Here is a 57,671-nt window from a genome sequence, read left to right on the forward strand (position 1 = left end):
CACACTAACACTGCTACCCTTGACCACGGAGGCTCCTTCGCTAGAACGGTTAGGTTTAAGGCACCACCCATTCTGCCTAGAAGCCTCTCGTCATACCAACCCATCCATCAAAACAACAAACACGGTCTCCAACAACACCACACATTGATCTTTAATATTATTAAAGATATACTTAATTTTATTGAAATTATTATTCAAGGAAGAAAGGAGAAATCACATCGTATGAATACCGCGCCACCGTGGATGCAGAATCTTGACGACGAAGACATGGCCTTCATCAAGCGGTTTCTGCTTGCTTCTGGCTCAATGAAGGAGGTCTCCGCCGAATACGGCGTCTCCTACCCCACCGTCAGGCTTCGTCTCGACCGTCTCATCCAGAAGATCCGACTCGCCGAGCAGATCGACAACGAGCCGTACATCGCCCTTATCAAGCGGCTTGCCGTGGACGATAAACTCGACTTCGACACCGCGAAAATACTCATCACCGAATATCGCAGACAATGCGATCGTTCCGATCAGTAGCAGCACCCATCCATACGTGAGGCTTATCATCGGACTAGTCACGCAACTCAACGAGGAGTGCATTATGGAACAGTTCATTGCCGATCATATTGAACATCTCTCTACCGCGGCCACCGTGCTGCCGATCATCGTGATCGTTCTGTTCGTTCTTTCCGTAGTCTTGCAGTTCCGTCTGACCCGCACCGGCGACACACGATTCTGGCTGATACCGCCGATCGGGTGGATCTCGCTCGGCGTGGCATGGGCGATTGGATGGAACCTGTTCGTGTTGGTCATGTCAGGAGCACCATGGGATGCCGTCGGCCCGATGGTGGTAATGGGCATCGTCTCCGGAATGATCAGATACAGCATTCCGGGACTGATTCTGCTGGGCATCGGCTGGTACCGACACGACAAAGCTAGTCGGCGCAAGGAAACGCACATGGCAGTGCAGGACCTGTGAGGCGGCACAGTGAATGCCTTAACCGGCCGCCGCATAACCAGCAAACAACAAGGCTCTCCGAAAAAACACCGCGTTCTTCGGAGAGCCTTGCGCTTCAAGCCGGCGGAAACCGGCTAGTCGCTCACTGCTTGAGGCTGGCGTTGACGGCGTCGACGGCCTTCTGCAGGGTCTTGGTGTGGTCCTGGTACCAGGTGGTGTTCTTCTTGATGTTCTCGATCGCGGTTTCGTATTCGGAATCCGCGTCGACGTTGCAGGAGGCAAGCTCCGGGGTCTCGGCGGAGAGCTCCTTGTTAAGCGCGTCGAGGGTCTTGGCATCGTTCACGTCGTCCTTGGTATAGGCGGACGCGGTGGCGGCGTCGCCGTTGACGAGGCCGTTGTATTCGTTCTGTGCGACGCGCAGATCGTCGGACGCGGTCGCGCAATCGGCCTTGAGGGTCTCTACGCTCGGACCGCCGAACACGGTCACGCCGACCACGACGGCGGCGACGATGACCACGACCGCGACGATCGCGGCGATGACGATGGCTTTGATGTTCTTCTTCTGTGCGCCTTCACCGGCCACGGCAAGCTCCTTCTTGTCTTCGACTGTCACTGTTGTTCGCTCCTTTCCGAGCAAACCCACGACACTGTACCAGAACCGCATACGTTAGCAGCCGCCGCGGCCCCGCCCGTCTCACCGCAGCCCCGTATTTTTGGACAATCGCTAGAACAGCTCGCCCTGCTCGAACTCGTCGTCGGCCGAGCCGCCGACGGCGCGCGCACGCGGGTCGAACGCCTCGGCGCCGTCCTGCGCAAGCAGGTCGGCGGCCGCGCCGGAACGCTCGCGCAGCACGCCGTCGAGCCGCACCGCGTCGGGCGACACGTAGAACATCCGCTCGTTGACGCCCTCCAGAAACAGTCCGTCCATCGACTCGACGCGCGAGAGCGCCACGTACCCCATGCCCGGTGCGAACGTTCGCCGCAAATCCATCACCGCACGCCCCAACGTCATGCCCTGCGACTTGTGGATCGTGATCGCCCACGCGCACCGCAGCGGCACCTGGTTGATCGACGCGAGCACCGTCTCGCCGTCCATCATCTCCCACGCGGCCGGCTTCATCGTCGCCACGTTGCCATTCTCGAACTCGACGATCGGCCAGCCGCCCTTCGCCTCGGATGCGAACCCGCGCACCGTGCCGAGCGACCCGTTGACGAACTGCCGGTCGGCGTCGTTACGCAGCGCCATCACCGCAGCGCCGGTCTTCAAGACCAGTTTCTCCGGCGCGAGCATGTTCTTCTTCAGCCGGTCCACCAGATTCACCGGACCGGACGACTCCGCGAAGAACGTGTGTTCGGCCGAGCCGATCTGCGCGAGCCGCAGGTCGTTCAGCCCGTCGGCCTGCCGATTGACCGGGAACAGGTGCACCGCCACCTCCCCGGCATCCGGCACGACGCCGAGCCGCGTGACCAGCGCGTCGCGGTCGTCCTGATCGACGCAGCCGTCGCGGATGTCGGTGAGCACGCCGAGCAGCTGGCCGTCGTCCTGACGGTGCTGCTCGGTCAGATAGCACACGACCGGGTCGAGCTCGGCCCATACGAGCGATTCGGTGACGAATCCTTCCGGGTTCAGTCCGGCCTTCGCGTAACGTTCGCGGGCGGCGACGAATTCGGGCGTGGGCGTGATCAGATCGTTGTTGCGGCCCGACACGCTCACCGGCGGCAGCTGGAAGAAGTCGCCGGACAGGACGACCTGGATGCCGCCGAACGGCCGCGGGTCGCGGCGGATCGCACGGCAGACCTGATCGACCATGTCGAACAGCCACGCGTGCATCATCGAGACCTCGTCGATGACGAGGATGTCGGTGGATTCGATCTTGCGCCGGCGACGTGTCTTGATGAGTTTGAGCAGGTTCGCGGTGAGCGAGGTCGACACGCCGACGCCGCTCCACGAGTGGATGGTCTGGCCGTTGATATGCGTGGCCGCGATGCCGGTCGATGCGGTGACAGCCACGGACGCGCCGGCCTTGCGCGCGGCGGCGATGAACTCGTTCAACACATACGTCTTGCCCGCGCCCGGCGCACCGGTGAGGAATACGTTCGCACCGGCCTGCAGAATCGCCAGCGCCTCGCTTTGCCGCATAGTCCCTCCTATCACGCCTGCTTTCCATCATCGGCCGAACACATGACCCAAGCCATGTCATTTCGATCGAGCGAAGCGAGTGGAGAAATCTTCACACCGCACCAGCACCAGAAGATTTCTCGACTCGGCTCCGCCTCGCTCGAAATGACAGGGGTTGGACAGACATGTCTCACTCGAAATGACAGATTCAGGTAATCGGCAAACCGTCAACCGGTCAGACAGCCAATCAGACGACCGACCAGCCAGTCAGCCAACTAGGCGGTCGACGACCTGCAGCACGCCGTGGTCGATGTTCGTGGGCGCGATGTAGTGCGCGGCGGCCTTGAGGTCGGGGTGCGCGTTGCCCATCGCGAACGAGTACTCGCCGGCGGCGAGCATCTCAAGATCGTTGAGATAGTCGCCGAACACCACAGTCTGCGCCGGCGCGACGTTCAGATGCCGCTGCAGCGCCTCGACCCCGCGCCGCTTGTCGGTCTGCGGATTCATGATGTCGACCCAGTGCGCGCCCGAGACGACCACCTGCCAGTCGCGCGCGATGTCGCCCAGCAGATCGGCGGCCATCGACTCGGCATCGCCGAAGTCGAAGATCGCGAGCTTCAACATCGTCTCGTCGCCGCGCTCGACGCTCGGCAGCACTGCGTGCAGGTCGGGCACGATCTCGAGCGCGTGGTAGTACTTGCGGCATTCGTCCACGAACGCGGGATCGGTGCGCTGCACGTACGCCGTGTTCAGTCCGCACAGCACGAGGCCGACGTCGTGCGTGCCGTTCGCGACGGCCGTGTCGACTATGTCGATGACGGTACGCGAGACGGCGACGTCCACACCGTGAACTTCGATCAGCTCGCCGTCCGCGACGACGACGTTGCCGTTCTCCGCGATGTACGACAGTTCGCGCGGCACGCGGTCGGCGAACATGGATCGCAGCGTGGCGTACTGACGGCCGGACGCGGGCACGAATTCGACGCCGCGCGACTGCAGCCGTTCGAGCATCGGCCAAAATCCGGACGGGATCTCGCTGTGCTCGTCCAGCAACGTGCCGTCCATGTCGGCGACGACGAGTCGGATGTCTGCGGGACCGGTGATCTCGGTCCAGTCGACTGCGGTCATGTGGTTTCCTTTACTGTTCTTACGATGCGATCCGACCAAACATGTCATTTCGAGCGAGGCGGAGCCGAGTCGAGAAATCTTGCGATGGCATTCAGCTTTTTTCAGATTTCTCCGCTCGCTGCGCTCGGTCGAAATGACAAATCGGAGCCAGGAATGCGGGCTACTTGTTGAGGATGCTGGTGACGACGACGTCGGCGGCGATGCGCTTGGCGGTCGCCTCATCCGGACCGGGGGCGGGCGCCATGAACGCCTCACGGTAGTAGCGCAGTTCGTCGAGCGATTCGATGATGTCGGCGAGCGCGCGGTGGCCGCCGTTCTTCGGCGGGCGGTTCTCATACACGGCCGGATACCAGCGGCGGGCGAGTTCCTTCAGCGTGCTCACGTCGATGCTGCGGTAGTGCAGGTGGCTCATGAGGTTCGGCATGTAATGGTCGAGGAATTTCTTGTCGCTTCCGATCGTGTTGCCGGCGAGCAGCGGGCGCACGCCGTCCGGGGTGAAGCGCAGCACGTATTCGGTGACCTTCTGCTCCGCCTCGGCGAGCGAAAGGCCGTGCTCCCATTCGTTGATGAGGCCGGAGCGGGTGTGCATGTTGCGCACGAAGTCGTTCATGTGGGCCACGGCGGCCTCGGACGGTTTGATGACGTAGTCCACGCCCTCGTCGAGCACGTTGAGGTCGAAGTCGGTCGGCACGACGGACACTTCGACCAGCTCGTCGCCGCCGAAGATGTCGAGTCCGGTCATCTCGCAATCGATCCAGATCAGGCGCGAATCCTTCGCGCTGTACGTTTCCGCATCATGGCTGTCCACCATCGTGCGCCGCCTTTCCTTGCTGTTTCTCGTCCTGTATCGAACAGTACAGGCTACCGCGCCGCCGATACAAAAGCGGCTCCCCTGCCGTATTCGTGCAGGAGAGCCGTTATCGATCGATCAGCGCATACGAAAAAGCTCCCTCGGATGACGGAGCTGACACGCGTGGCGCGACTGAAGGCTGTCACGGGCATACCCCGTGTTCTCTCCCTCAGCCACCTACGGTGACAGCTCCCTCATCAGAGGGAGCCGAGATAGCTGAAACCGACCGATCAGTTGTGGAAGCCGGAGTAGTTCGGGGCTTCGGCGGTCATCACGATGTCGTGCGGGTGCGATTCGCGCAGGCCGGCGTCGGTGATGCGGATGAAGCGGCCCTTCTCGCTCATCTCCTTGATGTTGTGCGCGCCGATGTAGAACATCGACTGGTGCAGGCCGCCGATCATCTGGTAGAGGACGGCGTTGAGCGGTCCGCGGTACGGCACTTCGCCTTCGACGCCTTCCGGCACGACCTTGTCGTTGGAGGTGACGTCGGCCTGGAAGTAGCGATCCTTGGAGTAGGACTTCTTGCCACGCGGGGCCATCGCGCCCAGCGAGCCCATGCCGCGGTATAGCTTGTACTGCTTGCCGTGCAGGAGCACCTTCTCTCCCGGGGCCTCCTCGCAGCCGGCGAGCGCGCCGCCGAGCATGACCGAGGACGCGCCGGCCACGAGGGCCTTGGCGATGTCGCCGGAGTAGTGGATGCCACCGTCGGCGATGCACGGCACGCCGGCGGCCTTGCAGGCCTGGGCGGCTTCGTACACTGCGGTGAGCTGCGGGACGCCGACGCCGGCGACCACGCGGGTGGTGCAGATGGAGCCGGGGCCGACACCGACCTTGACGGCGTCGACGCCCGCGTCGATCATGGCCTGGGCACCGGAACGGGTGGCGATGTTGCCGCCGATGACCTGCACGTCGCGGAAGGCCGGATCGGACTTGATGCGGCGGATCATGTCGAGCGCGAGGCGGGCCTCGCCGTTCGCGGTGTCGACGACGAGCACGTCGACGCCGGCCTCCATGAGGGCGGAGGCGCGCTGCCACGCGTCGCCGAGGAAGCCGACGCCGGCGGCCACGCGCAGACGACCCTGGGCGTCCTTGGTGGCGTCCGGGTACTGCTCGGTCTTGACGAAGTCCTTGACGGTGATCAGGCCGGTCAGGTGGCCTTCGTTGTCGACGAGCGGGAGCTTCTCGACCTTGTGCTTGGCGAGCAGGTCGTGCGCGTCCTCCTTGGAGATGTTGGACGGGCCGGTGATGAGGTTCTCCTTGGTCATCACGTCGCGCACCTTGAGGTGGTCGTAGTCCTCGGAGGCGATGAAGCGCATGTCGCGGTTAGTGATGATGCCGACGAGCTTGTTGTCCTTGTCGACGACCGGCAGGCCGGAGATGTGGAACTTGCCGCACAGCTTGTCGAGGTCGGCGAGGGTGACGTCCGGGTTGACGGTCAGCGGGTCGGTGATCATACCGGATTCGGAACGCTTGACGACGTCGACCTGGGCGGCCTGGTCGTCGATGGACAGGTTGCGGTGGAGCACGCCGATGCCGCCGTTGCGGGCCATGGCGATGGCCATTTCGGATTCGGTGACGGTGTCCATGGCGGCGGAGATCGCCGGGACCTTCATGGTGATCTCACGGGTCAGGTGGGTGGTGGTGTCCACTTCGGACGGGATCACGTCCGTCTCGTTCGGCAGTAGCAGGACGTCGTCGTAGGCGAGGCCCAACTGGGCGAAGATCGGAGGGAGCGGGGCGTAGTTGTTGTCATTCGTGTTAGGAATTAAAGCCATAGACCCACTATATGAACGTGTGTTGACGAGTGACACGCGCCCGTGGTATGGCGGGCAACGCAGCGGCTGTCAGTCCTCGCGGATGTGCTTGGCGCGCTGTTCGATCTCCTCGTTCTCCTCGCGGATCTCGGGGATGCGGTGCTTCAAATACGGGTACATGGTGACGATCGTGAGCACCACGGTCGCCACGGCCATGCCGATCGCCACGTAGCGTGCGCGGAAGAACAGGATCATCAGCGAGCCGAACGCGATGAGCGCCGCCCAGCCCCACAGCGTCAGCACCGCGCCCTGCACGGAATGGCCGATCTTGAGCATGCGGTGGTGCAGGTGCATGCGGTCGGGGTGCATCGGCGACTGGCCTTTCGCGAGCCGTCGCACGATCGCCATGCACATGTCGAGCACCGGCAGGAACAGCACGAGGATCGGCAGCAGGATCGGCATGAACACCGGCAGGTAGATGCTTGCGTGAATCGACGCGGGGTCAAGTCGGCCGGTCATGATGATCGACGCGCAGGTGATCAGATAGCCGAGCAGCATGGAGCCGGAATCGCCCATGAACAGTTTCGCCGGATGCCAGTTGTGCAGGATGAAGCCGACGCAGATGCCGATCATGGCGACATCGATCAGCGTGGCCATCGACGCGTACGACGGCGAGTTGCGCGCGATGATGTACGAGTAGACGGCGAACGCGATGCCACCGATCGCGACGATGCCGGACGCGAGTCCGTCCAGTCCGTCGACGAAGTTGACCGCGTTGATCGAGGCGACGATCAGGAACGCGGTGATCGTGATCGAAATGCTCGGGGATGCGGTGACGAGCGAGCCGAGCGGCAGCGAGATGATCTGCAGACCACCCCATGCGACGAACACGGCCGTCAGCAGCTGGCCTGACATCTTGAGCATCCAATCGAGATCCCACAGATCGTCGGCCATGCCGATCAGGCAGATCGAGATCGCGCCGAGCATCACGACCCACGCCTGCCGGCTCGCGTGGAACAGGTTGCCGGTGAACGGCAGCTGGCTGGCGATGAGCATCGCGCCGAGGAAGCCGACGAGCATGCCGAGACCGCCCATGCGCGGCGTGGGGATGGTGTGCACGTCGCGTGCGCGGACTTTGCCGACCGCGCCGATCTGGATGGCGAGATGGCGGATGAGCGGGGTGACGAGGTAGGTGATGCCGCCGGCGAGCGCGGCGATGAGCAGGTAGATTCTCATGCGCCGAACCCGCCGCCGTTGAGGTGGATGGCTTTGCGGATGACGGCTTGCGGGATCACGCCCTCGCGCAGGATGTCGATGCCGTCGCGCGAGAGCGGATTGGCGGCGACCACGGTGCTGGCGACATGGCCTTGCGTGGGGCCGCCGTCCAGGTACAGGTCGATGGCATCGCCGAACGCGGCCCGCGCCTCCTCGACGGTCTGGGCGCTTTCCTCACCGGACCGGTTCGCGCTGGAAGCGGCGAGCGGTCCGGTGGCGTTCAAGATGCGCAAGGTGACGGCCGAGTTGGGGATGCGGATGCCCTGAGTGCGCGTGCCGTTCGGCGTGGGGCTGATGGTGGCCAGATCGCAGTCGTCGCGGGCGACGGCGATCGGCGAGAACGCGCCTGGCAGGAAGCGTGCGGCGAGTCGGTTGAGCGGCGCCGGCAGGTCGAGGCCGAGGCCGTCGATCTGTTCGATATCGGCGAGCAGGACCTGCAACGCCTTGAACCGCGGGCGCTGCTTGACCTCGTAGATGCGTGCGATGGCGGTCTTGTTGCGCGGGTCGCATGCCACGCCGTAGACCGTGTCCGTGGGGATGACGACCAGTCCGCCCGCCTCGATGATCCGTTTCGCTTCGGCGAGGGAACCCTCGTCCACCGTTGCAATCGCGCTCATGGCACCTCCTGATCTATCAAGCTACCATTGCACCATCGTACGATGACATTACATTCGTACGACCGTATCGGCGATGCGCATGGCGGATTCGCGGTGGGAGACGAGCACGATCGCGGCGTCGCGTTCGGAGGCGAGCGCGTTGATCGACTGGAGGATCACGGCCTCGTTGAACACGTCGAGACGGCTCGTCGGCTCGTCGAACAGCACGAGGTCGGCGTCGCGCAGGAAGATGCGGGCCAGGCCGATGCGCTGGCGTTCGCCTTCCGACAGCCGGTCGCCGAGTTCGCCGACGGGCGTGTCCAGTCCGGCGGGCAGCGAGTCGATCAGGTCGATGACGGACGCCTTGCGGCAGGCGTCGCGCAGACGATCGTCGATCGACATGGCGACGGCAGCCTTGCCGTTGCTGCTGCCGTCGCCATCGTTGTCATTGCGACCGTTGGCAGCGTCGCGGATGTCGTCTGGCAGGGCGATGAGCAGGTTGTCGCGGATCGTGCCATCGAACAGCGCGGTCTCCTGACTCATCATGGTCTGCACGCGGCGACGGTAGGACGCGTCGATCTGCGGCAGGGGTTCGCCGGAGAAGGTGACGGTGCCGGATTGCGGGTCCCAGTAGCGCATGAGCAGCTTGAGCAGCGTGGACTTGCCGCGACCGGACGGCCCTTGGACGCCGAGGATGCCGGAGCGCGGGACAGTCAGCGAGACGTCGTCAAGCACCAGCTTCCTCTGCTCCCCCTGATAGGGGGAGCTGTCAGCGGAGCTGACTGAGGGGGTCAAGAGGCTGCCACGCCCGGTCGGATAGGCGAAGGTGACGTGCTCGAGGGCTGTGCCATCGTATGCGGGGGTTGCAGTTCCGGTTTCGCTGACGGCCGGCGTTTCGTCCATCAGCGCGAACAGGCGACGCGCGGCCGCGAACGTTTGCGTCAGGTTGGCAGGCAGGGCGCTCAACGCGAGCGTCGGACCGAACGAACTGGCGAACAGCACGAACGCAATGGTCAGCGCCGGAGCATCCTTCGGGGTGCCGAGACCGAGCCAGACCGCGAGCGCGGCCGCCGCAACGGTCAACGCCATCACCAATACCATGCCGATACCGGCGAATCCGCCGTTGACGCGGCTCAGTCGCGCATGCTCCTTCCACAGCGCCTTGGTGCGCGCCACGATGTTCGCGGCGCGCTCCTCGCCACGACCGAAGCCGATGATCTCGCGCAGACCACGCATGTCGTCAAGCACCACGTTGTCGAGGTCGGACGCCTGATGGCGGATGACCGGCCCGAGGCTCTGCACGTTCGTGGCGAAGAACTTCGGCACGACCACGCCGATGATCAGGTGTGAGACGACGAGCAGCAGCGCCATCGCCGGGTTGAGCGCGAGCAGCACGAGCGCGTAGACCACGGTGGTGGCCACGGCGATGACGACCGGCGAGATGGTGTGCGCGAAGAAGATCTCGAGCAGTTCCACGTCGGTGGTGATCAGCGCGATCAGATCGCCCTTGCCCTTGCCGGCGAGCTTGGCCGGGGCGAGGCGGCGCAGGGCGGCGAACGCCTTGGAACGGAACAGGGCAAGCAGTCGGAAGGCGACGTTGTGGTTGGAATACTGTTCGATGTAGCGCATCACGCCGCGCAGTACGGCGCAGATGACCATCGCGGTGACGGCCGGGACAACGCCCCTATCGGGCACCGGCCATCCGCCTCGTGCGAGCAGGGAGAACACGGCGACCATGCCAAACACCGGCAGGAACGTGGCCGCCAGATGGCCGATCGTACCGGCCACGCTGGCTAGGGTCATGATCGAGGCCAGCGGCCGCGCGATCCGCAACAGTCGCACAATGACGCCGCTCAGCTTTTCTTGGGAGGAAACGGCATGGGAAACCTCGGTATCGTCATGTCGAGCGGAAGTGCTCTCCTCTTTGTCATTTCGAGCGAGGCGAAGCCGAGTCGAGAAATCTTCTTCCGATTCCGCATCAGAAGACTGTGTCCGGGAAGAGATTTCTCCGCTCCGCTGCGCTCCGGTCGAAATGACAGGAGCAAACTGCTGCTCGGTCGAAATGACAGCATGATCCGCCGCAACGGCGTCACCCGAGACGTCGCGCCGGCCGACCTGTTCGATCTGCTGCTGCGCATGATGCAAACGCGCGTATTCACCGTCGATGCCGATCAGGCCGCGGTGCATGCCGCTCTGCACGACCTCACCGTGGCTGAACACGACGATCACGTCGGCATGCTCGGCGTTCGCCATGCGGTGCGTGATCATGATGACCGTCTTGCCAGCCTTCGCAAGATCGTGGATCGACTCGAGGATCAGCGATTCGCTTTCGACGTCCACGCTGCTGGTCGCCTCGTCGAACACATAGACCGGACTGTCGTGCAGCAGGGCGCGTGCGATCGCGATGCGCTGGCGCTGACCGCCGGACAGGTTCGCCGCATCCGGTTCGATCGTCATGTCCAATCCGTCCGGCTGCTCGCGCACGAAGTCGTCGATGCGGGCGCGTCGCAGCGCATCCCACATCGCGCGTTCCACGCTCTCCCCCGCCGGGCCGCGGTACGCCATCGCGAGATTGTCTCGCAGCGTGCCGGCGAACAGGTGGCTGCGCGCGCCGACCAGCGTAACGGCATCGGTCAGCGATGCGGCCGCAATGTCGCGGATCTCATGCCGGCCGCGCATGTCGAGCAGCGCGATCGAGCCAGTGTATCCGGTCAGCGTGCCGGCCAGAAGCGCGGCGGCCGTGGACTTGCCGGAACCGGACACGCCGACGATCGCGGTCACATGGCCGGGATTGGCCATGAACGTGATGTCAGAGAGCGCCTGCTCGTCGCGTTCGGCGCTCTGATCGTCGTCGCCGTGGTAGGAGAAGCCGGCGTGATCGAACGCGACGACCGGGGCGAACCTGCGATCGTTCGCAAGCGTCACGTCGCCGTGCTTGGGTTCGGGCGCGTCGAGCAGTCGGAAGATGCGTTTGGTGGAGGTCATGCCGTTCATCACAACGTGAAAGTACGAGCCAAGCTGGCGCAGCGGGATGAAGAAATCGGCCGACAGCAATACGACGAGCAGCACGCCGGCCAGCGACAGCGACGTCTCGCGGCCGCCGGCGAACGAGAATCCCTGCGCGTACTGCCACAGCGCGACGCCGATGCCGGCCGCGGTGCCGCCATATGCGACCAGGTCCATCGACGACAACGATCGCAGCTGGATCTGCAAGACGCGCATGGTCATGACGCGGAAGCGTTCGGCCTTCTCGTCCATCTCGCGGGCGGCGCGTTCGTCGGCGTCGAAGATCTTCAGCGTTTCGAGGCCCTGCATGTCATCGAGGAACGTGGCACCCATGTCGGTGTAACTGCCCCAGTATTTCTTGAACATGCGGGCAGCGCTCATGGCCACGAGCCCGACGATGAGCACGATGAGCGGGGCGCATACGAGCAGCGTGGCGGCTGTGGGCATGTTGACGGGCGCGAGCACGGCGAACAGGGTGATGGGCGCGAGGATCGAGTAGAACAGCTGCGGCAGGAACAGTTCGAAGAAGCTTTGGATCTGTTCGACGCCTTCGCCGGCCGACTGCACGATGTCGGAGGTCTTGACGCGGGTTGCATACGATGGCCCCAGTCGCAGCATCTTGCGATACAGGCTTTCGCGCAGCCCCAGTTTGACGCGTTCGGCGGCTTCGGTGCCCAGTCCCGCGGCGATGCGGGCCATCGCGTAGCGCACGATTGCGCAGATGATGAATACGGCCGTATACATCGCGATCGACCGCGGCGACAACGCCACGTCGGTCAGCCCGTACGGATTCGAGACGCAGGGCGCATCCCATTTCGTCACTCCGCCATAGCAGGACTTCGGACCGAACTGGTGGAGCAGCGAGCCGAGCAGCGACACCAGCGCCAGCACGAATCCGATATTGGCCAGCAGCGACACCCACATGCACGCCACTTTGCCGGCCACGAGCTTGCCAAGTCCCGGAGCCATCCGGAACAACCGCTTGTCGATCATCTCCCGCCTTCCGCACAACCGCACGCCGTACCGTACCCATCGCACGGTACGCGTCATCGCAAAATCAAGTCCGTGGTCAACCCTAACAACCACCGCCCGTTTTCACCAGAGGCAATTTCGCGGCGTATCTCACACCAGTCGCGCGAAACGGCTTCCATCCGGCAACCGCGTATATACGAAACCGCCGTTTGCAATCGTATGCGCAAGCACACGTTCGCAAACGGCGGCAATCAGTCAGACACCGCGGTTGACCGGCGCGACGGTTGACCAGCAGCAGTCAGCAGGCCAACCGGCGATCAGCCAACCCAAACCGTCATCTCAGCGCTGCTTCTGCGCGGCGACGAGCGCTTCGGCGGCGGCCTTCGTGGCGATCGCGCGTTCCTTGGCGCGGCGGGCGCGGGCCAGCTCGGCTTCGGCGGCCTTGATGTCGGATTCGGCCTGGCGCAGGTCGGCAGTGGCGCGCACCACCTCAAGCTGCGCGTTGGACTGCTCGGACTTCGGCTTCCACAGTTCGGCGATCTCCTCGAGCGTCTTGTCCTTGGTCTCGGGCACGAATGTGACCACGCCGAGGAAGCAGATCAGGTTGGTGCCGGCGAATACGAGGAACGTGCCCATGCCGCCGATCGAGCTGATCATGACCGGCGTGAACTGGCCGATCGCCCAGTTCGTGGCCCACAGGAACACGGTGCAGATGCCGGTGGCGCGGCCGCGCAGGTAGGTCGGGAACAGCTCCGGGATCATGATCCACGGGATCGGGCCCATCGAGAACGCGAACGCGGAGGTGAAGCACATCACGAAGATGAGCATGAGCAACTGATAGTTGTTGGCGTACGCGAAGCTGATGCCGAGCGCGAACACGACCATGAGTCCGGAGCCGACGGCCATGAGCTTCTTGCGGCCGGCGGTGTCGATCAGGTACATGCCGACGACGGTGAACACCAGCTCGATGCCGCCCACGCAGGAGGATGCGAGGAATTCGGTGTTGCCGCCGAAGCCCATGTCCTTGAACATGACCGGGCCGTAGTAGCTGATGGCGTTCATGCCGATGGCCTGGTTGAAGATGGCGAGGAAGATGCCGATGAGCAACGCCTTACGCAGACCCGGCTTGAACAGGTCGGAGAACTGGGCGTTGGCCTTCTTCTCCTCGGCGATCTGGTTCTGGATCTCCTCGACGTCGCGGCGCGCCTTCTCGGTGCCGTTGATGCGCTCGAGCACCTTGAAGCCCTCTTCGACCTTGCCGGCCTGCACGAGGAATCGTGGGGACTCGGGGCTGAACCACAGCGCGGCGAAGAAGATCGCGGCCGGAATCGCGCCGATGCCGAGCATCCAGCGCCAGCCGATGTTCACGCCCCAGTCGTGCGAGCCGGAGGATGCGATGAAGTAGTTGATGACGTTGGTCAGGAAGATGCCGGAGATGGTCAGCAGCTGGTATGCGCTGGTGAGCGCGCCGCGGATGTTGGTCGGCGCGGATTCGGTGATGTAGGTGACGGCGAGCGCGGCGGCCAGGCCGATGCCGACGCCGCCGATGACGCGGGCGAGGATCAGCGTGGCCGGGCTGAACGTGAACGCCGACCACAGCGCGGCGACGAAGAAGAACGCTGCGCCGAACATGAGCAGCTTGCGGCGGCCGTAACGGTCGGACAGGAAGCCGGAGAAGCCGGCGCCGATCACGCCGCCGATCATGATCGACGAGATGACCATGCCCTGCAGCGCGGGGCTCAGGGAGTACTTGGTCTGCAAAAAGTCGATCGCGCCGGAGATGGAGACGGTGTCGTAGCCGTACAGCAGACCGGCGAGGCCTGCGCTCAGCGCTAGGCCGACGATGTAGCGGCCGGAGCCGCGTTGGTTGCGTTCGTCGCCGCCGAGTTCGACGGCGGAGGCGTCACTTGTGGAATTGCTCATGGCAAATACCTCAATTGCTGATATGCGCCCGCGTTATCGCCGCGGGCATCTCTCTTCCGTGTGATTGTTCGAGCTACGTCGTCATTGCCTTACAACGATGTTTTGTTAGCGCTCACAATCATGCCAGATCGCAATAGTAATACGTTTTGCGAACAATACAAATCACGCGTGTCACAAATAACGACGCAACCGCACACACCGTCACACATGGGAACAGGCCGCCGCACGCCCCGCAATCACCGCCGAGGTCGCCGACGGCCGGCGAAACGATCACCGCCGTCCACATCGCCCACTCGGCAGCACCGGCCAATCCGGCCGTCCGACCAACCCAGCCATATCCCGTCACACCCGCCCGCACACCCGGTTTTGTATCCGCACACAAACCGCGCCGGGCAAATTCGTGGCGTCGCACAACGCGTCGCAACCTACGCAGTCGTAAGTTGTATGACGGAACAGAGGAAAACGTCAAAAAAACTACGTATTCGCCGGCGACCACCGGCAATCAGCAGCGATCAGAACATCGCAGAAACGGACATCATCGATCATGCGCACCGAATACACCACCCCCGGTTCGATCATCGTACGCGACGACGAAACCCTGTACAGCCTCCTCACCGACCGCATCGCACGCACCGGCGAGGATACGATCATCGCCTCGCGCAAACTCGGCCCCGGCCGCTGGGACGACATCACCACCGGCGAATTCCACAAGCTCGTCCTCGCCGCGGCCAAGGGCCTCATCGCGTTCGGCATCGGCAAAGGCGACGCGGTCACCCTGTTCTCCTCCACCCGCTACGAGTGGGGCGTGCTCGACTTCGCGCTCGCCGCGATCGGTGCGGTGAACGTGCCGATCTACGACACCGACTCCGCCGCGCAGGCAGAACGAATCCTCAACGATTCCGCCGTCAAGCTCGCCATCGCCGACGATCGCGAACGCTTCGACCGGCTCGACTCGGTCAAGGACCACTGCCCTGCGCTCAAGCAGATTTTGATGATGGACGGCAACGCGCTCGGCGCCCTGCAGGGCTTCGGCGTCACCGTCTCCGACGAGGAGCTCGACGAACGCATCGCCTCCGTGCACGCCGACGATCTTGCGACGATCGTCTACACGTCCGGCTCGACCGGCGCTCCAAAGGGCGCGGAACTGACGCACCGCAACTTCCTGTCGATCGTGCGCGCCGGCTACGAATGCCTGTCCGAAGTGATCTGCGACAACCATCCGCGACTGCTACTGTTCCTGCCGCTCGCGCACTGCTTCGCACGTTATATTCAGTACTGCTCGATCGGCTCCGACGACGGCGTGGTCGGCTATCTGCCCGACACACGCTCGCTCTTGCCCGATCTGCGTTCGTTCCAGCCGACGTATCTGCTCGGCGTGCCGCGCGTGTTCGAGAAGGTGTACAACGCGGCCTCGCAGAAGGCCGGCATGGGCTTCAAGGGTCGCCTGTTCGCGAAGGCCGTGGCCGCGGCGCGTCAATGGTCGCGCGATGAGCAGGCCGGCACGCCGCATTCGGCGAAGGCGATCGCCGAGCGGGCGACGTACGAGGCGCTCGTCTACCGCACGATCCGCGGCGCCCTTGGCCCGAAGATCCGCTACGTGGCGTGCGGCGGCGCCCCGCTCGACCCCGATCTCGCGCATTTCTACAACGGCATCGGCCTGCCGATGATCCAGGGCTACGGCATGACCGAAACTGCTGCCCCGTTCACCGTGACCCGCGTGTCCGACAACGTGATCGGCACGGTCGGCCAGCCCGCGCCCGGATCGTCGGTGCGTATCGCGGACGACGGCGAGCTGCAGGTCAAGGGCGAGAACGTGTTCCGCGGCTACCACAACCTGCCGGAGAAGACCGCGGAGGCGTTCACGTCGGACGGCTGGCTGCGCACGGGCGACCTGGCGTCGATCGACGACGAGGGCCGCGTGACGATCACCGGACGCAAGAAGGACATCATCATCACCGCCGGAGGCAAGAACGTGTCGCCGATTCCGATGGAACAGGAGATCGTCAAGTGTCCGATCGTCGAGCACGCGGTGGTGGTGGGCGACCAGCGGCCGTTCATCGGCGCGCTCGTGACGCTCGACCCGGACGGTCTGGCCGCGTGGCTGCCAGCGCACGGGTTCGCGGCCGATCTGCCGATCACGGACGCCGCGCAGCTGCCGGACGTGCACGACGAGATCCAGCGCTACGTCGACAAGGCGAACGCGACCGTGTCGCGCGCCGAGTCGGTGCGCAAGTTCGTGGTGCTTGACCAGCAGTTCACGCAGGACAACAAGTGCCTGACGCCGTCGTTGAAGGTCGTGCGTCCGGCCGTCAACCGCGTCTTCGCAGACGTGATCGATCAGCGCATCTACGCCGGCAAGCGGTAGCCAGGATGCTTTTCTAGCGGCAAACGGAATCACAACCGGCTTCCCCGAGTCCGTTTTCCACTAGGATGTGGCGGCTTCTATGGGAAAACGGACTCGCAACTGCATCCCAGAGTTCGTTTTCCACTAGAACGCAGCGTTTTTGGCGGAAAACGGACTCCGAATGGGCCGCCGGAGAACGTTTCCTGCTAGGAGCAGCCATATCCCAGTGGAAAACGCCCGCGCGGACGTACCCAAGTAAACCCGCCAGATACCCGTTCGCTCAGTCGGAACCAGATACGTAGAGGTTTTCGTCGTAGCGCGTGATGATGGTGTCGGGCGAATCGGGGTCGGACGGGATCGCAGGCTGGTGCTTGAGCACATAAACGGTGTATTCAACTCCTTCGAGCGACGAAGCCCCCTCCTTTTGGATGCCGCGCGAGAACCGTTTGTCGGAGGTGACGACCGCGCCGTCGCGCCACCACCATTCGCGGATCTGTCCTTTGCCGTCGTGATGGATCGTGGCCGGCTGGCTGGAATCGTCCTTCTCGGCCCAATCGGCGGCGACGTTCGGGTCGTACCACAGCACGCGCACCGACACGCCGCCGACCGCAGCGGCATCGCCGCTCGTGCGGGACGGCCCGACGCCGCGTATGACCAGTCGCAGCACGGATTCACGGCCGGCGCGCACGTCGTTCATGAAGCGGTCGATGCTCGCGCCATCCGCCGCTTCATACGCCGGGAATTCCTCGTCGTCGACGCCATGCCAGCCATATGAGGCCTGGCCACCATACACGTAACCCCGCGCAGTCAGCTGGCTTTCGGTGACGTTCGGGTCGAGCAAGACGAGTTCGTCGTAGATCTTCTGCGCGGTGACGCGCGTGGTGCGCTGCCAGACGAACGCGCCGGTGACGATCACCGCGAACGCGAGGAACGCGGCGAGCAGCCACCACCACATCGGGCGGCGGGTCGGATTGGAGAACGGCCGCGGGCCGGACTGCGGTTGAGGCCGTGGATTGCCGACCGGTTCCGCATGGGACGGGACGGTCGGATCGTTGTTCATCGACGTGGGGTTCATGACGACCTCCTTGGGATCATGCCGCGACGGAGCGACTGTTGATCGGCCTGTTGTGCGCCGATGATGCAACGGTACGTCGATTCCACTGTCGCGCGACAGTGTGCGACATGCGGCGCATGACACGATGACGTCACCGTTCGGCGCGCGGATGATGTTCGCGCCGTCACTGCATGGTGTATGTCTTGATGTCGCTCCCGTACGTACCGTTGACGGAAGTCTTCTGCTGCGAGTCAAACGCCGCCCACTGCACCGGCACCACGGTCAGTCCCGAAGTGTTCGTCCCGCCGAGGAGGATTTCATACGTGTCCATCATGCCGCCCGGCGTGAGCGATCCAGTACCGACCGAATAATGGTTGTCGCCCACCTGTTTGCCCGACGCGTCGCGCAGCACGTACGTCACCGTCGCCTGATTGAACGAGACCTGCGTATTGTTGCGCACGACGAAGTGCACCTCATGAGATCCCTCCTGCGGCAGTTCCTCGGAAAATCCGACGACCTGAATCATCGCGTCGCCGTTCGCATCCGTCGGAGTGGAGGAAGCGGCTTTCAGTCGTTCGTTTTCCTTGGCGAGTTCCTTGTTCGCCGAGGTCAGTTTGTCATTCTTCGCAATCAGTTCGTCATTGCTGTTGGTCAGATCGTCGTTCTCTGACTTCAGTGATCCCTGTTCGTCGGCGCTTGAGGCCTTGTACCGCTTGAGTTCAGTCTCAGCCGTCTGGGCCTGCGATTCCAGTCGCCGGACATCCCCGGTACGGACGAACCAGCCTATGCACAGCCCGAAGAGCAACGCGACCGCCACGACGATCGCGGCCATGCGCATGGGGATGCTGCGGACACTGGCGAACTGGCCCTTGCCAGCACTGTGATCGACGATTGCCACGGATGAATCGACGACCGCATGAGCATCGTCGGATGGCTGTGTTCCGGCTGCATCTGTCGTGCCGGTTGAGGCAGTTGTATCCGTCGCGCCGTTCGCGACCGTCGCATCTGCCGCATCCTCCGAAGATCGTTCGTTCGGCACGTTCTGATGGTTCATCGTCGATGATGTCGCCTCGTCGTTCATGACAGCCCCCTTCGGTCATTCGCTTTCAGTCTACCTGCCGCGGTTCGCGCGCATCCGCTTCCACGGCAAAAGTTCCGCCACTGTTTGCCGTGTGCGCCTCGTCCGCCGCATGAAACAGACACATGACGTATGACATGCGGAGCATGACGTCAATGCTCGGATGCGTGTCACGCGAGTTTAGACTGGACGTCATGGAGCAGAATGCGCGACACCGATCGGTTTCGATCGCGATGGTGGACAACGATCGCATGGCGTTGATGGCGTTGTCGTCGCTGCTGACGCGCGCCGGGTTCGCGGTGATATGGACGGCGCAGTTGGGGGCGGCCGCGATCCAACGCTGCATCCGCGTGCAGGATCGACCGGACGTGCTGCTGGTCGACATGGCATTGTCCGATATGACCGGCATCGACGTCTGCCAGTCCGTGCGCAAGTGGGCGCCGGAGTTGCCGATGATCGGCGTGACCGCCTATGATCCGGCCGTCTATCGCGATGCCGCGGTCGCGGCCGGTGCGGTCGCGGTGATCAGCAAGGACGATATCTCCACGATCGCCGCCACTATTCGCGAGCTCTCCACACGGCGGCAATCCGCGATCATTCCCGATCACACCGACGGCGAGGCACACCGAATCTCCACACCATCGGCCGCGCTTCACGAATCTCCCACTCAGGAGTCTAATTCATCGACACAATCCACACAGGACCGCTCTGGATCCACACGACCTTCACCACGCCGCTCCTCCCTTACCCGACTCTCACAAGATCGTCCCGTCTCCGCACCATCCCCACAACCGCAACGCTCCTTCGCATTGTCCGCACAACAGGCCGCGATCATGCGCATGTATGCCGACGGCCGGTCGACCGACGAGATCGCCGCCGCGCTTGGCATCTCAAAAGGCACGATCTTCTCACAGGTCGCGCGCGTGCGCGACAAACTGCACGCTCGTGACCGCGACGAGGCCGTCGCCCTGTGCCGCCGCTACCTAAGGATGTGACGTGATGGTCAGACAGCGTACCGACAAGCGTCTGTTATGGGACGGGCGCACGCGCATGCTGCTGGCGTGCGCATCGATCCCGGTGATGATCGAAACCGCGTATTTGTATGGAATCGGTGACGGCGGCGACGCGACGCTGCTGTTCATGCTGCTGTCGGTTATCGGCAGTCTGCTCATGGCGTTATTCCCACGCATCGGCGGCTGGGCGATCGTCGCATTATGGACCGCGCGGTGCGTCGTGCCGGAAACGACGCCGTTCTCGATGTTGTTCTGTCTGCTGATGGCCATCACGATCATGGCGTATCTCAATATCGGCATGTCATTGCTCGCGGCGGTTGTGGCGGAGGCGGCGACGGCCGCGCGCATCTGGCTGTATCCGTGGGATTCGTCGGTGTTTGCAATCGTATGCGCCACGGCCGCGTTCCTGATGGTCGCACTGTGGCTCGGTTCGATGATGAGCTGGCGGGAACGGCAGGAAATCGAGGATCAGGAGCATGCCGAACTGGTGCGGCGCATCGCCGATCAGCAGCTTGCCACGCAACTGCATCATTCGGTCGCCAACGACCTGACCACGATCCTGCTGCTGTCCAGACAACTGCGATCGGATACGGGCCATTATGATCATCATTCAACGGACGATCACGACACCGTCACCTTGATCGAACGAACCGCACAGGAATCCCTGGCCAAGGTTCGCACGCTCATCGCGGGATTGGATCAGGATGGCTCTCGCGTCACCGGCCAGTCCGCCGTATTCCGTGATGTCGGCACCGATCGGTCCCGACATCCCATGCCGGCTCGGGTCCTCACCGTCACCGCGGACGAACTGCATACGGTCGCGGAATCATATGACGCACGGCTGCACGCGAACGGGCTGGACGGCGCAATCATCATCAGCGGCGAAGCATCATGCTCGTGCACCGCCGATCGTAAGGACGCGATGCTGGACATCCTGCGTGAAATCATCGGCAATACGATGAAATACGCCGATCCGACGGCTGGCTATTGCGTCGCGATCACGCTTGCGCCCGGACTGGCCACGATGTCGGCATCCAACGGGGTTCGGCGCCCGGCAGCGGGCGGTGAGATCGCATCCGGGATCGCCCAGACCACGGTACCTGCCGATACCGCCGTCAACGCGCACGACGGCAACGTATCGCCCCGCGCGTCCGATGCGCTCAGTGGCGGCACCGGCATTGACCGATGCCGCCGCATCGTTACGGCTCTCGGCGGCGAGTTCACCGTCGAGCACGATGACTCCTCCTGGACCACGCTGGTTACACTGCCCCTGGCCTGAATCAGCCGACGATGACGGCAAGGTTCCAGCGGGGCAGGGTGAGCGTGTCGCCGGCCGCGACCGCGTCGCCTTCGTGCAGGGCAAGCGCGGCGGTGGCGGATTCATCCACGAGACCATTGACGGCGATAACCTTCGGCGAGACGACCACTTCGCCGGCGACCGGGCTGGCGAACGACACCGGTTCCGCGGAATAGTTGAGCAGATAGGTCACCGTCTCGCCGCGGACGTTCACGCCCTGGCGCACCGTGACCGCGGATGGAGCCACGACGGCATCGCCCGCGCATCCGCGCGTATCGGAGGAAGCGCCGTGCCCGGCACGCACCGCATCGTCGTCCTCGGCGTCGGCCTTCACGGTATAGGCATCGCCGTCAGCCGCAGCCACGCGCAGCGTCGCCACGCCGGCCGCGGCCAGCGCCTCGCTCATCACGGCGCGCGTCGTATCCGGATCGAGCACGGTGCCGATCCATTCGGCCGTACCCTTGCCGAACGCATGACGGGCGATCGCCGCATAATCGGTCCACGCGTAGTGGCCGTAGTGCGCAAGCACCTGCGTGGCCGCATCACCGCCGTCAACCGACCGGCAAGCCGTCTCGCTCCTGCCGAAGCCACCCGCATCAGCCGTCTCGCCGTTCACAGCCTCACGGCCGGCCGAACCGATACCAACCCCGCCCTCGCCAGCAAGACCGCAGCAACCGTTCCCGACCGAGAACACAGCCGATCCGTTCGGCTTGAGCAGTTCGATGAGCGTCTCCGCCTGCGCATCCGGCAATCCGGCGAGCGCACCCGCGGCACCGGCACCATCCGCAACATCAACCGAACCGTCCCCGAACACGACCGGCACGCGTCCCTTCGGCGGCGTGAACTGGTTGTAGCTCATGCCGAACACGTCGGTCAGCCGATGCGGCGCGCGGTCGTGCCACACGGTCGTTTCCTCGTCGGCGACGAACGACCGCAGTGTCGAGATCAGGTGCCCGCCGTTCGCCACGTATTCGCGCAGCCGTGTGATCGTCTCGTCGGATGCGCAGTACAGCGCAGGCGTCACGATCACCGCATACGATGCCAGTCGTTCGGCCGGCGCGTCGGTCGGCAGGAAGTCACATTCGACGTTGAGTTCGAACAGCGCGTCGTAGATACGCCGCACCACGTCGTTATAGTCGGCGCCGCCGCCCCAGCGTGTGCCGCTGCCGATGCGGAATCCCTCGAGCGCGGTCAGCGCCTCGTTCGACACCATAAGCGCGACGCGGTTGTGCTTGCGCAAGTGCAGCAAACGTTCGCCGATCTCGGGCCGCGCAATCTCGCGTCCGAACACGCCCGCCTCCTCATAGGTCGGGTTCGGTTCAAGGTCGTGGCTCAGCAATCCCTTCCAATACGTCTCGAACGAGTTGTGGATCGAATGCCAATGCCAGTATTCGACCATGTCCGCGCCGGACGCAAGATGTGAATACGCCTGCAGCCGCATCTGCCCGGGGAACGGCAGCCAGCCGTGGTTGCCCTGCGCCTCGGTTTCGAGCACGAGATAGTTCGCGCCGTCCTTGAGCGAGCGGGTGAGGTCGCCGCCGAACGCGATCTCCTTGCCGGTCAGGTCGTCCTGCGTGGGATGGTAGATGTCGCAGCCGGCGATGTCGAGCGTGCGCGCGGCCGTGAAGTGGTCGACGGCCGGCTGGATGCCGTACGAGCCGCCCTTCCAGCCGAAGTCGAAGTTCTGCGTGACGAACTGGTCGTCGCGTGCGTATTCGCGCACGATCGACGCCTGCCAGTCAAGGAATTCGGTGACCTGCTCGCGGCGGAAACGGTCGAATTCGCCGCGCAGCGACTGGTTGATCGTGTTGGTCACGTCGGGGAAATCCTCCCACGCGTTGATGCGGTTCGACCAGTAGTCAAGCCCGAAATGCGCGTTGAGTTCGTCGAGATCGTCGTGGAATTTGCCGCGCAGGTACTTGACGAACAGCGTCTGCATGTCCTGGCTGACGCAGTCGTAGTACTTGGTTTCGTTGTCGACTTGATAGCCGATGACGGCCGGATGGTCGGCGACGTGCGCGATGAGCTTGCGGATGACGCGCTCGGCGTAGTAGCGGTACGATCCGTTGACGATGTCCATAATCTGGCGCGGACCGTATTTGCCGGGGCCGCTCGGGGTGACGGCGAGCACGTCGGGGTGCATGCGCACGAGCCAGGTCGGCACGGCGTAGGTGGGCGTGCCGACGATGACGCTGATGCCGTGACGACGCGCGCTATCTAACGCACGGTCGATATGAGAGAAGTCGAAGATGCCCGGTTGCGGCTCGCAAGCGCTCCACGTCGACTCGGCGATGCGGATGACGTTGATGCCAGCGTGCAGCATCATCGCCATATCGGTGTCGACACGATCGAGATCCTTCGGCATGTATTCGTCGTAATAGGCCGCTCCGAACAGGAAACGATCCACGGTCTGCTTGCCCACGTCTGCTCCTTTGCGCTGCGTTCGGCAGCGTTCCTCCGCGCTTGCCGAACGATGATGTCTCTTGTATTGGCAGATACATCAATTATGATATCTAATAGTTATTAGATATCTTCTAGTATATTGATAACGCAACCATGCGCAACCGAAACACGCGCGAATGCGCTCAGCGATAGCGATCCCAGAGCGGCGAGGGGAAGATCATGCGCTCGAACACCAGCCATTCGTCGTACAGGTCGATCGGCGGGCGGCGCATGAACCGCAGCTGCACGCCGTCCATCGCCTCGATGCACTGGCGCACGACCGGCCGCATCGACTCATGCCACTGCCCCATCTGCGGAGGAATACGCCACCGGTATCCGCTGTAGTACTCCCACGTCGAATCCGGGCGACGTTCGAAATAGTCGTGCAGCGGATGGCCGGGGCTAAACGCCTCGGTTTCAAGCACCATGTATAGGCGCATGAGCTCGACGCGTTGCGCGTTGTGGCGCACGAGATAGCGCAGGTACGAGGGGAACAGCAGGTTGTCCGGGTCGCTGCCGGGCAAACCGGTCTTCATGAAGTCGTCGGGTGTGCCGGTCGCGTCGTACGCATCGGTGACGAGCATCGACAGCAGCCCCTCCTTGGTGCCGGCATAATGGAGCAGACCGGGCTGGCTCATGCCGACCGCGTCCGCGATCTCGCGTAGCGACGTGCCGTAATAGCCCTTCTCGCCGATCAGCCGCACCGCCGCCTCGACGATCTCGCGCCGCCGCTCCCCCGGCGTCTTGCGCACGCGCTTCGCCCCACCGTTCGCACTGCCCTGTTTCACTGCTGCCATACGCGCCAGTCTAACGGTTGGTAGATACCGGCCCCGCATACGGCAAAGGCCGCCCGGCACATACGTACCGGGCGGCCTCATCAATCACCGATGATCAATCAGTGACGGTTATCCAAGCGGTGGTACATCTCGGACAGCTCCAGTTCCTTCTCGAACTGGCGGGCGTCGGTCTTGTCGTCGATGACGGCGAGTTCGACGCCGGCGATGCGGGCGAAGTCCTCCCACGCCTCACGGCCGACGGAGGTGGTCATGCAGGTGTGGTGCGAGCCGCCGGCGGTGATCCAGCACTGGACGGCGGTCTTCAGGCTCGGCTGCGGCTTCCAGACGGCGCGGGCGCACGGCAGCTCCTTGAGGGAGCCCTGCGGCTCGACGACGTCGACCACGTCCATGAGCAGGCGGAAACGTTCGCGCACGTCGGACATGGAGACGACGACCGCGTCCTTCTTCGGCTTGCCGGAGAAGACCAGACGCACCGGGTCGGCCTTGCCGCCAATGCCGAGCGGGTGGATCTCCAGCTTCGGCTTGGCGATGGTGCCGATGGCCGGGGAGACCTCAAGCATGTGGGAGCCCATGTCGAGCTCGTCGCCCTCGGTGAAGTTGTAGGAGTAGTCCTCCATGAGGGAGGCGCCACCCTCGAGGCCGTAGCCCATCACGGCGCCGATGCGCACGAGCACGGAGGTCTTCCAGTCGCCTTCGGCAGAGAAGCCCCAGCCGTATTCGGACGGGAAGCGCTGCGGGCCGACGCCCGGCAGCTGCGGCAGGGCGCCGAGGTCCTCGAAGTTGTCGACGCCGGCGGTGCAGCCGTTCTCGCGCATCATGTTGACCATCGCGGCCTCTTCCTTGGCGGCGATGAACAGGGAGTCGTACTTGGCGTCGAGCAGAGCCGGGTCGATGTCGTACTTGGCCTTGTAGTCCTCGATGATGCCCTTGACCTGATCGTCCTTGACGGCCTCGTACGCGGCGACGAGCTCGTTGACGGCCCAGGTGTTGATGGAGGCGCCGAACACGCGCTCAGCTTCGGTCTTGTCGCCTTCGGTGACGGCGACGTTGCGCATGTTGTCGCCCCAGCGCATGACCTTCATGTTGTTGGAGGCGTCCCAACCGGCGCAGGCGCGGGCCCAGGTGCCGACCTTCTCGGCGACCTCCGGGTCGGTGTAGTGGCCGACGACGATCTTGCGCTTGATGCCAAGGCGGGAGACGATGTAACCGAACTCACGGTCGCCGTGGGCGGCCTGGTTCAGGTTCATGAAGTCCATGTCGATGGTCTCCCATGGGATCTCCTTGTGGTGCTGGGTGGCCAGCTGCAGCAGCGGCTTGGTCAGCACTTCGAGGCCGCGGATCCACATCTTGGCCGGGGAGAAGGTGTGGCACCAGGTGATGACGCCGATGACGTTCGGGTTGGCGGACGCCTCGACCATGAACTGCTTGACGCCGTCGGAGGACTTCAGGGTCGGCTTGAGAACGATCTTGGCCGGGATCTTGCCGGTCTTGTTCAGGTAGTCGACCATTTCGTTGGCGTGGATGGCGACCTGGCGGAGCGCTTCCTCACCGTAGAGGTCCTGCGAGCCGACGCCGAACCAGATTTCCTTGCCCTCGAAGGGGTTTTCGAATGCCATATCAGGCTCCTTTTGTACTTCTTTGTGGAACAGTTTGCATGTTGTTCGGCTCCCCTGTCAGAGAAGCCGAACAACGAAGTGAGGCTGGGGAAACACACCCATCTCATCGTGGCCGGGTGTACGCTCCCTCAGTCAGCTTCGCTGACAGCTCCCTCAGCCGAGGGAGCCGAGGACGGCTTCGCCGTCACAATCCCAGTGCTGGCGAAGTCAGCGGTGACGTGATGCGTGCGACTCCAAGGCGCGGGAAGCGAAGGCGTACGAAGGTACGTCGAGCTTCCCGCAACGCAGGAGGCGCTCCATCACGTCAGTGCTGACCGTAGACGTTCTGGTAGCGGTCGTTAAGCTTGTCGATGTCGGCCTGCGGGATCTCGATGATGTCGCCGAGCTGCTTGGCGGCCCACATGGTGTGCGCGACTTCCTCGGTCATGGCGGCGGCCTTGACGGCGGCTTCCGCGTCCTTGCCGATGGTGAACGGACCGTGGTTCTGCATGAGGACGGCCGGGGACTTCGGGTACTTCTTGAGCGTCTCGACGACGCCTTCGCCGATGGCCTCGGAACCGATGAGGCGGAACGGGCCGACCGGCACCGGGCCGCCGAACTCGTCGCCCATCATGGTCAGGCCGCACGGGATGTTCTGGCCGGTGGCCGCCCACGCGGTGGCGTAGGTGGAGTGGGTGTGCACGACGCCGTAGACGTTCGGCATGTGGCGGTAGATGTACGCGTGGGACGCGGTGTCGGAGGACGGGGCCTCGGTGCCGTCGACGACGTTGCCGTCGAGGTCGCACACGACCATCGAGCCCGGGGTCAGGTACTCGTAGCGCACGCCAGACGGCTTGATGACCATGAGGTCGGCGGTGTGCAGACGCTGGGAGACGTTGCCGGCGGTCCACACGACGAGGTTCCACTTGATAAGCTGCTCGTGCAGGGTGGCGACGACCTCGCGCACCTGCTTGACTTCGGCGCGGACTTCCGGACCGTAATCAGCCAGAGTTGCCATTTGGTTGTTCCTTTCGTTGCAAATGATTGACGTGTATGAAGTTGTAAAGGCCAGCGGAGTCTCGGCTCCGCCGTCGTGTCATTTCGACTGAGCGAAGCGAACGGAGAAATCTCTTACGCGGCAAGCCTCTGAAGGATTTCTCGATTCGGCTTCGCCTCACTCGAAATGACATGCCAAGAACAGTGCGATTCAGTCCTCCAGCGGGATCGCGGCGACCGCGGCGTGCTCGATCGGCAGCCCCTTGGTGAAGCGGGCGAAGAAGTCCTCGAAGCCGACGACGTCGCGCGCGTCCGGCACTTCGGTGACGGAGGACGCGTCCTTGAACACGCGGCCGTCGAGGTAGTCGGCGAGGTTGGTGCGCTCCTCGTTCGCGTGCCACAGGTAGTCGGCGAGCACGGCCATGCCCCATGCGCCGCCTTCCGACGCGGTGGCCATGACCTTGATCGGCGTGTTGAACGCGGCGGCGAGGATCTTCTGCGCGACCTTCGGGGTGGCGAAGATGCCGCCGTGTCCGACGAGCGAGTCGATCTGCACGTGCTCGTCCTTGGTCATCACGTCCATGCCGATCTTGACGGGGCTGAACGCGCTGAACAGCTGGGCGCGCATGAAGTTCGCGAGGTTCATGTGGGCCTCGGGGCTGCGCGCGAACAGCGGGCGGCCCTCCTCGAGGCCGGCGAGGAATTCGCCGGAGCGGAACGGGTAGTTGATGAGGCCTCCGCAGTTGCGGTCGGCGTCGTCCGAGATCGCGGTGCGGAACAGCGTGCCGTACAGCGTGCCCGCGTCGACCGGCGTGCCGAGCGCTTCGGCGAACTGGCCGAACAGGCCGACCCACGCGTTGAGGTCGGAGGTGAAGTTGTTGGCGTGGCTCATGCCCGCGAGGTCGCCGGCCGGGGTGGTGACGAGGTCGACTTCCGGGTGCAGGCGCTCGAGCTTGTGTTCGAGGACGACCATCGCGAAGATCGAGGTGCCGGCGGAGACATTGCCGGTGCGTACGCGCACGGAGTTGGTGGCGACCATGCCGGTGCCGGCGTCGCCTTCCGGCGGGGCCAGCGTGATACCGGGCTTCAAGGTGCCGCTCGGATCGAGCAGCAGGGCGCCGGCCTCGGTGAGCTTGCCTGCCGGGGTGCCCGCGACGAGCGGGGTCGGCAGCAGGTCCTCGAGCTTCCACGGCTGCGCGGCGACTTCGGGCAGCGCGTCGAACTTCTCGATGAACGAGGTCTCGTAGGTGTGGGTGGTCGGGTCGATCGGGAACATGCCGGAGGCGTCGCCGACGCCGAGCACCTTCTCGCCGGTGAGTTTCCAGTGCACGTAGCCGGCCAGCGTGGTGAAGTACGCGACCTTGGAGACGTGCTCCTCCTTGTTGAGGACGGCCTGGTAGAGGTGCGCGATGGACCAGCGTTCGGGGATGTTGTACTGGAACAGCTCGGAGAGCTTCTCGTGCGCCTCGTGCGTGTTGGTGTTCTGCCAGGTGCGGAACGGCACGAGCAGCTCGCCGTCCTTATCGAAGGCGAGGTAACCGTGCATCATGGCGGAGAAGCCGATGTGGCCGATCTTGGTGAGCCGTTCGCCGTAGGCGGTGTGCACGTCGTTGGCCATCGTGGCGTAGGCGGTCTGTACGCCCTTCCAGATCTCCTCGAGCGAGTAACTCCACAGACCGTTCTCCAGGTGGCTGGCCCAGCTGTAGTCACCGGACGCGATGGTGGCGTACGTGTCGTCGATCAGCACGGCCTTGATGCGGGTGGAGCCGAATTCGATGCCGAGCGAGGTCTTGCCCGCGCGGATTTTCTCGGCGATGGTCGCGACCTGATCGCTGTCGTTGGTTGCCATACTTTCGATCTCCTTGTGCCTAGCGCCAGAATCCGCCTCTTCGGGGAATTGTTAGCGCTCACTGTTAACGTTCACGATTTTATCGTGACCCACGACAAAGCACAACCTCGCCGTGTCGTGATGTATTGACTGATCTGAGCTTGATAGCCGATTATCGGACGGTCTTATACCACAATCGTCCGAAAGATTTCTCGACTCGGCTTCGCCTCGCTCGAAATGACAGAATCACCGGGCAGCCTCAGCCGAACCGACTGCATCGCCGGCATCATCGCACCGCCTCAATCCCGTCTATCGCCGCGCGGCAGGCCCGAGCGACGACCGGTTGATCACCTTCGCCGGCACCAGTCCCACGCCGTGCGACGACGACGCGAACGCGACCTCGTCGCCCGCCCCCAGCAGATGCAGCACCTCGCGCATCGCCATCGAGCCGAGCTGTTCGAAGTCGGGCCGCACGGTCGTCAGCGGCGGATACATGTTGTCCATCGCCGGCATATCGTCGAATCCGACCAGGCTCACGTCCTGCGGGATGCGCACGTCATGCTCGTGCAGCGCGCGCGCCACGCCGACCGCCTGACTGTCGTTCGCACACACCACCACGGACGGCAGCACGCCGCCCGACTGGCCGATCTGGTCGAGCACATGGTTCATCCGCGCGTACGCCTCGGACGAATCCCACGTCTCGCAACGCACGGTGACCGAGCTGATCGACTTCGCACGGGTCAGTTTCACCCACGCGTCCAGTCGCGTCGCCGCGTCGCGCCACTCGCCGGGACCCGCGAAATACAGCGCGCGACGGTGCCCGTACTCCCCCAGCAGCCGCACGATCTCCTCCATCGCGCCCCACTGGTCGAGTCCCATCATCGATACCTTGCCGTGGTCGCGCGAGCGGATCAGCCGCTGACCCTCGCTGATGCTGAGCGCGCCGTGCGTCGACGTGAGGAACACGCGCGGCTGGTTGACCTGCGTGCGGCAGGCCGCCTCGAACATCACGTCGGTCGGGGTCAGGAAGATGAACGCGTCCACGTTCTGCTCGTTGAACGTGCCGCACAGTTCCTCGAACTCCCTCTGCGTGCACAGCGCCTCGTGCACCATCATCACCGACATGAACAGACCGTGCTGCCGTGCGACGTTCTCGATCGAGGAGATGGCCGAGATCGGGCCGAAGAAGCGCATACCGCCGGCGATCAGGCCGATCGTGCGGGAGCGGCGGGACGCGAGGGCGCGCGCGGAGTTGCTGGGATGGTAGTCAAGCTGCTTGATCGCGGCCTGGACCTTGGCGCGGGTCGAGTCGGACACGTCGGGCGAGTTGTTGATCACGCGCGAGACGGTCTGGTGACTCACCCCCGCCAGTTTGGCGACCTCGAACATTGACGGACGCTTGCTGCCCCGGCTGCTTCCCATACGTCAAAACCTCCCCGCATGTCACGCTGCTGTGCTGGCTTTCAGCATACCGCGTTGCCGATCGCAACACGGTGAGAACGCTCACAATGTACACAGGACGCGTGAGATTCGCCGCCCGGTATCACCGTGCGAGACGCCGTATCACGCGAGGTTCCAGCTGATGCGGTGCAGATCGGACGGACCGTATTGCGCGATGGCGGCGCGATGCGCGGCGGAACCGTATCCCTTGTTGTGATCCCACGCGTACGGCGCGTACTGCGGGTCGCCGTGCGCGAGATCGACCATAAGCCGGTCACGCGTGACCTTGGCGATGACCGCGGCGGTCGCGACGGTGGCGCAGTGCCGGTCGCCCTTGACTTTGGTCGTGATCGTTGCGGGAACGGGCACGGCGGGCGCGTCGAACGTGCCGAGCGCCTTGGTGATGTAGTCGTACGGGCCGTCGAGGATGCCGGCGACCGCGACCGACGGATCGTCGCCGGACCGAACGGCGATACCAAGCGTCTGTTCGAGATCGTCGACGGCCCGCAGCGCGGCAACACCGAGCGCGTAGCCGATGCCCCACTCGTCGATCTCACGGTTGCTGGCCTGACCGATCGCATAGGCCGCGCACCACGACTTGAGCGAGTCCACGATCGCCTCGCGGCGGTGTTCGGTGAGCATCTTGGAATCGGCGACGCCGTCCGGTACGGTCAGCGTCGGCAGATCGCGCGCCCGGATCGCGGCCGCACCGACCATGACCGGACCGGCGAGCGCACCGCGGCCAACCTCGTCGAATCCGATGATCAGATCGGCTCCCTGCGCGGCCAATTCACGTTCCAAGTCGAGCGTAGGCACTTCGGTGATCGCCATCGTCATTCCTTTCCATCGATCAATCTACATAATCAGGTGGAGCTTCGGGATCGACCACCACATAATCAGGCGCAGATCGTCGTTATCCGTTGCTCATCAATCCGCAATCCGCCACAAGTCGGTCATCGAGACACGCCCGCGAACACGTCGTGGTGGGAGTCGAGTGTGCTGATGCGGGCGATCGGCCAGTAGCGGGCGAAAGCGACGCCAACGATGTCGTCGATGGGCACGAGGCCGTGCTCGCCGTCGTCCTGATGGTAACGGGAGTCCGCGGAATTGGCGCGATTGTCGCCCATGACGAACGCGTGGCCGGCGGTGACTTCGACGCGGAACGGGAACGCGCTCGGGGCGACGCCGGCGCGCAGGTACGCGCTTTCGTCGATCGCCGTGCCGTTGACGGTGACCGGCTGGCCTTTGCCGGCGCATTCGACCACGTCGCCGGGCAGGCCGATGAGTCGTTTGATGAGATAGTCGCCGCCGAGCCCGCCATGTTCTTCGGACGGCAGCCAGTGCGCGGGGTCCTTGAAGACGACGATGTCGCCACGTTCGAGTTTGGCATGCCACGGCGCGATGTTCAGGGTGACCACTTTGTCGCCGGGCGCGATGGTATTCCGCATCGAGCCGGAGGGAATGACGTAGCAGCCGACGAGGAAGATACGCACGAACAGCACGATGATGACTGGGATGCCGCACCAGACGATGATGTCATGCCAGAACGCGTTGCGGACGGCGCGATCGGCAGCGTCCGAGACGGTTCGGCCGGCATGGTTGCCACCGTCGCGACGGCCAGGGTCGGGCATGGGCGCGGGGTCGATGCCATGGTCGGCCACCATCAGCGTGTGTTGGTCGTTCGACTGCATGCGCCTTGTCTCCTTGCCGGGTCGTTAAGCGATTCGTGGATTATCTCGTGGTTATTGTAGGCGACGGATACACGACAGCCCGGCACCGACGAACGGTACCGGGCTGCAGGTGCTGTCTTATGCGATCAGACTCACTTGGCGGAGTTGTCGCGGCGCTCGACGATACGAGCGGCCTTGCCGCGCAGGGAGCGCAGGTAGTACAGCTTGGCGCGACGCACACGACCACGACGAACCAGCTTGATGGAGTCGATGGACGGGGAGTGCACCGGGAAGCGGCGCTCCACACCGGTGCCGAAGCTGATCTTGCGCACGACGAAGGTCTCGTGCACGCCAGCACCGTGACGGGCGATCACCACGCCGGTGAAGGTCTGGATACGGGAGTTGTTGCCTTCCTTGATCTTCACGTTCACGTCGACGGTGTCGCCGGGACGGAAGGCCGGGATCTCCTCGGCCGGCTTCATGTGCTTGGCGTCGAAAGCGTCAATAGCGTTAGCCATGTTCATTCCTTAGTCGCTGCCGCATATCAGCCACAGTCAGGGTCTGCCTCGCGTGTTGTGCGGTTGCGAGTGTCGTTGTGCGCTCGTCCGCCAACGATCGGCGACCGGATCGTTTCTCCCTCGGGTTTGCCCTCGGGAAGCCTGTCAATCCGCCGGAAGACTGGCCGTGACTTTCGCCCGCGGCCGTCCGGCTGGACCCTCGGAGAGACCGGCTTATGCGGCGACCCGCCTCTCGACACAGCAATCAGCTAGTCTACGCCCAAGTCAAGACACGATTGTCGACGATTATCGACTGACTATCGATGCATGAGCTCGGCGACGGCTGCGCGTATGGCAGGTTCGGCGGCGGCCGGGTTGTCGATGGCGGCGACGGATCGTTCGATCGGGCACAGGCCGGTTTTGGCGCGGTCGAGGATGCGCGGCACGAGTGTGCCGTAGCCGGCCTCGATGCCGTTGGCCCGCAATGCTGCCAGGCCGGCTTCGCTCATGGTCTGCGCGTAGACGGCGCGCACTCCGAGCCGCGCGTACAGCAGCGCCGCGCCTTTGCCGACCACGCGATCGGCGGCCGCGAATCCGTCCAACCGCTGCCCGACCGCCAGCCATTGCAGCAGCGGGCGCACGCCGCGGCCCGTGCCGGTCAGGATCGTCGACCGTCCGGTCTCACCGTCGATGCGGCATGCCGCGCAGCCGAGCGAGTCATCGGCCAGCAACACGGCCTTCGCACGGTCGAGGTCGGCTGTTGCGGACGAATCGGTCATCATGTCTCCTCTCATACGATGACCCCTCGTGCAGCGAGGGGTCATCTCGACATCCGTTATGCGGCTGTCAGTCGCGGCGGCGATCCACGGCGGCCATGATCACGGGCACAAGCACCCACTGCAGCACGAGTCCCGGCAGTCCGGTCACGACCGCGGCGGCAACGGACGCGACGGTCATCGTCGTGTTGCCGAGCAGCGACACGGCCACGGCGATCGCGAGCGCGTCGACGATACGGCCTGCGACCTGTGCGCCGACCAGCTTGACGAGCCAGCCAAGCGGCGATGGCACGGCGGCCGGCAGACGCACACCGCGCAGGAGTCCGGCGAACAGACCGTACGCGGCGAGTTCGATCACCATGAACGGCACCATCGGGACCATCGGCATGCCGGTCAGCAGGAAGCTGACAATCGGGGCAAGCGCGCCGGTCGCCAGTCCCGCGAACGGACCGGCCAACAGGCCGACGAGCAGAACCGGCAGGTGCATCGGCAGCAGGGTCTGGCCGACCATCGTGCCGAGGCCAAGCGCCGCGCCTGCGACGTGGAACACCTGCGGCAAGGCGACGGCAGCGACCACGGCGATGACCGCGGCGGCGGTCTGGAATGTCACCGACGGCAGCGTGGCCGTGAACGAACGGCTGCGCACGGTTTCAGTGGTTTCGATTGGTTGCATCACAAACTCCTTTTCAACGGAATGACGATCAGGCTCACCGCTGGTCGAGGTCGACGAGTTGGTATTCGCGGCTGCCGAGGCCCATCTCGACCGCGTGTTCGATGGTGTGGATGCCGTGGCGCGATTCGATGCGCTCGATCATCGCGGAATTGTCCTCATCGGACGTGTAGATCCGGTCGACGCACGCCTGGTCGACGGCCACCGGGTCGAGCGACGAGAAGATGCCGATGTCGTGCATGCACGGCGCATGCGGGTTGCCGTCGCAGTCGCAGTCGACCGAGAGGTTGTTCATCACGTTGATGAACAGCATGTTGCCCTTGAGCGCGTTGAACACGGCGGTCGCGGCCTCGGCCATCGCCTCGAGGAACGCGTCCTGCTCGCCGCTGAACGGGTTGTCGAGGATCTTGTCGCCGCCGGAATGCAGCCTGCGCTTGCCGTTCGACGAGGCCATGCCGATCGAGATGTTCTTGAGCGCGCCGCCGAAACCGCCCATCACGTGCCCCTTGAAATGCGAGAGCACGGCGTAGTAGTCGTAGTTCGGGAAGTGCGAGCCGACGATGTCGCCGGTGATGCGTGTGCCGCCTTCGACCGGGATCGTGATCTCGCCGTCCTCGTCCTGAATGTCGCACGGCGCGATGTCGGTGAAGCCGTGCTCGCGGATCGTCTTCCAGTGGTGTTCGCTGGTGTCGCGCGTGCCCGGGTACGCGGTGTTGCATTCGACGATCGTGCCGTCGAGCTCGTGTACGAGATCGGCGATGAGCGCCGGTTGCAGGTAGTGTTTGTTGCCGCCTTCGCCGGAGCTGAGCTTGACCGCGACCTTGCCCTGCGGGCGGGCGTTCAGCGCCTCGTAGGCCCGCATCAGTCCGGCCGGGCTGATGTCGCGCGTGAAGTAGACCTTGGCCGCCATCGGATAATCGGTCTGGTAGGTCGTTACCATGCTGCCTCCTTGCTTCATTGATTACTCCCGACTTCCAAGGATACTCAGCCCGCGTTACCTACGATCGTTCGCGCATGGCGGTTTCCTCTCGCCGAAAGGTCCTTCGGCGAGCGCTTTGCCGTCACTCAGATCGTCTACCGCAGTCGGAAGTCGGCGAGTGCGCCGGGTCGTCCGAGCGGGTCGCCGGCCGATGTGCCGGCGCCATCTGTCGTGTCGCTGTCATCGCCCGCCGCGTCGCTGCCGTCCGCGCCGTCCAGACTGATCGTGACGGACGAACGTCCGCTATGCGTCCACAGCGTCCGCAACGACAGCGACGCGCCGCTCGTCGCGAGGTCGGGGTCGATCGGCACCGGCACGACGACCGACTGCCCCTGCGCGAGCATGATGCTGTCCACGCCGCCGTTTGCGGTGCCGACGTTGCGTCCGATCGCGGAATGTACGGCGAGTTCGAGGCTGATCGAGGTCACGGTGCCGGGTATGCGGCTGCGCACGGTCACGTCGACGATGTGCTGGCCGTCGTTGATCGTGCGGTCGTCGCCGTTGGCGGCCGCGTCGTAGATGCCTTGGTCGGTGACGGCGACGATGTCGTACGGCGGTGTGAACGGTTCGCCGGCCGGCAGTCCGAGATCGTCGCGCAGCGCGGCGTCGGTATGGTTGGAGAAGGAGATCAGGTCGCTCAGCAGTGTGTGCGCGTCGGTGACGTCGATGGATGAGGCCGTGTATCGTGCCGATTGTTCGAGGTTGCCGTACTGTTTGACGACGTCGTCCAGTGCGTCGGTGACGCTGTCGGGCCAGGTGCGCTCAAGCAGCATCGCGTAGGTGCGGTGCAGCGCCTTCGCGACGGTGCCGGCCTGTTCGTGGATGGCGGCGAGATCGTTGCCGGCGAACGTTGGCAGTGCGTCTTGCACAGGCTGCCATGATGCGGCGACCGCCTTGGCATAGTAGGTTGCGGCCTTCCGTCCGGTGAGCTGCGGCCCGTCGTACTGCGGATAGTCGACGTATGACGGCGCGCGGCCGTTCACCTGGTATATCGCGTCGGACAGGCATACGTCGGAGCTGATCGCCTGCACGCCGCCGAGCAGGTAGCCGCCGATCGCCGCTGTGACGGCGAGAACGGCCGGCACGAGGAACGTCCAGATGGTCGGCTTCCACGAGGGGATCTGCGCGAGGATGTCAGGCGGGATGCGATCGTTGGCATTGGCATGCGATCTGCGGTCACGACCGGCCTGATGCCTTGCCTTGCGATCGTTGGCGTCGACTTGCAGATCGTCGTTCACGTTACCGGACTGTGGCATGTCGCTCATCGTGGACCGTCTCCTTACGCGATGCGGAACTCGTTCAACGCCGTGACCGCAGCCGACTGCCCGGCCGTGTAGTCGTCGCCGACGATGAGGTCGCCGGCCGTATGCACCGACCAGCTGGATGCCGTAAGCCGGTAGCCGGATCGCACGAGTTTCGAGTTGATGCCGACCGTGAGCGTGACCTTGCCGCCATCGTGGATATAGTTCGGGTTGTCGACGTCGGCCATGGTGCTGGCAAGCAGGTCGGTGGCAACGATCGTGCCGTTCTGGTCGAGCAAGTTGAGCCGCAACGCCAGATATGGCACGTCCGCCGGCACGTGACTGGTGACGGAGATCGCGACGCATCGGCGGGTCACGGTGCGCTCTTCGCCGTCGATGAACGCAAGCTGGTCGCAGTTGCCCGCGTCCTTGGCATCGGTGATGTCGAACGGTATGTCCGGCTCGGGCTCGGCGTCGAGTTCCAGTGTCGTGCGGATGATCCGCTGTACGTCGGAGGCAGTGCGCGCGGCCGACAGCGTACCGAACAGCAGGTCTTCGATAGCCTGCCAGTTGGTGTTCGTGATGATGTTGCCGTAGACGGATGCGCGATGCTGATATTCGATAATCGCGACGCGGATCGGCTTGTCGAGCCGTTCCGGCCACGTGCGTGCCGCTAACGTATGCGCGGCTTGCAAGGCCGTATCGCGGGCCGTTTTGGCCGCATTATGGACGACCGTAAGGTCGCCCGACAACGTTGCCATGCGTACGGCGTCGACGGCCGGATACACCGGGCGGACGGCCTTGGCGAAATAGTCGGAAGCGTCGCCCATGTCGAGGCGTTCGCCGGACGGCTCGAGCGGGGTGAATCCGCCGTAACAGTAGTCGATGCCGTCGTGGGCCGAACAGTTGACCGCGGAACCGCCCTGCCGCGCGCGGTGGAACAGGAATCCTCCGGCGCCGGCTGCGAGCACGATTACGGCGATCAGCAGCACCAGCCAACGCGGCATGCGCATCCGGCGGCCGATTTCCTCGGAAACCGCCTCTGGCAGATCATCATCCGCGGCATAGGCGCCGTCATCATCGGCGGCCGGCACGTCGGCATGGCCGGCACCGTCATCTCCGACGACATACAGACCGTGCGGACGAACGATATCGACGTCATCTGCGGAAACATCACCGGAGAGTGCATCGGTCCCGGCATCATCGATTCCGTGCCGACGACGTACATCATCGACGGCGTCCGCGGCATTGTCCCACGGTACCTGATCGTCCGTCATCGCACTCCCCTTCGTCCCTCGCCGTCCCCGACAGTCACATCATACGTCGGCTCGCCCCTCCCCGGCGATATCCCAACGCGACTATTTGCGGAACAACAAGTTGAGGCTCCCCTCCATGCAGGATGGGGGGGGAGCCTCAATCTAGTCCGTTCGCGCGGTCATTGCGACCGAGCGCGGCGAATCAGAACTCGCGGTTCGCGCGATAGAACTGGATGAGCGCCTGGGTGGACGCGTCCTGCGCGGCCAGGGCCTCGTCGTCCTTGGAGATCGCCGGGGTGATCTGCTTGGCGAGCTGCTTGCCGAGCTCGACGCCCCACTGATCGTAGGAGTCCAGGCCCCACACGGTGCCCTCGACGAAGGTGATGTGCTCGTACAGGGCGATGAGCTCGCCGAGCGAGAACGGGGTCAGCGCGACGCCGAAGATCGAGGTGGTCGGGCGGTTGCCGGTGAACACGCGGGCCGGGACGATCTCCTCCGGGGTGCCTTCGGCACGGACCTCGTCGGCGGTCTTGCCGAACGCGAGGGCCTTGGTCTGCGCGAGGTAGTTGCCGAGGAACAGCTCGTGCACGTCCTGGTCGCCGTCCTTGGTCGGGTTCGGGGTGTTGACGAACGCGATGAAGTCGGCCGGGATGAGCTGGGTGCCCTGGTGGATCAGCTGGTAGAAGGCGTGCTGGCCGTTGGTGCCCGGCTCGCCCCAGAAGATCTCGCCGGTCTCGGTGGTGACCGGAGTGCCGTCCCAACGCACGGACTTGCCGTTGGACTCCATGGTCAGCTGCTGCAGGTACGCCGGGAAGCGGTGCAGGTACTGGTCGTACGGCAGCACGGCGTGCGAGGCGGCCTTGAAGAAGTTGCGGTACCAGACGTTGAGCATGCCGAGCAGCACGACGACGTTCTTCTCGAACGGGGTGTTGGCGAAGTACTCGTCGATCTCGTGGAAGCCGTGCAGGAACTCCTCGAAGCGGGCCGGGCCGAAGACCACGGCGAGGGAGGTGCCGACGGCGGAATCGACGGAGTAGCGGCCGCCGACCCAGTTCCAGAAGCCGAACGCGTTGTTCGGGTCGATGCCGAACTCGGCGACCTTCTCCAGGTTGGTGGAGACGGCGACGAAGTGCTTCTTGATGGCTTCGGCGCGGGCGGCCTCGTCGCCCTCAGCGATGGCGCCGTTGGCGACCAGCTGCTCGAGCAGCCAGGTGCGGGCCTCACGGGCGTTGGTCAGGGTCTCCAGCGTGGTGAAGGTCTTGGAGACGATGATGAACAGGGTGGTCTCCGGGTCGAGGCCCTTGGTCTTCTCGGCCAGGTCGTTCGGGTCGATGTTGGAGATGTAGCGGGCGGAGATGCCGGCGTCAGCGTACGGCTTGAGCGCCTCGTACACCATGACGGGGCCCAGGTCGGAACCGCCGATGCCGATGTTGACGACGGTCTCGATCTTACGGCCGGTGATGCCGGTCCACTTGCCGGAACGCACCTCGTCGGCGAACTTGTAGATGCGCTCGAGCACCTCACGCACGTCCTTGACGGTGTCCTGGCCGTCGACGATGTACTTGCCCTCGTCCTCGACCGGGCGGCGCAGCGCGGTGTGCAGCACGGCGCGATCCTCGGTGTTGTTGATGTGGACGCCGGAGTACATGGCCTTGATGCGGTCGCCCAGCTTGACCTCGTCGGCGAGGAAGGTGAACAGGCGCAGGGTCTCCGGCTTGATCAGGTTCTTGGACAGATCGAAGTGCAGGTCGCCGGCGTCGAAGCTCAGCTCCTTGACGCGATCGGAGTCTTCCGCGAACCACTTCTTGAGGCTGATGCCCTCGGCCTGCAGCTCGTCGTAGTGCTTCTGCAGGGCGACCCACGCCGGGGTCTTCGTGGCGTCGATAGGAGGATTGATGGCCATAGGTATTGGTCCTTTCATCATCACTTAGCGAAGCGACGCGGCACCGCCGTCGACCGTCGGCCGAGCCGGAACCGTATCGTTTACTTCATAGAACAAGATACTCACAAAAGCAGACATAACTACACAAATTAACGTCACGACAACGTACCGGTGAACATCGGGAAACCATAGGCGAACATTACGAAGCAAACGTTAGCAATATCGTGGCATCAGAACACGGCAGCGCCGCACCGGCGGCCACGGCGACGCCGCCGCGACATCGCCGTGGCGTCGCGACTCCACCGACAGTCAGTCAAACGGTCGGACGCTTGGAGCAGAAGCTCGACCGACCGGCGAAACAACCCCGACCACACCGGGCGCCTCCCCCAACCATCACCGCGCCAACCACGCGACACGCCGCACGACACCATCGCCCGAGCCACGATTTGCCATCATCCATATCATCCGGTACACTAACCTTCTTGTGCGCGGAAAGCGAATGCGATCCGGGCAACAAGCCACTTTAGCTCAGTCGGTAGAGCGGCTCACTCGTAATGAGCAGGTCGACAGTTCGATTCTGTCAAGTGGCTCCACCACCCCGAACCCAACCGGTTCGGGGTTTTTGTTTTTCCTCTGTCCCTGACCCCACCACCCGGGCTTACGGCCGGCTCAGGGCGCGAAACCGGCAGTAAGCCCGGGAAGTGCACGGCAGATGGTCTTGGCCCCCGGGCAGTGCACGGCGGGTGGTTCTGGCTCCCCGGGCATACGGCCGGTTCAGCCCCTCAAACCGGCCGTATGCCCGGATGACGGCGTGCCCCTCCCGGGCTTACGGCCGGTTCCGAGCATCGCAGAGGCCGTAAGCCCGGGAAGCCACAAGCCACGACCGCGTGCCGCGCCCGTGCGCCGCGCGCGGACACAACACCCGCCTAAGGCAGGGCTCATGCTAGATTGGCACCTTGCGCGCGCGTGGCGGAATTGGTAGACGCGCAGGATTTAGGTTCCTGTGTCTTGTACGTGTGGGTTCGAGTCCCATCGCGCGCACTCCCCGACTCCCTTGCGGCCCTGTGCCGACCAACGATCGGGCCGGGCCAGGTCGAACACGGGAGAGGAACCACGCAGCCATGTCCGCTATTCTCAAGCCCATCGCGTTCCTGATCATCATCTTCGCCGCGTATGCGGTCAAGCGGGCGGGCCTGTTCAAAGCGCGCGACTATCGCGTCATGCAGGTCGTCGTGTTCAACTTCACGCTGCCCGCGTCGGTCATCGTCTCGTTCGCCACGAATCCGCACCATATCAGCATGCTGCTGGTCTCCGCGTTCGGTTTTCTGTGCGCGATGCTGCCACTGCCGCTCGTCTATCTCGCCACGCGGCGCAAGCCGGTCGCCGACCGCGCGTTCCTCATGCTCAACGCGTCCGGATTCAACGTGGGCAACTTCTGCTTCCCCGTCCTGCAGGCGTTCATGGGACCGTCCGCGCTCATCACGGCGGCCATGTTCGACGTCGGCAATTCGATCATGGTGACGGCCGGCACGAACGTGATGACCACGTCGCTGCTGCACATCGACATGGATAAGCCGCTGACCGAACAGGACGCGGGCGACGCGCCGACCGTGCCGTACGTGCGCCCGACCGACCGCGACGCGCGGCGCATGGCCCGGCGCGCGAAACTGCGCAAGATCGTCATGGGATTCGTCACGTCGATTCCGTTCGACATCTACATGCTCATGATCGTGATCATGCTGTTCGACGTGAAGATCCCGTCCGTGGTGCCGACGCTGCTGCAGCCGGTGGCCGATGCGAATTCGTTCTGCTCGGTGTTCATGGTGGGCATGCTGATGGATCTGCCGAAGACCGGCAAGGATGTGAAGGACGTGGCCCGCGTGCTCGGATGGCGACTGCCGATGGGGCTGCTGTTCGCGTGCGCCGCATGGTTCCTGCTCCCGTTCGACGCCGAGGTGCGCAAGGCGGCCGTGATGCTCACGCTCGCGCCGACCGCCGTGTTCTCGACGCTGTTCACCGACAAGGTGCTCGGCAACGCGAAGCTCGCAGGCTTCACGCTCGCCACGTCGGCGATCATCGCGATCTGCCTGATGACCGGCGCGAACTTCCTGCTGCCGGCGTGACGGCATACGCCTGACTTGATGCTGAAATGGCCGAAATCGAACCCGATTTCGGCCATTTCAGCATCTATCTATCAGCAGGTCAGTGCCCAAGCACCTTGTGCGCGAGCTGCTGCACGTTGAACCGCAACGCGTCCACTGGCAGCGTGAATTCGCCGGGCAGCTCCTCCACATAGCCGTTGAACCCCTGCTTGAACTCGAGCACGCCGCGCCCCTCGGCGTCCGGATCGTCGAAGACGCCCTCAATGCCGTAGAAGTTGTACCGGGTGATGCCCAGTTCGAGACACTGCGTCATCGCCACGTGCTGAATGAGCGCGGACGCATAGAACGGCTTGTACTTCTCGATGCTGCCGGAGAACAGGTACACGCGTTCCTGCGGGTGGTCGACGAACATGGACGCGGCCGCCGGCAGCACGTCGCCGTCCTTCGCAAACTCGGCAGCCTCCGCGAGACGCTTGTCGGCGGCGGCCAGGTTGCGGCTCTCCTCGCCGAGCTGGCGTTCCGTCTTCGTGGTCGGATGCTCGTCGTATTTGGCCTGCAGATCGGCCACCTTCGCCTGCAAAGCCGCACGTTTGCGTTCCATGTCGGCCACGTATTCGGCGATGTGGATCTCGGCCAACAGGTAGTGGACCTTGTTGCCGAACGCCTGTTTGAACTGGTGGAAGTACTGCTCGTCGCGCGCCGTGAAGTTGCGCCGGTCGGCGGTCTGATGTTCGATGTCGGAGAACACGTCCAGTTCGTCCTCATCGATCTCGCGCACGTGCACGCCCATCGACGAGGCCCGCTTGACGCTCCACTGTGTGCGCTTGTCGTATGACTTGAGCAGCGCCTTCTCGTCGGCCAGACCGCTCAGATCCTTGACGTACACCCAGCGGTTGATCACCGCGCCGTATCCGCGCGTGAACCCGGCATGCCGCCATCCGAGCGCCGTGTAGTTCGCCACTTCGGCGTCGTCCGGCGCACCGGTCGGCTCGCCCTGCGAATCACGCACGCAGTACACCGCGCTCGGCCATGCGGTCACGCTGATCGCCTTGCGCCGGCGTGCGGCGGTACGGATGCCGTCGGTGATCGTACGCAGCACGTCCGTGTCATGCGGGTCGCACAACGGTCCGAGCCACACCGATCCTTCCAGTCCGAACCGGCTGCGCGCGTACGCGATCTCGGCTGCGGCGACCATCTCGTCGCCACGCCACACGCCCACATAGTCGACTGCTCGGCCGGTGCGCGACACGTAGCGCGCCATGTACGACGTCTGCTGGAAATTGCCTTGGGGATATGCGAACGAGAACGCGTCCATCTGATCGCCGGTGATGGTCGTGCACCGGAGCGTTTCGTTGCCGTTTGCTGTCATTGCCTTGTTCCTTTGATTGGGTTCCTGCCGGCATTGCGGGCGCATGCGCGGGCGACGCGTCCTGCGTCGCGCCGCATCGTGCGCACATCCTGCCGTATCGAAAAGCCTGGTTAGTGCAGCAGTCGTTCGATGGCTGGCACGAGCGCGCGCAGGGCCTTGCCTCGGTGCGAGATCGCGTTCTTCTCGGCCGAGGTCAGTTCGGCGCTGGTGAGGCGGCCGTCCTCACCGTCGGCCACGGCACGTTCGGGCTGGTCGTCCGGCTCGAATAGCGGATCGTAGCCGAATCCGTTGGCGCCGCGAGGCTCGTGGATGATGCGGCCGGTCATGTCGCCGAGTTCGACGACCTGTTCGGCGATCGGATAGCGGTCGGCGAGTGCGGCTTCGGACTGCGGCGAGTCCGATGCGATGATGACCGGAACGTCGTCGACGTCGCGTCCCGTGGTGTCCGGCACGACGAGTGCGGCGGCGCAGCGGAACCGCGCGGTGCGCTTGGCGTCCGGGATGTCGGCGATCTGGGCGAGCAGCAGCGCGTTGTTCGCCGCGTCGTCGCCGTGGCGGCCGGCCCAGCGGGCGGACAGGATGCCGGGCGCGTTGCCCATCACGTCGACGATGAGTCCGGAGTCGTCGGCGATGGCCGGGCAGCCGGTGCGTTCGGCCACGTCGCGCGCCTTGAGCAACGCGTTCTCTTGGAACGTGACGCCGGTTTCGACCGGATCGGGCAGGTTGAGGCTGCCGGCGGAGACGAGTTCGATGCGGGCCGCATCCGGACCGAGTCCGGTTTCGAGGATGCGGCGGATTTCGATGAGTTTGCCTTCGTTGTGCGTGGCGACGATGAGTTTCATGATGTCTCCATCTCTTGAATTCCTTTGCTCGGGGCTTCCACGAGGAGTGCGACAATCAACGCTTGTATGCATATCCTCCGACGCTCCCCCAGTCAGCTACGCTGACAGCCCCCTCAGCCGAGGGGGCGAGGAATAGGGACTAGTCCTGCGCGAGGGCGGCCTGCTGGGCGGCCTGCAGCTCGCGGTTGCCCTTTTCCGCGAGGTCGAGCAGCGTGTTGAGCTCGGCGCGGTTGAACGGGCGGTGTTCGGCGGTGCCCTGGATTTCGATGAACGTGCCGGAGCCGGTCATGGCGACGTTCATGTCGGTCATCGCGCGGCTGTCCTCCGGGTACGGCAGGTCGAGCATCGGCGTACCGTCGATGACGCCGACCGACACGGCCGACACCACGTCCTTCAGTACACGGTCCGCGGACTTGATGTGCTTGTTCTTCTCGGCCCAGTGCATCGCGTCGACGAGCGCGACGTACGCGCCGGTGATCGACGCGGTGCGCGTGCCGCCGTCGGCCTGCAGCACGTCGCAGTCGATCTGCACCATGTTCTCGCCGAGCGCCTTCATGTCGACCACGCCGCGCAGGCAGCGTCCGATCAGTCGGCTGATCTCGTGCGTGCGACCGCCGATCTTGCCCTTGACGGACTCACGGTCGGTGCGTTCCGCGGTCGCGCGCGGCAGCATCGAGTACTCGGCCGTCACCCAGCCGAGTCCGGAATCCTTGCGCCAGCGCGGCACGCCGGGCGTGAACGTCGCGGTGCACATCACGCGCGTGTTGCCGCATTCGATGAGCACCGAGCCTTCCGGCACGTCGGTGAAGTGACGGGTGATGCGCACCGGGCGAAGCTGGTCGACCGCGCGTCCGTCGGCGCGCAGCACGGTATCGTTTCCAAGCAAATCCTTGATCTGAGCCATACCGCCCAACCTAGCACCAGCCGCGCACCGGCCGGCACACCAACCGCAGGCGACTTAGCCGAGCAGCGGTCTAGCCGGCTCGATCTTGTCGATGATGAAGAGGATCAGCCCGAGGATGAAGAACCCGGCGGCCAGTTCCGCGCAGCTGATGCCGAACTGCATCCAGCCGAGTGCGTTCGCGTCGATGAACGTGTACGGGTACGGGTTGCCGCCGGCGGCCGGCCCGGCATGCGGCCAGATGAGCGCGCGGATGACGATGAACGCGAGCCACAGGGGCAGGTAGGCCAGCCAGCTGAACGGGTAATGCCATTTGAACCGGCGGTGCGAGTCGAACAGGATGAAGTCGAGCACCGCCATGATCGGAGCGATCCGGTGCAGCATCGTGTTGGTCATGACGCCGAGTATCTGGGGCACGTAATTCGGGTCGTCGGGCGGCATGAGCAGGAACGCGACGATCGCGGCGATGAGGGCGTAGAGCGTGACCATGCCCTTGAGCCATGCGGGCGGCTGCACGCCTTTGACGAGGCTCGCCGCCGCGGCCCACAGCATCGTGAACCCGAGCACGAAGCCGGTCTGGAACGTGAAGTACACCCACAGTTCCGGCCGCTGCCATGCCTCGTACGTCCCCACGAAGCACAGTCCGGCGATCGCCAGCCGCCACAGTCCCGCAATGAATCGCATACCGGCCAGTCTACGCGCGGGGTGCGCGCGGTGCCCGATACATTCCGCGAATGATTGGCCCGTAAGCGCACGGCGCGGTAGGCTGGTACGCAAACGAAACAAGGGAGATTCCATGGACTATTCACCGGCTTTGATGACCGACATGTACGAGTACACGATGCTGGACGCGACGCTGCGCGATGGCACGACGAACCGCAAATGCGTGTTCGAGGTGTACACGCGGCACCTGCCCGAAGGCCGCCGCTACGGTGTGACGGCCGGCACCGGACGCATCCTCGACGCGCTCGAACGGTTCCATCTGGACGACGAGGATTTGAGGTTCCTGTCCGACCGCAAGGTCGTGAGTCCGGAGACGATCAAGTGGCTGGAGAACTACCGGTTCTCCGGTTCGATCAAGGGCTACCGCGAGGGCGAGATGTTCTTCCCGAACTCGCCGATCCTGCAGGTCGAGGGCACGTTCGGCGAGTGCACGCTGCTCGAGACGCTGGTGCTGTCGATCCTGAACTACGATTCGGCGGTCGCGTCGGCCGCCTCGCGCATGGTGTCGGCCGCGAAGGACCGCCCGTGCATGGACATGGGCGGGCGGCGCACGAACGAATGGGCCGCGGTAGCGGCAGCGCGAGCCGCGGTGATCGGCGGGTTCAAGGGCACGGCGAACCTGCTGGCCGCGCAGATGTACGGGCTGAAGGCGATCGGCACGGCCGCGCACTGCTTCACGCTCGTGCATGATTCGGAGCGCGACGCGTTCGCCTCGCAGATCGCCGCGCTGGGCAAGAACACGACGCTGCTCGTGGACACGTACAACATCGAGGAAGCAGTGAAGACCGCGGTCGAAGTGGCCGGGCCGGAACTCGGCGGCATCCGCATCGACTCGGGCGATCTGGCCTCGCTCGCGCAGCGCGTGCGCAACCAGCTGGACGCGTTGGGCGCAACGAACACGAAGATCACGGTGACGAACGACCTGGACGAGTACGCGCTGGCCGCGTTGCAGACCGCGCCGGTCGATTCGTACGGCGTGGGCACGATGCTCGTGACCGGTTCGGGCGCACCGACCTGCGCGATGGTGTACAAGCTGACCGAACGCGAGAACGCGGACGGCGTGATGCAGCCGGTGGCCAAGAAGTCGAAGGACAAGGCGTCGATTCCGGGACGCAAGCTCGCGTACCGTTCGTACGAGTACAATCTCGCCGACTGCGAGCATGTGATCTCCGGCTCGGAGGACGCGCTGGCCGCCTACGAACCGAAGGACGGTTGGAAGGATCTGCTGGTCGACTACGTCGATCACGGCCAGATCAATCCGCAATATCAAGGCCACGACGCAATCATGGCCGCGCACGAGTACCGTGCGCGGGCGTTGGCCGAACTGCCGATCACCGCGCAGTCGCTGATGAAGGGCGAGCCGGTGATTCCTACTGAGACCACGGTTCTCTAACGGGAACCCTCACTCCGCAGGAATCCTTCACAGCTCACCATCGCAGCCACTCACCTCGCCTACGGACGGTCCACCGGACTGTCCGTTTTCACGGCTCGGCTACTGAGACCGCCGTCCTGTGACCGTCAACCCTCGTGGTGCGTGGCGGAAATCAGTGCATCATCTCCTCGTAAATGCGCTTGCAGTCAGGGCAGACCGGGTACTTGGACGGGTCGTGCTTGGGCACCCACACCTTGCCGCACAGTGCCACGACCGGCCGCCCGGTCATGCGCGATTCGGCGATACGCTCCTTGGACACATAGTGCGCGTAGCGATCCGCGTCGCCCCCGTCGTCCTTGAGTGGCTGCTCCTTGATCTGCGGCCGCTCAAGCACCGCCGTGCCGGAACCCGTATCGGGCGTGGACAGGGGCGAGACCGGGTCGGCCAGATCGCACACGTTCGCACCGTCAGTCATCATCATCGACATCACAACCTCCCACTCATGTCCAATGTCATGGTCAATCATACGGCCACCCGCAAGGCCGGCAGTAAAACCGCCGCGTTCCCCGCACGTCGCCCCGCCGACTTCGCCGCGACGCGGTAGGCTGTACCGTATGACTATCGCAGTGTGTCCAGGATCGTATGACCCCGTAACGGCAGGGCATTTGGACGTGATCGAACGATGTGCGCGCTTCTTCGACGAAGTGCATGTGGTGGTGGCCGTCAACGCCGCGAAAACGCCGATGTTTTCGGAGGCCACGCGCGTCGACGTGATCCGTCGGGCCATCGCCAAGGACGGGTACGGCAACATCAAGGTCGCCTCGACGGAGGGGCTCATCACCGACTATTGCAAGCAGGTCGGCGCGACGGTGATCGTCAAGGGACTGCGGCAGAACGGCGACTATGAGGCCGAGCTCGGTATGGCGCTCGTCAACCGCAAGCTCGCGGGTATCGAGACGCTGTTCCTGCCGGCCGATCCGATGCTCGAGCACATCTCCAGTTCGATCGTCAAGGACGTGGCCCGGCACGGCGGCGACGTGACCGGCATGGTGCCCGACTGCGTGGTGCCGATGCTCAACGAGGCGCTACGTTCGGAACGCATGACGCGCGACGCGCAGCCGACGCAGAAGGAAGGGGATTGATCGACATGACTGATGAGTTCGATCAGACAGACGAACGTGCCGCCCAGCCCGCACCGACCGGACAGGTCGCACAGGACGGCGGGCTGATGCCGCAGACCACGGACCAGCCGTCGCAGACCGCCGACGCGCACGAGGTCGCACAGTCCGACGCACCGACCGGATACGATCTCGGCGCCACGCAGCCGCACCAGACCATCCCGTCCGCCACACAGCCGGCCACGCCGGTCGCACCGTCCGCCTCGCCGTCAGCTCCACAGTCTTCGTCGCGCCGCCCGTTCCCGATCGATGCGCTGCCCGACCTGCGCGAACCGTCCGCCGGCGGAAACGACGATCTCGATCCGGCTGACGCGCAGTCGCGCGATGAATTCACCACCGTGTACGACATCATCGATCAAATGGAGGCTGCGCTGAGCGAAGCCAAAGGCAGCCTGTTCACACCCGGTCTGGTGAAGGTCGACCGCGACGAGTTCGGCGGTCAGCTCGACGAGCTCAAGAAGATGCTTCCCGTGCAGCTCGAACGCGCGTCCGCCCTGATGCGCGAGGCCGAGCGCAGGCTCGAATCGGCACAGACGCAAGCGAACGCGATCGTCGCCTCGGCGCAGAGCCGCGCAGCCGACATGATCAAGGACGCGAACGACCAGGCGCAGTTCCTCGCCGGTCAGGAGAACGTGACCGAGATCGCCCGGCAGAAGGCGCGCGCGATCCTCGACCAGGCACAGGCCAAGGCCGACCGGCTCACGCAGGGCGCCGACAAGTACTGCACCACGGTGATGGAAGGCTTGCAGGCGCAGCTCGGCAAACTCGACCGCGACGTGCAGGCCGGCCTTAATGTACTGTATGAACGCCAGCGCACCGCCGGCGAGCAACTCCCCCATCTCGATAACAACGACTATCCGGAAAGCTGAAACCATGCCTCGTCCTGAAGATTCCCAGTGGGCCGTGTCCGTGGCGCAGGTCGCGTCGCGCGCCGGCCAGAGCAAGCCGATCGATGCCGTGTTCCCCGCGCCGAGTGGCATCGGCGATCAGGTGATCGGCGTCGATGAGGGCGCGGATGTGCACGTTGTCGGCTCGTTCGATTCGATTGTCGACGGACTGATCCTGACCGCGCGCATCAACGCGCCAGTGCACGCCGAATGCACGCGCTGCCTCAAGCCGATCAAGCGCGACTGGAGCGTGGACGTGACCGCGTTCTTCCCATACGATTCCGCCGATTCCAACGGTTCCGGCAAGGGCGGCAAGCACGACGACAAGGGCGAGGTCGAGATCATCGCCGGCGAGGACGAGTCTGAGGACACGTATCCGCTGCTGAACAACGGATCGTTCGCCGATCTGGAGGCGCTGATCCGCGACACGCTGGTCGAGGCGCTGCCGTTGCAGCCGCTGTGCAAGCCGGACTGTCTCGGCCTGTGCTCGCAGTGCGGCGCGGATCTCAACGAGGATCCGGACCATCATCACGACGTGGTCGACAACCGGTTCGCCGCGCTGGCCGCGCTCAAGGCCCAGCTCGAGGCGCAGGAGTAAGACCGATGCGGCCGCCGGCCGTGCCCGACTGGACTTTGTACGCCCGTTGCGTTAAACTACCGAACGCTTAAGCTCAATCGTTCGAACGAAACAGAGGAATACAAATGGCACTGCCTAAGTACAAGACCTCGCGCGCCAACACTCACTCGCGTCGCGCGAACTGGAAGGCGTCTGCTGTGCAGACCGTCACCTGCCCGAACTGCGGCGCTCCCCAGTTGCCGCACATGGCCTGCCCGAGCTGCGGCAACTTCCGCGGCCGCACCTACCGCGAGGCCATCCGCTCCGCTCACACCAAGTGATCCGGCTGCGTTAAGCATCGAAAGCCCTGCCATCGACGGGTGGCGGGGCTTTTTCGTACCTGCGTGCCGATCCGCCAGTATATCCACCAGCCCATCCGCCCGCCGATCTGCCCAGGCAGCCGACACTGTCCCGACACCGCGATAGAGAAGGAACCATGACTTCGACGAATACGACCAACACCGCAGACGTTCCCGCACCCGCCAGCCCCACCAATCCGCTGCTGGAGGCGCTTGGCACCACGATCAGCCCCGAGCTGCTCGTGCAAGCGCTCACCCACCGCTCGTTCTCGCACGAGCATCCCGGCGCGATCAACTACGAGCGCCTCGAATTCCTCGGCGACGCGGTGCTCGAGCTGGTCGCCACCGAAACGTTGTTCGCCGACCACCCCGACATGACCGAGGGCCAGCTCGCGAAAATCCGCGCGAAGGCCGTCTCCGAGGGTGCGCTGAGCGCGATCGCCCGCGAAAAACTGCACGTAAGCCCATACATCCTGCTAGGCCACGGCGAGGCAAAGGAGGGCGGTGCGGACAAGGATTCGATCCTGTGCGACATCGTGGAATCGCTGATCGGTGCAACGTTCCTCGAGCACGGCATCGACGGCGCGCGCGAGGTGGTGCACCGCCTGGCCGACGACACGTTCCGCGAGATGGCCACCGAAGGCCCGGCGCTCGACTGGAAGACCTCGCTGGAGGTCAAGTCGCACCAGCAGGGCAAGGGTGACCCGCACTACCGCATGTCGGTCGCCGGCCCGGAATACGAGCCGGTGTTCACCGCGCAGGTGCTGCTCGGCGACGACGAGACGAAGGTCTGGGGCACCGGCACCGGTTCCAGCAAGCGCAAGGCGCAGCTGGCGGCGGCCGAAGTCGCGTGGAAAGCGCTGGGCTGACCCACCCGCGTTTCGCGACGCATCACGCTGCGGCGTACGCCTCCGAACCCCTCGCATAGTGCCGTCACCCGCCACCATGCGGGCAGCGAATCGCCGTATCTCACCGCCCCGCACTAGGATGGGATGAATCAGGACTTGACAAGTAGCGCCCCGTGTGCAATGCCACAAGCGTCGCACACGGTCGCCATCGGACGCAAACGTTCGCATGATCACCGCGACCGTCCGCGCACCGAGGCACGGCCGCGACCACCAGCAAGCCGGCACACCTTAAGTTGAGAGGAATCATGGCGACACCTACGCCTCTTCAGGCATTCAGCGGCGTTCCGAAGAACGCGGACAACGATAAGCAGACCATTGTCGACGGCGAGAAGATGACCGGCGCACAGGCGCTGGTTCGTGCGCTGGAGGATCTGGGCGTCCAGGACGTGTTCGGCCTGCCCGGCGGCGCGATCCTGCCGGTCTACCATGCGATCAACGAGAACACGAAGTTCCGCTTCACGCTCGTGCGCCACGAACAGGCCGCCGGCCACGCAGCCGAGGGCTACGCGGTGGCGACCGGACGCGTGGGCGTGTGCATCGTCACGTCCGGCCCGGGCGCGACGAACATGATCACCCCGATCGCCGACGCGAACATGGATTCGGTGCCGCTCGTGGTCATCACCGGCCAGGTCGGCGTGAACGCGATCGGCACGGACGCCTTCCAGGAGGCCGACATCGTGGGCGCGACCTATCCGGTCGTCAAGCATTCGTATCTGGTCACGCGCGCGCAGGACATCCCGCGCGTGCTCACCGAGGCGCACTACATCGCGCGTTCCGGCCGTCCGGGCCCGGTCGTGGTCGATCTGACCAAGACCGCGCAGGTCGGCGAGATGTACTATTCGTGGCCGCAGCGTATGATCCTGCCCGGTTACAATCCGGTCACTAAGGCGCACGGCCGCGTGCTGTCGGACGCGGCGAAGCTGTTCGCGCAGTCGTACCGTCCGCTGCTGTATGTCGGCGGCGGCGCGTCGCGATCCAACGCGTCGAAGGAAGTCGCCGAACTCGCCGAAGTGACCGGCGCGCCGATCGTGACGACCCTCCCGGCGCGCGGCATCGTGCCCGACTCGAATCCGAAGAACCTCGGCATGCTCGGCATGCACGGCACCGTCGCCGCGACGGCCGCCGCACAGCGCTGCGATCTGCTGGTCGCGATCGGCGCGCGGTTCGACGACCGCGTGACCGGCAAGCTCGACGCGTTCGCGCCGGGTGCCCGTGTGATCCACATCGACATCGACCCGGCCGAGATCGGCAAGAACCGCGCGCCGGACGTGCCGATCGTGGGCGACGTGGCGACCGTGCTCAACGATCTGATCCCCGAGATCAAACGTTCGCAGGCGATCGGCGGCAAGCCGAACGTCAAGCCGTGGTGGGACGAACTCAACAAGCTGCGCGAACAGTACACGATTCACTACGACGAGCCGGAGGACCAGCCGACCGACGGCACGCTGCAGCCGCAGTGGGTGGTCGAGCAGCTGTCGGCCAAGGCCGATCCGTCGACGATCTGGGTGTCGGGCGTGGGTCAGCACCAGATGTGGGCCGCACAGCTCATCGACTTCAAGAAGCCGCATTCGTGGATCTCCTCGGGCGGTCTGGGCACGATGGGCTTCGGTCTGCCCGCCGCGATCGGCGCGTCGGTCGGTTCGGCGCGCGACTTCGCCGGCAAGAAGCCGGTGTGGCTGATCGACGGCGACGGCTCGTTCCAGATGACCAGCGAGGAGCTGGCGACCGCGTTCCTCGACCATGCGCCGGTCAAGATCGCGATTCTGAACAACTCCGTGTACGGCATGGTTCGCCAGTGGCAGACGCTGTTCTACGAGCAGCACTATTCGCAGACGAACCTGCTCGACGGCGAGGCGCACAGCGAGGCCGAAGAGGGCACGCCCGAGTTCTTCGACGTGCCGGACTTCGTGAAGCTGGCCGAGGCGTACGGCTGCGTTGGCCTGCGCGCGTTCACCGAAGAGGAGGCGCTGGCGGCGATCGACAAGGCGAACGCGATCAACGACCGCCCGGTGCTCATCGACTTCCGCGTATGGAAGGACGCGATGGTGTGGCCGATGGTCGCGGCCGGCGCGTCGAACGACGACGTGACATACCGCCCGGGCACGCAGCCGCTGCGCCCGCATGGCGAGGCCGGTGCCGTAGAGCTCGGCGAGGCCGGTTTCTAAGGTTCGTGAAGGGTTAAGGAGAATTTTTCATGGCTAATTATCCCGCTTCCCAGCCTGGCTCCAAGCGTCACACGCTGTCCGTGCTCGTGGAGAACCGTCCGGGCGTGCTGGCGCGTATCGCCGGCCTGTTCGCCCGCCGCGCGTTCAACATCGACTCGTTGTCCGTCTCTCCCACCGAACGCCCGGATATCTCGCGCGTGACGGTGACCGCCGAGGTGGAGGATCTGCCGCTCGAGCAGATCATCAAGCAGCTCAACAAGCTGCTGCATGTGTTGAAGATCGTCGATCTCGACCCGGATACGACCGTGGAGCGCGAGCTGGTGCTCATCAAGGTCGCGGCCGACGAGTCGAACCGTTCGGACGTGCTCGAGATCGTGCGTCTGTTCCGTGTGCGCGTGGTCGACGTGAACCCCGAGTCGCTCACGATCGAGGCGACCGGCGCGGAGGGCAAGATCGACGCGTTGCTGGGGCTGCTCGAGCATTACGGCATCATCGAGCTGGTGCGTTCCGGCGCGGTCGCCGTGACCCGCGGACCGCGTGCGCTGAGCGAAAAGGTCATCGGCTCGGAGATCACCGGCCGCTGACGTTCCGGCGCACGGCTGTATCCGGCCGTCCCTGCCGTCTCAGTCGTCCCCCGACATCAGGCTCCTCGTCTACGCGAGGAGCCTTTTCTGTATGCATCCGTAATGTTTCGGCCGTCGCACGGACCGATTCCGGCGTACATGACGGCACAGGATATACAAGATCCCTTGTTGATTTATACAAGATTTGTTGTACAATAATTCTTGTGAAACATGACGGACGACGGAACCGCCCGCCGATCAGCAGGGAGGTCAATATGACCGACAACCGACACAACGCCGACCTTACGCAATTGCGCGCCGTATCGCATCCGACACGCATACGTATCATGAACATCATGGCCGCGCACGGCGGCGCACTCACCGTAGGCGACATCGCCAAACGCACCGGCGAATCGGCCGGCACCATCAGCTATCATCTCAGGCAACTCGCCAAAGCCGAACTCGTCGAGCAAGTCCCCTCCTCCGACGGCGATGCTCGCAAAAGCTGCTGGCGGGCCACCACGCCCAAACTCGTCGTCCATTCCGACCAGAGCACCGACCCGGCGTCCGCCGATGCGCTCGCACGATCCGTATCCGCCACCGTCAACGAGGCGCGCATGCGCTACCGCCAAGCCGAACCGTCGTTGCCCGAGCAGTGGCGGCACTCGCTCGACGGCATGGCGATTACCAGGCTGACCGTCGAGGAGGCCGAACAGATGCAGCAGGAACTGATGGCCGTCGCCAACAAGTGGGTCAACACGGTCGGCGACCGGCATACCGAAGGCGACGGGTCCGAACAGGTCATGGTCGCACTGTCTGCCTTCCGCTATCTGGACTGATTGGAGCGGTTATGAGCAACATTACAGACCGCACAACAGCATTTTCCCCAGCCGCACGCGCCACGCACACCTCGCTGTGGAGCCGACCGCAATACCGCGCATGGTTCACCGCGGACACCGCGTCCGCCGTGGGCCTTGCGATGAAAGGCTTCGCGATCTCGCTGGTCGCGTTCTCGCTCACCCATTCGCTGCCCGCAGCCGGCTGGCTGGCCACGGCGAGCGGCATCGCCGCGCAGGTCGCCGACGTGTTCGGCGGCACGCTGGTCGACCGGCACAACCGAAAGCGTCTCATCATCCTCAACGCCATATGCGGCACCGTCCTGTGGGGCGCGGTGTTCGTGCTGCTGGCGACCGGCCTGCTCACCTTCCCGGTGTTCGCCGTCGCCATCGTCACGGCATCCACTGTCAACGGGTTGCTCGGCAGCGCGACGAACGCGATGCTGCGGTCGATCATCCCGACCGCCGACTATCCGAAGGCGCAGAGCCTCAATCAGGGGCGCGATTCGGTGATCGGCCTTGTCGGCTCGCCGCTCGGCGGCGTGCTGTACGCGTTCGGCGCATGGGCGCCGTTCGCCGCCGCGTCGCTGATGTATGCGATCGCCGGCATCAGCGCCGGCATGTTGCGCGTCGACGAGCATGTGCGTGACATGATCGACCGCAACGGCGAGCGCGACGCGGCGAACGATGCGTCCGCAGTCGCACATGGTTCGTTCGTCGACGATTTCGTCGCAGGCTGGCGCTGGACGTTGCGGCGGCGCACGCTGATGGCGATATGTGTGATCGCCGCGCTGTTGAATTTCGGTATCAACGGCATCTTCGCCGCGGTGCAGCTGCAGTTGGTCGGTTCCGGAGTGGATTCGGTGCGCATCGGATTTGTGGAAACGGCGGTCGGCGCGGGACTGTTGGTCGGCGCGGTGATCGCGTCCCGCGTATGCGACCGGATGGCGGTCGGCGCCGGCTTGGTGGTCATGTCGCTGGTCGCGTTGGCGACGATGGCCCCGATGCTCGTCAGTCACGCGTATCCGGTGATTCTCGTGTCGTCACTGCTGTGCGGTCTGCCGATTCCGACGCTCAACTCGCTGGTCCTGGGATTCGTGTTCGCCAAGGTGCCGACCGACATGCAGGGACGCGTCGACTCGTTCACCAATCTGCTGGGCATGCTGCCGACGATGTTCTGTTCGGCGATCGCAGGATCGCTGCTGCCGACGATCGGTTTCCGCGCAACCGCCACTCTGTTCCTGCTCGCGCTGGCCGCCAACGTGGCGATCGTGCTGACCGTGCCGACCGTACGCACGATCCCCGCCGCCGCCCACTGGGACGAAGCCGAACTGTAACGGTGCGAGCGGTCGCGGCATGATTGATGCGTGCTCAGGAACGCCTGTAATCCGCCATTGTTCGAGACACATCGTGCGTGTCGCGCGCGTCCAACCGGCATGTTGCTCCGGCTATTCGCGACGTTTGGTCATCCCCGCTACTCGAGTTGTTCGGACAGTTCCATCCATTCCGCCGTCAGCTCGTCGGATTCGTCGGCGACGGCCTTGAGCTGCTCGTTGAGCTTGTTGAGACCCTCGTAGTCGCTCGGGTCGTGCGCGGCCATCTGCGCTTCGAGATCGCTTTTAAGCTCCTCGAGTTTGGCGAGCTTGCGGTCGATGGCGGCGACACGCTTGCTCGCATCGTGGAACGCCTTGCCGGTCAGCTTGGGCGAGGTCGACTCCTCGTCGGAGTCGCCGGCGGCATCCTGCGCGGACGCAACGTCAGCGGCATCGGACGCAGCAGCGGAAGTCGCGGCGCCGCCCTTGCCCTTCTTCTTGCCGTACGCCGGTTCGAGCGACGGCAGCGGCTTGCCGTTCTTGATATCCTCGACCATGTCGAGATAATCCTGCACGCCGCCGGGCAGATGCCGCACCTTGCCGCCGATCAGCGCGAACTGCTCGTCGGTGACGCGCTCAAGCAGATACCGGTCGTGCGAGACGACGATCAGCGTGCCGGGCCAGGTGTCGAGCAGGTCCTCCATCACGGCGAGCATGTCGGTGTCGAGATCGTTGCCGGGCTCGTCCATGATGAGCACGTTCGGCTCGTTGAGCAGGATAAGCAGCAGCTGCATGCGGCGCTTCTGGCCGCCCGACAAGTCGCGGATCGGCGTCATCAGCTGCGCAGACTCGAAACCGAGCCGCTCCATGAGCTGTCCGGGCGTGACCTCCTTGCCGTCGACGATGTAGCTCGGCTTGTAGCGGCTGAGCACTTCCTTGATCTTGTATTTGCCGAGTTTCTCGAGTTCGTCGAGGCGTTGCGAGAGCACCGCGAACTTCACGGTTTTGCCGATGTTCACGTGGCCGGCGGTCGGGGTGAGCGTACCGTCGAGCAGACGCAGCAGCGTGGATTTGCCGGCGCCGTTCGCGCCGACGATGCCGAACCGGTCGCCGGGGCCGATCAGCCACGTCACGTCGTCGAGGATCTTGCGTCCGGTGACGGTGATCTTGCGGGCCGCCGATGTGGCGTCCATATCGTCGGCACCGGTCACGGCAGCCGTGTCGACGCCGATCGTCTCGCCGCCGGTCAGCCGGCGTCGCGTCTCGCGTTCCTCGTCGGTCATCGCCTCTTCGGCCGCGCGGGCCGCCGCGGCAGCCTCGACGGCCTCGGGCACGCCGGCATCCACGAGTCGAGGATCATTCATATCGGTCACGGCCACTTCGAGCGAACCGTGCACCTGCGGCTCGGCGTACATCGGCCGCACCACATCCACGCGCGACGCGGAATCGGCCATCGCCACCACATCCGGGTCGACGGCCGCCGCGACCGAGCCGTCCGCGCTCCCCTGCGTGTGTTCGAAGATCTGCGTCACATCGATCAGATCGACGACCTGCTTGCCGAGTCGCGAGGTCGCCATCTGCTTCAATTCGAGCGTATTGCGCACCGGCGGCACGTCGGCGATGAGCTCGCGCGCGGCCTTGACATGGAACTTCTGCTTGGTCGAACGCGCACGCGCGCCGCGGGTCAGCCACGCCAGCTCCTTGCGGGCAAGGTTACGGCGCTTAGTCTCGCGCACGTCGGCCTGACGGTCGCGTTCGACGCGCTGGAGCATATACGCGGAATAGCCGCCTTCGAACGGCTCGATCAGGCCGTCGTGAACCTCCCACATCGACTCGCACACCTCGTCGAGGAACCAGCGGTCGTGCGTGACAAGCAGCAACGCGCCCTCACCGCGCGACCAGCGGTTCTTCAGATGTTCGGCGAGCCAGTGGATCGTCACCACGTCCAGGTGGTTGGTCGGCTCGTCGAGAGCGAGGATGTCCCAGTCATGCAGCAGCAGTCGGGCAAGATCGGCGCGGCGACGCTGACCGCCCGAGAGCGATCCGATCTTCGTATCCAGGCTCATGCCGCCGAGCAGCGCCTCGACGATCTCACGCGAACGCGTCTCGGCCGCCCACTCGTAATCCGCACGCCCCTCCAGCGCGGCCTCGCGGATCGTCGCATCGTCGTCGAGCG

General features: G+C 64.5%; 48 protein-coding genes and 2 tRNA genes (1 of these 50 running past the window's edge). 18 read left to right on the top strand and 32 right to left on the bottom strand.

The window, feature by feature from the left end; translation table 11 throughout:
- Positions 1-222: 222 nt before the first annotated feature.
- A complete protein-coding gene (locus JS541_RS00005; RefSeq protein WP_214372275.1) occupies positions 223-522 on the top strand; it encodes a DUF2089 family protein in 300 nt (99 codons plus the stop codon).
- 64 nt (positions 523-586) lie between these two features.
- Positions 587-964, top strand: a complete 378-nt coding sequence (locus JS541_RS00010; protein ID WP_214372276.1) for a hypothetical protein — start codon at positions 587-589, stop codon at positions 962-964.
- A gap of 121 nt (positions 965-1,085) precedes the next feature.
- On the opposite strand, the gene JS541_RS00015 is transcribed toward JS541_RS00010, so the two are convergent.
- From JS541_RS00015 to JS541_RS00055, 9 genes are all read right to left on the bottom strand, one after another.
- Complete coding sequence (locus JS541_RS00015; RefSeq protein ID WP_214372277.1) at positions 1,086-1,556, bottom strand: hypothetical protein; 471 nt, start codon at positions 1,554-1,556, stop codon at positions 1,086-1,088.
- Positions 1,557-1,667: 111 nt separating this feature from the next.
- Positions 1,668-3,083: a PIF1 family ATP-dependent DNA helicase gene (locus JS541_RS00020; RefSeq protein WP_214372278.1), complete on the bottom strand. Its 1,416-nt coding sequence runs from the start codon at positions 3,081-3,083 to the stop codon at positions 1,668-1,670.
- A gap of 246 nt (positions 3,084-3,329) precedes the next feature.
- Positions 3,330-4,190, bottom strand: coding sequence for a Cof-type HAD-IIB family hydrolase (locus JS541_RS00025; protein ID WP_214372279.1), 861 nt, complete (start codon positions 4,188-4,190; stop codon positions 3,330-3,332).
- 160 nt (positions 4,191-4,350) lie between these two features.
- Positions 4,351-5,001: an oligoribonuclease gene (gene orn / locus JS541_RS00030; RefSeq protein WP_214372280.1), complete on the bottom strand. Its 651-nt coding sequence runs from the start codon at positions 4,999-5,001 to the stop codon at positions 4,351-4,353.
- 269 nt (positions 5,002-5,270) lie between these two features.
- Complete coding sequence (gene guaB, locus JS541_RS00035) at positions 5,271-6,815, bottom strand: IMP dehydrogenase (protein WP_214372281.1); 1,545 nt, start codon at positions 6,813-6,815, stop codon at positions 5,271-5,273.
- 69 nt (positions 6,816-6,884) lie between these two features.
- Positions 6,885-8,030 (bottom strand): MraY family glycosyltransferase, encoded by a 1,146-nt coding sequence (locus JS541_RS00040; RefSeq protein ID WP_214372283.1) that lies wholly within the window; start codon positions 8,028-8,030, stop codon positions 6,885-6,887.
- Positions 8,027-8,686 (bottom strand): L-threonylcarbamoyladenylate synthase, encoded by a 660-nt coding sequence (locus JS541_RS00045; RefSeq protein WP_214372285.1) that lies wholly within the window; start codon positions 8,684-8,686, stop codon positions 8,027-8,029. The genes JS541_RS00040 and JS541_RS00045 overlap by 4 nt, the downstream gene beginning before the upstream one ends.
- Positions 8,687-8,734: 48 nt before the next feature.
- Positions 8,735-12,664: an ATP-binding cassette domain-containing protein gene (locus JS541_RS00050; RefSeq protein WP_214372287.1), complete on the bottom strand. Its 3,930-nt coding sequence runs from the start codon at positions 12,662-12,664 to the stop codon at positions 8,735-8,737.
- Between the two features lie 318 nt (positions 12,665-12,982).
- Entirely contained in the window at positions 12,983-14,566 is a 1,584-nt protein-coding gene (locus tag JS541_RS00055; RefSeq protein WP_236036748.1) for a sugar porter family MFS transporter, read from the bottom strand.
- Positions 14,567-15,110: 544 nt separating this feature from the next.
- Here JS541_RS00055 and JS541_RS00060 point away from each other — a divergent pair.
- Positions 15,111-16,931, top strand: coding sequence for an AMP-dependent synthetase/ligase (locus JS541_RS00060; protein ID WP_214372289.1), 1,821 nt, complete (start codon positions 15,111-15,113; stop codon positions 16,929-16,931).
- Between the two features lie 259 nt (positions 16,932-17,190).
- Here the strand turns inward: JS541_RS00060 and JS541_RS00065 are convergent, their stop codons facing one another.
- The gene (locus JS541_RS00065; protein WP_214372291.1) at positions 17,191-17,985 is read right to left on the bottom strand and encodes a hypothetical protein; all 795 of its coding nucleotides are present in this window, start codon (positions 17,983-17,985) and stop codon (positions 17,191-17,193) included.
- 163 nt (positions 17,986-18,148) lie between these two features.
- Positions 18,149-19,045, bottom strand: a complete 897-nt coding sequence (locus JS541_RS00070; protein WP_214372292.1) for an FxLYD domain-containing protein — start codon at positions 19,043-19,045, stop codon at positions 18,149-18,151.
- A gap of 230 nt (positions 19,046-19,275) precedes the next feature.
- Here JS541_RS00070 and JS541_RS00075 point away from each other — a divergent pair, with 230 nt between their 5' ends.
- On the top strand, positions 19,276-20,037 hold the full coding sequence (locus JS541_RS00075) for a response regulator transcription factor (protein WP_214372294.1): 762 nt from the start codon (positions 19,276-19,278) through the stop codon (positions 20,035-20,037).
- 4 nt (positions 20,038-20,041) lie between these two features.
- Complete coding sequence (locus JS541_RS00080) at positions 20,042-21,334, top strand: hypothetical protein (protein WP_214372296.1); 1,293 nt, start codon at positions 20,042-20,044, stop codon at positions 21,332-21,334.
- Between the two features lies 1 nt (position 21,335).
- Here JS541_RS00080 and JS541_RS00085 read toward each other — a convergent pair whose 3' ends face one another.
- The 15 genes from JS541_RS00085 to pgi form a co-directional block, all read right to left on the bottom strand.
- A complete protein-coding gene (locus tag JS541_RS00085; RefSeq protein WP_346428258.1) occupies positions 21,336-23,774 on the bottom strand; it encodes a beta-galactosidase in 2,439 nt (812 codons plus the stop codon).
- A 163-nt stretch (positions 23,775-23,937) separates the two neighbouring features.
- Positions 23,938-24,591 carry a TetR/AcrR family transcriptional regulator gene (locus JS541_RS00090; RefSeq protein WP_214372297.1) on the bottom strand — a complete coding sequence of 218 codons (654 nt, stop codon included), beginning with the start codon at positions 24,589-24,591 and terminating at the stop codon, positions 23,938-23,940.
- A gap of 98 nt (positions 24,592-24,689) precedes the next feature.
- Complete coding sequence (gene araA, locus JS541_RS00095) at positions 24,690-26,207, bottom strand: L-arabinose isomerase (protein WP_214372298.1); 1,518 nt, start codon at positions 26,205-26,207, stop codon at positions 24,690-24,692.
- Positions 26,208-26,511: 304 nt separating this feature from the next.
- On the bottom strand, positions 26,512-27,204 hold the full coding sequence (locus tag JS541_RS00100; protein ID WP_033494540.1) for an L-ribulose-5-phosphate 4-epimerase: 693 nt from the start codon (positions 27,202-27,204) through the stop codon (positions 26,512-26,514).
- Between the two features lie 189 nt (positions 27,205-27,393).
- Complete coding sequence (locus JS541_RS00105) at positions 27,394-29,031, bottom strand: FGGY-family carbohydrate kinase (protein WP_214372299.1); 1,638 nt, start codon at positions 29,029-29,031, stop codon at positions 27,394-27,396.
- Between the two features lie 288 nt (positions 29,032-29,319).
- On the bottom strand, positions 29,320-30,432 hold the full coding sequence (locus JS541_RS00110; protein ID WP_240539183.1) for a LacI family DNA-binding transcriptional regulator: 1,113 nt from the start codon (positions 30,430-30,432) through the stop codon (positions 29,320-29,322).
- 141 nt (positions 30,433-30,573) lie between these two features.
- Positions 30,574-31,281: a ribonuclease HII gene (locus tag JS541_RS00115; protein WP_214372300.1), complete on the bottom strand. Its 708-nt coding sequence runs from the start codon at positions 31,279-31,281 to the stop codon at positions 30,574-30,576.
- 122 nt (positions 31,282-31,403) lie between these two features.
- The gene (lepB, locus tag JS541_RS00120; protein WP_214372301.1) at positions 31,404-32,141 is read right to left on the bottom strand and encodes a signal peptidase I; all 738 of its coding nucleotides are present in this window, start codon (positions 32,139-32,141) and stop codon (positions 31,404-31,406) included.
- Between the two features lie 131 nt (positions 32,142-32,272).
- The gene (gene rplS, locus JS541_RS00125; RefSeq protein WP_214372302.1) at positions 32,273-32,638 is read right to left on the bottom strand and encodes a 50S ribosomal protein L19; all 366 of its coding nucleotides are present in this window, start codon (positions 32,636-32,638) and stop codon (positions 32,273-32,275) included.
- A 296-nt stretch (positions 32,639-32,934) separates the two neighbouring features.
- Complete coding sequence (locus JS541_RS00130) at positions 32,935-33,411, bottom strand: DUF1893 domain-containing protein (RefSeq protein WP_214372303.1); 477 nt, start codon at positions 33,409-33,411, stop codon at positions 32,935-32,937.
- Between the two features lie 52 nt (positions 33,412-33,463).
- Positions 33,464-34,066: an ECF transporter S component gene (locus JS541_RS00135; RefSeq protein WP_214372305.1), complete on the bottom strand. Its 603-nt coding sequence runs from the start codon at positions 34,064-34,066 to the stop codon at positions 33,464-33,466.
- A gap of 34 nt (positions 34,067-34,100) precedes the next feature.
- On the bottom strand, positions 34,101-35,003 hold the full coding sequence (locus tag JS541_RS00140) for a DUF362 domain-containing protein (RefSeq protein WP_236036939.1): 903 nt from the start codon (positions 35,001-35,003) through the stop codon (positions 34,101-34,103).
- Between the two features lie 134 nt (positions 35,004-35,137).
- Positions 35,138-36,307 (bottom strand): hypothetical protein, encoded by a 1,170-nt coding sequence (locus tag JS541_RS00145; RefSeq protein ID WP_214372307.1) that lies wholly within the window; start codon positions 36,305-36,307, stop codon positions 35,138-35,140.
- A gap of 14 nt (positions 36,308-36,321) precedes the next feature.
- On the bottom strand, positions 36,322-37,560 hold the full coding sequence (locus JS541_RS00150) for a hypothetical protein (protein ID WP_214372308.1): 1,239 nt from the start codon (positions 37,558-37,560) through the stop codon (positions 36,322-36,324).
- A 181-nt stretch (positions 37,561-37,741) separates the two neighbouring features.
- A complete protein-coding gene (gene pgi, locus JS541_RS00155) occupies positions 37,742-39,442 on the bottom strand; it encodes a glucose-6-phosphate isomerase (protein ID WP_214372309.1) in 1,701 nt (566 codons plus the stop codon).
- Positions 39,443-39,938: 496 nt separating this feature from the next.
- On the opposite strand from pgi, the gene JS541_RS00160 reads away from it, so the two are divergent.
- The 3 genes from JS541_RS00160 (at position 39,939) to JS541_RS00170 (ending at position 41,544) form a co-directional block, all read left to right on the top strand.
- A tRNA-Thr gene (locus JS541_RS00160) sits at positions 39,939-40,014 on the top strand.
- 367 nt (positions 40,015-40,381) lie between these two features.
- A tRNA-Leu gene (locus JS541_RS00165) sits at positions 40,382-40,462 on the top strand.
- Between the two features lie 80 nt (positions 40,463-40,542).
- On the top strand, positions 40,543-41,544 hold the full coding sequence (locus JS541_RS00170; RefSeq protein WP_214372310.1) for an AEC family transporter: 1,002 nt from the start codon (positions 40,543-40,545) through the stop codon (positions 41,542-41,544).
- 79 nt (positions 41,545-41,623) lie between these two features.
- On the opposite strand, the gene JS541_RS00175 is transcribed toward JS541_RS00170, so the two are convergent.
- The 4 genes from JS541_RS00175 to JS541_RS00190 form a co-directional block, all read right to left on the bottom strand.
- Positions 41,624-42,892 (bottom strand): aminoacyltransferase, encoded by a 1,269-nt coding sequence (locus tag JS541_RS00175; protein ID WP_214372311.1) that lies wholly within the window; start codon positions 42,890-42,892, stop codon positions 41,624-41,626.
- A 110-nt stretch (positions 42,893-43,002) separates the two neighbouring features.
- Positions 43,003-43,734 carry a non-canonical purine NTP pyrophosphatase gene (locus JS541_RS00180; RefSeq protein WP_214372312.1) on the bottom strand — a complete coding sequence of 244 codons (732 nt, stop codon included), beginning with the start codon at positions 43,732-43,734 and terminating at the stop codon, positions 43,003-43,005.
- A 139-nt stretch (positions 43,735-43,873) separates the two neighbouring features.
- Entirely contained in the window at positions 43,874-44,638 is a 765-nt protein-coding gene (gene rph / locus JS541_RS00185) for a ribonuclease PH (RefSeq protein ID WP_214372314.1), read from the bottom strand.
- A gap of 54 nt (positions 44,639-44,692) precedes the next feature.
- Positions 44,693-45,319: a Pr6Pr family membrane protein gene (locus JS541_RS00190; protein WP_214372315.1), complete on the bottom strand. Its 627-nt coding sequence runs from the start codon at positions 45,317-45,319 to the stop codon at positions 44,693-44,695.
- 112 nt (positions 45,320-45,431) lie between these two features.
- Between JS541_RS00190 and JS541_RS00195 the strand changes: the two genes are divergently transcribed.
- Entirely contained in the window at positions 45,432-46,751 is a 1,320-nt protein-coding gene (locus JS541_RS00195) for a nicotinate phosphoribosyltransferase (RefSeq protein WP_214372317.1), read from the top strand.
- A gap of 151 nt (positions 46,752-46,902) precedes the next feature.
- Here JS541_RS00195 and JS541_RS00200 read toward each other — a convergent pair whose 3' ends face one another.
- Positions 46,903-47,208 carry a DUF3039 domain-containing protein gene (locus tag JS541_RS00200; RefSeq protein WP_240539200.1) on the bottom strand — a complete coding sequence of 102 codons (306 nt, stop codon included), beginning with the start codon at positions 47,206-47,208 and terminating at the stop codon, positions 46,903-46,905.
- Between the two features lie 136 nt (positions 47,209-47,344).
- On the opposite strand from JS541_RS00200, the gene coaD reads away from it, so the two are divergent.
- The 9 genes from coaD (at position 47,345) to JS541_RS00245 (ending at position 55,519) form a co-directional block, all read left to right on the top strand.
- On the top strand, positions 47,345-47,872 hold the full coding sequence (gene coaD / locus JS541_RS00205) for a pantetheine-phosphate adenylyltransferase (protein ID WP_214372319.1): 528 nt from the start codon (positions 47,345-47,347) through the stop codon (positions 47,870-47,872).
- Positions 47,873-47,958: 86 nt separating this feature from the next.
- Positions 47,959-48,777 (top strand): cell division protein, encoded by an 819-nt coding sequence (locus JS541_RS00210; RefSeq protein ID WP_214372735.1) that lies wholly within the window; start codon positions 47,959-47,961, stop codon positions 48,775-48,777.
- A gap of 4 nt (positions 48,778-48,781) precedes the next feature.
- Positions 48,782-49,393: a DUF177 domain-containing protein gene (locus JS541_RS00215; protein WP_214372320.1), complete on the top strand. Its 612-nt coding sequence runs from the start codon at positions 48,782-48,784 to the stop codon at positions 49,391-49,393.
- A 104-nt stretch (positions 49,394-49,497) separates the two neighbouring features.
- Positions 49,498-49,692, top strand: coding sequence for a 50S ribosomal protein L32 (rpmF, locus tag JS541_RS00220; RefSeq protein ID WP_152357822.1), 195 nt, complete (start codon positions 49,498-49,500; stop codon positions 49,690-49,692).
- A gap of 155 nt (positions 49,693-49,847) precedes the next feature.
- The gene (rnc, locus tag JS541_RS00225) at positions 49,848-50,579 is read left to right on the top strand and encodes a ribonuclease III (RefSeq protein ID WP_214372322.1); all 732 of its coding nucleotides are present in this window, start codon (positions 49,848-49,850) and stop codon (positions 50,577-50,579) included.
- 284 nt (positions 50,580-50,863) lie between these two features.
- The gene (locus JS541_RS00230; protein WP_214372323.1) at positions 50,864-52,783 is read left to right on the top strand and encodes an acetolactate synthase large subunit; all 1,920 of its coding nucleotides are present in this window, start codon (positions 50,864-50,866) and stop codon (positions 52,781-52,783) included.
- A 29-nt stretch (positions 52,784-52,812) separates the two neighbouring features.
- Positions 52,813-53,367 carry an acetolactate synthase small subunit gene (gene ilvN, locus JS541_RS00235; protein ID WP_214372324.1) on the top strand — a complete coding sequence of 185 codons (555 nt, stop codon included), beginning with the start codon at positions 52,813-52,815 and terminating at the stop codon, positions 53,365-53,367.
- A 254-nt stretch (positions 53,368-53,621) separates the two neighbouring features.
- The gene (locus JS541_RS00240; protein ID WP_214372325.1) at positions 53,622-54,185 is read left to right on the top strand and encodes a winged helix-turn-helix domain-containing protein; all 564 of its coding nucleotides are present in this window, start codon (positions 53,622-53,624) and stop codon (positions 54,183-54,185) included.
- An 11-nt stretch (positions 54,186-54,196) separates the two neighbouring features.
- On the top strand, positions 54,197-55,519 hold the full coding sequence (locus JS541_RS00245; RefSeq protein ID WP_214372326.1) for an MFS transporter: 1,323 nt from the start codon (positions 54,197-54,199) through the stop codon (positions 55,517-55,519).
- 137 nt (positions 55,520-55,656) lie between these two features.
- On the opposite strand, the gene JS541_RS00250 is transcribed toward JS541_RS00245, so the two are convergent.
- Positions 55,657-57,671, bottom strand: partial view of an ABC-F family ATP-binding cassette domain-containing protein gene (locus tag JS541_RS00250; RefSeq protein ID WP_214372327.1) — the 3' portion only. 232 nt of this gene lie beyond the right edge of the window; only the last 2,015 of its 2,247 coding nucleotides appear in the window; its start codon lies beyond the right edge, outside the window — the gene reads right to left on this strand; it ends in the stop codon at positions 55,657-55,659.

It is taken from the genome of Bifidobacterium sp. SO1 (genome assembly GCF_018555335.1).
GTDB classification, from domain to species: domain Bacteria; phylum Actinomycetota; class Actinomycetes; order Actinomycetales; family Bifidobacteriaceae; genus Bifidobacterium; species Bifidobacterium simiiventris.

Coding starts and splice junctions, on each gene's coding strand:
- JS541_RS00045 (WP_214372285.1), bottom strand. CDS start 8,686: ATGAGCGCGATTGCAACGGTGGACGAGGGTTCCCTCGCCGAAGCGAAA.
- araA (WP_214372298.1), bottom strand. CDS start 26,207: ATGGCATTCGAAAACCCCTTCGAGGGCAAGGAAATCTGGTTCGGCGTC.
- JS541_RS00195 (WP_214372317.1), top strand. CDS start 45,432: ATGGACTATTCACCGGCTTTGATGACCGACATGTACGAGTACACGATG.
- JS541_RS00150 (WP_214372308.1), bottom strand. CDS start 37,560: ATGACGGACGATCAGGTACCGTGGGACAATGCCGCGGACGCCGTCGAT.
- JS541_RS00230 (WP_214372323.1), top strand. CDS start 50,864: ATGGCGACACCTACGCCTCTTCAGGCATTCAGCGGCGTTCCGAAGAAC.
- JS541_RS00190 (WP_214372315.1), bottom strand. CDS start 45,319: ATGCGATTCATTGCGGGACTGTGGCGGCTGGCGATCGCCGGACTGTGC.
- JS541_RS00170 (WP_214372310.1), top strand. CDS start 40,543: ATGTCCGCTATTCTCAAGCCCATCGCGTTCCTGATCATCATCTTCGCC.
- JS541_RS00005 (WP_214372275.1), top strand. CDS start 223: ATGAATACCGCGCCACCGTGGATGCAGAATCTTGACGACGAAGACATG.
- rpmF (WP_152357822.1), top strand. CDS start 49,498: ATGGCACTGCCTAAGTACAAGACCTCGCGCGCCAACACTCACTCGCGT.
- JS541_RS00025 (WP_214372279.1), bottom strand. CDS start 4,190: ATGACCGCAGTCGACTGGACCGAGATCACCGGTCCCGCAGACATCCGA.
- rnc (WP_214372322.1), top strand. CDS start 49,848: ATGACTTCGACGAATACGACCAACACCGCAGACGTTCCCGCACCCGCC.
- JS541_RS00180 (WP_214372312.1), bottom strand. CDS start 43,734: ATGAAACTCATCGTCGCCACGCACAACGAAGGCAAACTCATCGAAATC.
- rph (WP_214372314.1), bottom strand. CDS start 44,638: ATGGCTCAGATCAAGGATTTGCTTGGAAACGATACCGTGCTGCGCGCC.
- JS541_RS00055 (WP_236036748.1), bottom strand. CDS start 14,566: ATGAGCAATTCCACAAGTGACGCCTCCGCCGTCGAACTCGGCGGCGAC.
- JS541_RS00240 (WP_214372325.1), top strand. CDS start 53,622: ATGACCGACAACCGACACAACGCCGACCTTACGCAATTGCGCGCCGTA.
- JS541_RS00135 (WP_214372305.1), bottom strand. CDS start 34,066: ATGCAACCAATCGAAACCACTGAAACCGTGCGCAGCCGTTCGTTCACG.
- JS541_RS00215 (WP_214372320.1), top strand. CDS start 48,782: ATGCCTCGTCCTGAAGATTCCCAGTGGGCCGTGTCCGTGGCGCAGGTC.
- JS541_RS00060 (WP_214372289.1), top strand. CDS start 15,111: ATGCGCACCGAATACACCACCCCCGGTTCGATCATCGTACGCGACGAC.
- coaD (WP_214372319.1), top strand. CDS start 47,345: ATGACTATCGCAGTGTGTCCAGGATCGTATGACCCCGTAACGGCAGGG.
- JS541_RS00050 (WP_214372287.1), bottom strand. CDS start 12,664: ATGATCGACAAGCGGTTGTTCCGGATGGCTCCGGGACTTGGCAAGCTC.
- ilvN (WP_214372324.1), top strand. CDS start 52,813: ATGGCTAATTATCCCGCTTCCCAGCCTGGCTCCAAGCGTCACACGCTG.
- JS541_RS00140 (WP_236036939.1), bottom strand. CDS start 35,003: ATGGTAACGACCTACCAGACCGATTATCCGATGGCGGCCAAGGTCTAC.
- JS541_RS00175 (WP_214372311.1), bottom strand. CDS start 42,892: ATGACAGCAAACGGCAACGAAACGCTCCGGTGCACGACCATCACCGGC.
- JS541_RS00040 (WP_214372283.1), bottom strand. CDS start 8,030: ATGAGAATCTACCTGCTCATCGCCGCGCTCGCCGGCGGCATCACCTAC.
- JS541_RS00100 (WP_033494540.1), bottom strand. CDS start 27,204: ATGGCAACTCTGGCTGATTACGGTCCGGAAGTCCGCGCCGAAGTCAAG.
- lepB (WP_214372301.1), bottom strand. CDS start 32,141: ATGCAGTCGAACGACCAACACACGCTGATGGTGGCCGACCATGGCATC.
- guaB (WP_214372281.1), bottom strand. CDS start 6,815: ATGGCTTTAATTCCTAACACGAATGACAACAACTACGCCCCGCTCCCT.
- JS541_RS00020 (WP_214372278.1), bottom strand. CDS start 3,083: ATGCGGCAAAGCGAGGCGCTGGCGATTCTGCAGGCCGGTGCGAACGTA.
- JS541_RS00065 (WP_214372291.1), bottom strand. CDS start 17,985: ATGAACCCCACGTCGATGAACAACGATCCGACCGTCCCGTCCCATGCG.
- JS541_RS00245 (WP_214372326.1), top strand. CDS start 54,197: ATGAGCAACATTACAGACCGCACAACAGCATTTTCCCCAGCCGCACGC.
- JS541_RS00110 (WP_240539183.1), bottom strand. CDS start 30,432: ATGGGAAGCAGCCGGGGCAGCAAGCGTCCGTCAATGTTCGAGGTCGCC.
- rplS (WP_214372302.1), bottom strand. CDS start 32,638: ATGGCTAACGCTATTGACGCTTTCGACGCCAAGCACATGAAGCCGGCC.
- JS541_RS00115 (WP_214372300.1), bottom strand. CDS start 31,281: ATGGCGATCACCGAAGTGCCTACGCTCGACTTGGAACGTGAATTGGCC.
- JS541_RS00200 (WP_240539200.1), bottom strand. CDS start 47,208: ATGATGACTGACGGTGCGAACGTGTGCGATCTGGCCGACCCGGTCTCG.
- JS541_RS00010 (WP_214372276.1), top strand. CDS start 587: ATGGAACAGTTCATTGCCGATCATATTGAACATCTCTCTACCGCGGCC.
- orn (WP_214372280.1), bottom strand. CDS start 5,001: ATGGTGGACAGCCATGATGCGGAAACGTACAGCGCGAAGGATTCGCGC.
- pgi (WP_214372309.1), bottom strand. CDS start 39,442: ATGGCCATCAATCCTCCTATCGACGCCACGAAGACCCCGGCGTGGGTC.
- JS541_RS00210 (WP_214372735.1), top strand. CDS start 47,959: ATGCCGCAGACCACGGACCAGCCGTCGCAGACCGCCGACGCGCACGAG.
- JS541_RS00130 (WP_214372303.1), bottom strand. CDS start 33,411: ATGAGAGGAGACATGATGACCGATTCGTCCGCAACAGCCGACCTCGAC.
- JS541_RS00080 (WP_214372296.1), top strand. CDS start 20,042: ATGGTCAGACAGCGTACCGACAAGCGTCTGTTATGGGACGGGCGCACG.
- JS541_RS00145 (WP_214372307.1), bottom strand. CDS start 36,307: ATGAGCGACATGCCACAGTCCGGTAACGTGAACGACGATCTGCAAGTC.
- JS541_RS00090 (WP_214372297.1), bottom strand. CDS start 24,591: ATGGCAGCAGTGAAACAGGGCAGTGCGAACGGTGGGGCGAAGCGCGTG.
- JS541_RS00105 (WP_214372299.1), bottom strand. CDS start 29,031: ATGGCAACCAACGACAGCGATCAGGTCGCGACCATCGCCGAGAAAATC.
- JS541_RS00070 (WP_214372292.1), bottom strand. CDS start 19,045: ATGAACGACGAGGCGACATCATCGACGATGAACCATCAGAACGTGCCG.
- JS541_RS00075 (WP_214372294.1), top strand. CDS start 19,276: ATGGTGGACAACGATCGCATGGCGTTGATGGCGTTGTCGTCGCTGCTG.